The organism is Fundidesulfovibrio magnetotacticus (genome assembly GCF_013019105.1).
Lineage (GTDB): Bacteria > Desulfobacterota > Desulfovibrionia > Desulfovibrionales > Desulfovibrionaceae > Fundidesulfovibrio > Fundidesulfovibrio magnetotacticus.
The window spans coordinates 1-54,898 of sequence record NZ_BLTE01000016.1 but is presented as its reverse complement, the minus strand read 5'-3'; the positions used below and the strand labels follow the sequence as shown (position 1 = coordinate 54,898).

Sequence of the window (54,898 nt, the reverse complement as noted above, 5' to 3'; positions counted from 1 at the left end):
TCCCGGGCGATGCCGAAGTTCAGGCAGATGGACTTGGCGTGGCCGATGTGCAGATACCCGTTGGGCTCGGGGGGGAAGCGGGTGGCCACGGAGGCGTGTTTGCCGCTCTTGAGGTCCTCGTCGACGATGGTGCGGATGAAATCGAGATGCCGTTCCGGAGTGTCGCTCATGGTGCTTCCTTTGTCCCGAGTGGTCGTCGTGCGGAAATAGGGAAAAAGGAAGCGCCGGTCAAACAGGTCGGTAGCGCGTCGTTCAATCCACGACGGGGAGCTGGTCGGTGCCGTGCTTCTCGTAGACGTCCTTCTGGGCCAGCTTGAACTCGTCAACGGTGAAGTCGAAGCCCTCTTCGCGCAGGAAGGCCCAGTTGGACGCGGGGTCCTCGCATTCGTTGACGCGGCGGCGGAAGTCCGGGTCCTGGCGCATGCGCTCCATGTATTGCTTGGCGGATTCGATGCTCATGTTCGTGCTCCTTTCAGACGAGTGATTCAACATTTTTGCAAAACAACGGCGGTCCGTCAACCGCGGTTGATATCGCATCGGTTGATGCGAGCGTAGTGTCATGATAGGAATCGTCTATGAACTTAATTCATGGCAACGCACAACGCATCCGTTCGTCCATCCTGGAAAAATACTCCAGGGTGGCCACGAGGGCGCTCGGGGAGTTCCGCTACCCCACCGGCGAGGCGGGGCTGCAAGGCCTGAATTACGACACCGCCTGGTATGCCCACCTGCCGCGCCCAGTCCGCGAATGCTTCTGCGGCGTGGGCAACCACTTCTCCATGGGACTGCCTGAACCTGGCAGCCGCGTGCTGGACGTGGGCTGCGGTTGCGGCGTGGACAGCCTCATCGCCGCGCACCTGGTCGGACCCGACGGCTTCGCCGTTGGTGTGGAATTTTCGCCCGGCATGGCCGCCAAGGCGCGCGAAAACGCCCTGGCCTCGGGCACGGCCAACGCCGCCTTCGCGCGCGGCACGGCCGAGGCCTTGCCCTTCGCCGACGAGAGCTTCGACGAACTGCGCTCCAGCGGCGTCTACAACCTCGTGATGGACAAGGAACAAGCCCTGCGCGAAGCCCTGCGCGTCCTGCGACCCGGCGGACGCCTGCTCGTGGCCGATCAGGCGCTCACAGGCCTGCCGCCGCAAACCGAGGCCGACGCCGTGGCCTCCTGGTTCCGGTGACAAGGCGGAGCCATACCGGGAACGGCGTTCCTGGCCATGCTGGAAATGACGGGGTTTGTTGAAGTGGCGGTGAAAGGCGAAAGCGGGTTCAAAAGCTCGCCAGCGACCATGGGGACGCTCTTCTACGCCGTGAAGCCCCGGTAAGAGCGGGGCTCCGCCCCGGACCCCGGCAGGGCGCTGCCCTGCACCCGCTGGAGAGGGCGCTGCCCTCTCCAGACCTCTCCCGCCAGGGGGGAGCCCCCCCTGGACCCGGCAATTGCTTCGCGGGCTTCACCGGCTACGACGCCGTGTTCCGGTCCCGGTACTGCTCGCGGGGAGACCAGGCGGATCGATTGGAAGACGATCCGCCTGATCTCCCCGCGAACAGCACCGGGACCGGCAACACAGTCCATGCCGGTGAAGCCCGCGAAGCGGAGTGGGAGTGCAGAGGGCGTAGCCCTTTGCCCGCCGGAGGCATATTCTCCGCCCGCCCCGCCGCCCGGCCCTGCCGCCACTCCCGCCGACGCGAAGCAACTGCCGGGGCCGGAGGCGTCTTCCCTGCCGCCCGGGGCCGTTTCCAGCCGCATCTCACGCTCCAACACGCCCCAACTCACTGCCGCGAATCGAAGCGGAACCGTGGTGACGCTAACGCGAGGGTTGTCGCGGGGTGGGGAGGGCGCGTGGCTTGACGGGGCGGATCAGGCGTCGGGGGCGGCGAGTTGTCCGCAGGCGGCGGCGATGTCGCGGCCTTTGCTTTTGCGCAGGGTGACGGTGATGCTTTTGTCCCAGAGGATTTTCTGGAACGCCTCCACGGTTTCGGGTGAGGGGCTTGTGAAGGGGATGCCGGGGGATTCGTTGTAGGCGATGAGGTTCACTTTGCCTTTCACGTGGGAGAGCAGGCGCACCAGGTCCCGGGCGAGGGCGGGGGAGTCGTTGACGCCGCCCAGGAGCACGTATTCGAAGGTGATGTGTTCGCGGGGTTTGAGGGGGTATTGAGCGAGGGTGTCCATGAGCCGGTCCAGGGGCAGCATGCGTGCGGCCTTGGGCATGAGTTGGGCGCGCAGTTCCTGGTTTGGGGCGTGGAGCGAGACGGCCAGGGCACCCAGGCCGCTGCGCCCGAATTCCAGGATGCCTGGTTCCACGCCCACGGTGGAGACGGTGACGCGGCGCGTGGAGAAGTCGAGCCCCTGGGGGTGGTGAAGCGCTTCAAGGGCTTGCAGGAGATTGTCGTAGTTCAGGAGGGGTTCGCCCATGCCCATGAACACGAGGTTGCGCAGGTGGAGCGTTCTGCCTGCGTCCTGGAGGTGGTTCCTGGCCACGAGGATCTGGGCGAGGATTTCGCCGGGCGAGAGGTTGCGGGCCAGTCCCATGGTGCCGGTGCGGCAGAAGGTGCAGGCCATGGCGCATCCGGCCTGGGTGGAGAGGCACTGGGTGTAGCGGTCCTTTTCGGGGATGAGCACGGTTTCCACGCGGGTGGCGGGGTCGAATTCCAGGAGGAACTTGACGGTGCCGTCGCGCGATTCCAGGCGCTGGGCCACGGCGGGCAGCCGGATGTCGGCGGCGTCGGCCAGTCGGGCGCGCAGGTCCTTGGAGAGGTTGGTCATCTCCAGGGGGGAGGCAAGGCGTTTCTGCCAGAGCCACTGCCAGACCTGTCGCGCGCGGAAGGGTTTCTCGCCCAGCTCCACGAGGAACGATTCCAGCTGATGGAAGCTCAGGTCCAGGAGGTTGGGGCGATCGGGCGGGGAGGGGAGGCCCGGCGCGGGTTCGTTCCGGCCGGGCTCCCTGGTGTTCTGGTTCATGCCTGGAAGTGCTCGCGCGCGGAGTGTTGGCGCACGAAGTCCACGGCCTGTTCCACGCTGTTCACGTCGCCGGCCACCTGGGCCTGGAGGAGCGCCTGGCGGATGAGGCCCACGGCGGGTCCGGGCGGGATGTTCAGGATGGTCATGATCTCTTTGCCGTTGAGCAGGGGTTCGAGGTCTTCCTCGCGGATGTCCGCGCGGTCGAGCATCTTCATGTTGTGGTTGAATTCCTTGTAGTTGCCGCCCCTGGCCTTGATGTCGGCGCGCGCCATTTCGATGATGCGGGGGTATTCGTCCAGGCTCTTGAAGCGGCGGATGCCCTTGTCGGTGAGCATGAAGTGGAAGCGCATGTGGTTGCGCACGAGGTAGCACACGAGGTCCACCTCGTCGTGGTCCAGGCGCAGGCTGGAGAGCAGGCGCATGGCGACTTTCGCGCCCACGCGGTGGTGCTGGTGGAAGTGCCAGTGTCCTTCCACGATTTCGGCGGTGTGGAGCTTGCCCACGTCGTGGAAAAGGCAGGCGAGGGTGCCGTACCAGTCGTAGGGGAGTTCTTCGGGGTAGTGGCGCATGACGGCGAGGGTGTGGTCGAAGACGGATTCCTCCTCGGCGTCGTTCTTTTTCTGCTTGATGCGCGCCAGGGCGGCCACCTCGGGCAGGAGGCGGTGGAGGATCATGGATTCGTAGAGCAGGCGCACGAACTCGTGCATGTTCTCGGCCTCCACCTTGCGCCATTCGTCCATGATGTCGGAGACGGAAACGTAGTCCAGCACGTTCTGGCCGTTGCGCAGGATGGCCATCCAGGAGTTGGGGCCGATGGGCAGGCCGAAGTTGGCGGAGAAGCGCATGGCGCGGATGGCGCGCAGGTAGTCCTGGCGGAGGGTCTGGTCCTGGATGCCCTTGAAGCGGATGACGCCCTCGGAGAAGTCCGCGAAGCCGTCGAGGGGGTCGTGGGCGCGGGGCAGGTAGGGGCAGGCGAGGTTGGCGGGCATCTCGCCGGTTTCGGTGAGGCGCCGGGCCAGGCGCGGGGTGAGCCGCACGAGGCACTCCTCGGGGTGGGAGGCCCCGGAATCGGCGTTGAGGTAGAAGCTGAAGAGGGCCTCGCCCTCGCGCAGGCGGGCGAACACCTCGCCCTGTTCCTGGGCGACGTTGGGGAAGAGCTTCAGGAGTTCGTCGAAGGTGGCGTCGGTGCAGATGTCCACCTCGGGCTGGCCGGACTGGGCGAGCAGGGACTTCTGGAGCTTGGCGTTGATGACGTAGGCCTCGTAGCCGTTGCGGATGATGGCCTTGCAGATGCCTACCGCGTCCTTGAAAGGATCGCTCATTGAATCTCCCGATGGATTAGAGGACGTTTTTCCCGGCCACGAAGCAGGCCCTGACCACGCCGGTCAGCTCCCTGCCCGTGAGGGGGGTGTTCTTGCCTTTGGAGACGAGCGCCTGGGGCGTCACCTTCCAGCGGGCCTTGGGATCGAAGAGGAGGAAGTCGGCGGGGTCGCCTTCCTGGAAGCGGTTCAGGGGCAGCCCGAAGATTTCGGCCGGGCGCACGCACCAGGCCGAGACCAGGGCGCGGGTGGAGAGGTCGCCGCGCTGGGCCAGCTCCCAAGTTACGGAGAGGGCCGTCTCGAAGCCGGAGATGCCGTTGGGGGCCTCATCGAAGGGGGTTTCCTTCTCGTGGGCCGCGTGGGGCGCGTGGTCGGTGGCCAGGGCGTCGATGGTTCCGTCTTCCAGGGCGGCCAGGAGGGCCAGCTGGTCGTCCTTGGTGCGCAGGGGCGGGTTGACCTTGGCGGCGGTGTCGTAGCCCTCGCAGGCCTCTTCGGTGAGGGCCAGGTAGTGGGGGCAGGTCTCGGCCGTGACGGGCGCGCCCTGGGCCTTGGCCCGGCGGATGATCTCCACGGACTGGCGGCAGCTGATGTGCGCCAGGTGCACGGGCACGCCCAGGTACTGGGCCAGCAGGCAGTCTCGCGCCACCTGGATGGCCTCTCCGGCGGTGGGCGCGCCGCGCAGGCCCAGGCGGGCGCTCACCGCTCCCTCGTTGATGCCCGCGTGGGGGGCCAGGAAGGGGTCTTCGCAGTGGTCGATGACGGGCACGCCCAGGTCCGAGGCGTATTCCATGGCCCGGCGGAACAGTTCGGAGTCGGCCACGGGGCGTCCGTCGTTGGAGAAGGCGCGGCATCCGGCGGCCTTCAGCTCCTCCAGGGGGGCCAATTCCTTGCCGTCCAGGCCCACGGTGAGCGCTCCCACCGGGAAGAGGCGCGGGCCGCGCGGGTGGGTCGCGAGGGCCTTGTCCAGCATGAACTGCGTCACCGAGGCCTTGTCGTTCACGGGGTCGGTGTTGGCCATGCAGAAGACGTTGACGAAGCCGCCCTTGGCCGCGGCGGCCAGGCCGGTGGCGATGGTCTCCTTCCACTCCTGGCCGGGCTCGCGCAGGTGGGCGTGCACGTCGGTGAGGCCGGGCAGGAGGACGAGGCCCTGGGCGTCGTGCACCTTCGCGCCCTCAGGGGCGGGGTAGGCCCCGGCGGGGTGGAGGCCCAGCACGCGGCCCTTGGCCACGAAGAGGTCCACGGGGTTTTCGGGATCCAGGGCGGGCAGGGCGGAGCGCACCACGAGTTCGGCTTGGGACACGGGCTTACTCCTTGGGTTCCTTGCGGGTGATGTAGAGGTGCAGAAGGGCCATGCGCACGGCCACGCCCGAGGCCACCTGGTCCAGGATGAGGCTCTCGGGGGCGTCGGCCAGGTCGGAGGCGATTTCCAGGCCCCGGTTGATGGGCCCGGGGTGGAGCACCACGGCGTTGCGGGCGGCCTTGGCCAGGCGGGCCTGGTTCATGCCGAAGCGCCGGGAGTATTCGCGCAGATCGGGCAGGAGCCCGGCCTGCTGGCGCTCCAGCTGAAGGCGCAGGCACATCACGGCGTCGACGCCGCGCACGGCCTCGTCGAGGTTGGAGAACACGGGGACGCCCAGCGCCCCGACGGCGTGGGGCAGGAGCGTGCGCGGCCCGCACAGCCGCACGTTGGCCCCCAGCAGGCGCAGCAGGTGGATGTTGGAGCGCGCCACGCGGCTGTGGGCGATGTCGCCCAGGATGAGCACGGTGCGCCCCTCCAGGGAGCCCCAGCGCCGCGTGAGGGTGAAGGCGTCCAGCAGGGCCTGGGTGGGGTGGGCGTGCCAGCCGTCGCCGGCGTTGATCACGGCGCAGTCCAGGCGCTGGGCGATGAAGGCCGCCGCGCCCGAGGCGTTGTGGCGCATGACGATGGCGTCGGGGGCCATGGCCTGGAGCGTGAGCACCGTGTCCTTGAGCGATTCGCCCTTGGAGAGCGAGCTTCCGGCCTTCTGCAGGGCGAAGGTGTCCGCCGAGAGGCGCTTGCCCGCCACGTCGAAGCTGGTCTTGGTGCGCGTGGAGGCCTCCGCGAAGAAGAGCACCACGGACTTGCCTTTGAGGATGGGGACCTTCTTCACGGGTCGGGAGTTGATCTCCTGGAAGGACGCGGCTGCGTTGAGGATCGCCAGGGCGTCTGCCTTGGCGAGCTGGGTGACATCCAGAAGATCCTTATGAGGCCAGGACATAGTGCTCCTCGGGTGGGGGTGTCGAGCCAGGGCGCTCTTTCCATTTTCCACAGGGAGCGAGCCGGAGTCAATCGCCCAGGGCCTCCAGGATGTCCGAGGGCATGCGGGAAAAGGCCGCAAGCGCGCCAGGAGCCAGTGTTCCCAGGTCCGCGAAGCCCAGGACGCGGGCGGCGTTCCCGGCCAGGAGCGCCAGGGCCTCGGGGGCGGAAAGCGGGGTGAATTCCAGCAGGGCGCGCAGCTCGGCGTAGAGGTCCAGGTCCGGGGAGGAGGCCAGGGAGTCCGTGCCCAGGCAGCAGGGCACGCCCGCGTCCAGGAGCGCCCGGGCCGGGGCGCGGCCCACGCCGATCACGGCGTTGGAGCGCGGGCAGAGGCAGGCAGTGGCCCCGCTGGCGCGCAAGAGGGCGATGTCCTCCCCGGAGAGGTGCACGCAGTGCACCGCAAGGGTGGAGGCGTCCAGGACGCCCAGGTCGCGCGCGCGGGCCGTGGGGCTGGTGCGGGGCGCTTCGAAGCCCTCGGGGAGCACGCGCTCGCGCATGAAGCGGGCGTATGGGCCGTCGCCCCCGGCCAGGAGGTCGGTCTCGCCCTCGTGCTCGGCCAGGTGGAGGGAGAAGGCCCGGCCCCGGGCCTTGTCCCAGGCGTGGGCGCGCTGGAGGAATTCCGGACAGGTGGACCCCAGGGCGTGACCGGCGAGGGCCAGGTGCGGCGCGGGCACGGGGGGCAGGGGAGGCTCCTCCTGGCAGCCGAAGCGCTCGAACTGGACCACGTGCGCCAGCCCGGCCCGGACGAGCGCCCTGTGCGTGTCCAGGGGCCTGCGCGTGGCGATGTCGGCCGCGGCGGCCGTGCCAGAGGCGGCCAGGGCGGCGCAGGCGCGGTCCAGGTCCTGGTCCGAGGCGTCGTTGAGGGGTTGGGCGATGAGCCAACGCACCCACTCCAGGAAGCCCCTGGCCCGGAAGGGGGGCAGGCCCAGGTGGGAGAGTTCCAGATGGGTGTGGGCGTTGACGGTGGCGGGGAGCAGGGGGGCGTCGCCCAGGTCGCGCACGTCGCGGGGGGCCTGGGCGCGCAGCTCCCGCCAGGGGCCGCAGGCCTCGACGCGCGCCCCGTTCACGATCACGGCCCCGTCCCCGACGAAACCCCGTCCGGGCGCGGGCGAGGCCACCAGACGGGCGCGCAGGGCGTAGCGGCGCGGGGCGGGATCAGCGGCAGTGGACAAGCACATCCTCCCTGTCTTCGAAGCGGACGTTCTCGCGGCGCAGGCCCAGGCCGCGCCACGACGCCTCCAGTTCCCCGGCGTGTCCCCAGAACTCGCCCGAGGCGCGCGTCGGGGCCGTGAGCGTGAGGATCAGGCGACCCGCCAGCAGCTCGCGCACGTGTTCCAGCAGCGCGCGGGCGCGCACCATGGTCCCCAGGGCCGGGTGGCGCGGTCCGGCCAGCACGGCGGCCTCTAGGGAAGGCTCCTGGGCCAGCCCCAGACGGACCACCGCGACGCCCGCGCGCCAGAAATCCAGGCAGGCCCTGGCAAGGGCCTCCACGGTCTGCTCGAGGTTCCAAGGGGCCACGAGCCCGGCGCGCCAGGGGGCCTCCAGGCCCGAGCCCGCCAGCACCAGCAGGGGGTGCAGGCGCACGAAGTCCGGACGCAGGGAGAGCGTGATCTCCACGTCGCGCGCGAAGACCCCGGGCGTCACGCCGGGCAGTCCCGGCAGCAGGTGCACGCCCAGGCGGAGCCCGGCGTCCTTTACCTCCCGGCAGGCCTCACGGGATCGCTCCGCCCCGTGACCGCGCCGGGCGTCGCGCAGCGCGTCGGCGTGGAAAGTCTGCACGCCCAGCTCCACGGTGTCCAGCCCCTGCGCGGCCAGTTCCCGGAGGAGCGAGGGGGATACGGCGTCGGGCCGGGTGGAGCAGCGCACCCCCGAGACGCGCCCGGCCGCGCGGTGGCTGGCGGCCAGTTCCAGGAAGCGGTCGCGCCAGCCGGGGTCCAGGGCGGTGAAAGAGCCTCCGTAGAAGGCCGGCTCCAGGGGGCGCGCGGGGGAGGCCTCCGAGAGCGCCCTGTCCATGTCCGCCAGCGCGGCGGGCAGGTTCAGCCCGGGCTTGCCGGTCTGAAGGTCCTGGGCGCAGAAAGAGCAGCGCCCGGCGCACCCCGCCCAGGGCAGGAACACCGGGAGCACGGGCCTTGCGCGCCGCGTCGGGGCCGGGAGCGCGAAGGGCGGAATCCGCTCTCCGGGCACGTCAATTTCATTTCCTGCTTGCAAAAAAAAATCTCCCGCGCTAGCAAATGCTTATAAAGCCTTGGCGCGCCGAACCGCCAGGCAGCCGCGAGGAACGCCATGTCGCATCAGGACTGCATCTTCTGCAAAATCGTCAAGGGCGAGATCCCGTGCAGCAAGGTCTACGAGACCGGCGCCGTGCTCGCCTTTCTGGACATCGCCCCCGTGAACAAGGGGCATGTGCTCTTGATCCCCAAAGAGCACTTCGAGGACGTGTGGGCCCTGCCCCCCGCGCTCGCGCCCGAGCTTCTGGACGCGATACAGCGTGTGGGCCTGGGGCTCAAGCAGGGGCTGGGCGCCCTGGGCATGAACCTGGGCATGAACAACGGCAGGGCCGCCGGGCAGCTGGTCTTCCACGCCCACTGGCACCTGATTCCGCGCTTCGAGGGCGACGGCCTGACCCTCTGGCCCCAGCAGGGCTACGCGGACACCGAAGAAATGAACACGACGGCAAGGGCCATCGCCGACCATATCCGCACCTAATTCCCGATCCCGGAGAGCGCCATGAACAACGGCAAGACCCTGACCAAAGCCGACATCGTCGATTACATCTACGAGAAGACCGAGAAGAACCGGGCCGAAGTGAAAGACCTGGTGGACAGCCTGCTGGAGATCATGAAGCAGGCCGTCAAGCGCGACAACTCCCTGCTCATCTCGGGTTTCGGCAAGTTCGACGCCTACGACAAGCGCGCTCGCAAGGGCCGCAACCCCCAGACCAGTGACACCATCGTCCTGCCCCCGCGCAAGGTGGTGGTCTTCAGGCTCTCGCGCAAGTTCCGCGCCGAGCTCAACCCCGACGAAGTGCTCTAGGCTACGTTCCCGCCCGTCCCATTCCGGGGCGGGCGGGGCGGACTGCCCTCCCCCCTTTCGGGCGTCCCGCCGGGCCGGTGGCCGTGGCGCGCCGCCCTTCCGCCCGTTTCCCGCCTCCCGCACGCGCAAGATCGCGCCCCCTGGGGATTGCGCCCTCGACACGCCGCCTTCCTGGGCCGGAAGGCCCTTGCGCCGGCCGGGCTTGCTTGTTGCGGTGCGTTCCGGATCGTTGGAGATTCTGGCGCGATCGAGTCGGTCTCGTCAGGGGGCAGCCACCACGAACGCGCCGGGGAAGCGCGCGGCGAGCTTGTCCTGAGCGGCCAGGGCCTCGTCCAGGGTGGCGAAGTCCCCCGCCTGCACGCGCCAGACGCGTACGCCCGCCTGATCCGCCTCCTGAACGGTGGAGCCCGGGTAGCCCATGCGCACGAGGTTCCCGGCCAGGACGCGGGCGTTCTCGCGCACGGCGAACACCCCCACCTGGATGCGGAAGGGGCCTGGGAGCAGCCATTGCGCCTGCGCGGGAGCCCTGTCCGGGGAAGCCGCGACGGTGGACGCGGTGGCCTGCGCCTGGACGGGAGGCGACCAGGCTGCGGCCGTCTGGGGCTGCGCGGTGGACGCGGGTGCGGTGGTCCCGGAGGTCGACGCGCCAGGGACCGCAGAGGCCTGGGGCGCTCCGCCCGGCGCGTTGGCGGCGGGGCCGTCCACGGAGAGGGCCACGCGGGCCGTGCCCCGGCCGTGGAAGCCCAGGGCCTTGGCCCCGGCCTCGGTGAGGTCCAGGCAGCGCCCGGCCACGAAGGGCCCCCGGTCGTTGACGCGCAGGGTGACCTCGCGGCCGTTGTCGAGGTTGCGCACGCGCACGAGGGTGTTCATGGGCAGGATCTTGTGGGCGCAGGTGAGGGCGTCGGAGTCGAGACGCTCGCCGTTGGCGGTGGTCTTGCCGGAGAACCATCCGGGCTCGTACCAGGAGGCGTAGCCCTCCTCGCGGTAACCCTGGGCGTTGTAGAGGGGATGGTAGGTCTTGCCGCCGATGGAGTAGGGGCGGAACGTGGCCTTGGAGGCGGGGCGCGGGCCCGTGGCCGAGCATCCGGCAAGGAGCGCGGCGGCGGCCAGGAGTGCCAGCAGTGCGCGGATCATGGCCCAAAGAATACGCTCAAGATTTTTTCGCGCAAGATGCTTGACAGCGAGGCGATTCCCTCCTAAGAACACGCTTCCGCGCTGGGGGATCGTCTAGCGGCAGGACTATGGACTCTGACTCCATCAACCTAGGTTCGAATCCTAGTCCCCCAGCCAACGTTCTTTTACAGCGCGTCCCCATCGTCTAGCCTGGTCCAGGACACCGGCCTTTCACGCCGATAACAGGGGTTCAAATCCCCTTGGGGACGCCAAAGAAAAACAGCGGTCTACTTCACGGTAGGCCGCTTTTTCTTTGGTCCGCCCCCGTCCGAAGGGTTTGGGACCGGGCATGCGCTCCAACGGCCCGAACAGACCGGATTGTCGGCGTTCATCCAGTCAGTTTCTTGCCTGCTGGCTTCGGGAGGCCGTCCGCCGCACCCTCCGCCCCTGTCTACGCGGTCAGCGCCCGTGCGTCCGCCAGGCCATCACACGTCCGATCACGTTCTTGAGCACGTCCATCCGCACGGGTTTGACGAGGCAGTCGGTCATGCCCGCGGCCAGGAAGGAGTCCAGCTCGCTCCTGGTGGAGTAGGCGGACAGGGCGACGATAGGAATGGCCGGGTCGCCCGCCGCGCCGCCCCGGATGATGCGCGTGGCCTCCACGCCGTCCATGACGGGCATCTGCACGTCCATGAGCACCAAGTCGAACGCCCGAGCCGCGAGGAGTTCCAGGGCTTCCTTGCCGTTGTGCGCCACCTGGACGGAATGCCCGAGCTTTTCAAGCATGATTGTGGCGATCTGGCGGTTGATCTGTTCGTCCTCCACCAGGAGCACCCGGCAGGCGCCGGAGGCGGAGGCCCCGGCATCGGGGGCGGCCCCGGCCGGGAGCTTGTGGGGCAGGCCGACGCGTACGCTGAAGGCGATGGTTGCGCCCCGGCCCTCGGCGGAGTCCAGGCAGACGGAGCCGCCCATGAGCGCGGCCAGCCGCTTGACGATGGAGAGCCCGAGCCCCGTGCCCGGGCACTGCTTGGTGTAGGAGCTGTCGCCCTGGGTGAAGGGCTGGAAGAGCTTCGGCAGAAGAGCCTCGGGGATGCCCGGGCCCGTGTCGGTGATGATGAAGAGCAGGACGCGCTGGTCCGGCACGGTTTCCAGGAGGACAGGGGAGAGGGTGATGGTGACGCCGCCGGATTCGGTGAACTTCACGGCGTTTGCCACCAGGTTGAAGAGGATCTGCCTGATCTTGGGGGCGTCCCCGACCACCTCTTCCGGCAACCCTGGGGACGAGGAGCAGGCCAGCTCCAGCCCTTTGTTCCTGGCCATGCCCGCGAAAAGCGCCACGGGTTCGCGCAGAAGGTCCTGGGGCGCGAAGCGCTCCAGCGTCATCCGTTCCCGCCCGGACTCGATGCGCGAGAGGTCCAGGATGTCGTTGAGCAGCCGCAGCAGCCTCGCGGAAGACTCGTAGGCCTGCGTGACGTATTCGGCGCGTTCCTCCTCCGTGGCGGCCATGTTGAGCAGCTGGAGCATGCCCATGACCCCGTTGAGGGGCGTGCGGATCTCGTGGCTCATGTTGGCCAGGAACTCGCTCTTGGCCCGGGAGGCCGCCTCGGCCTCCTCCTTGGCCCGGGCCATGGCCTCGGTGGCCAGGACGCGTTCGGTGACGTTCTCGTGCGCCACCACGATCCTGGCCGGCCCCTCGCCGGGGAACCGGGTGATGCGCACGGAGAACCAGCGCCGCTCCTCGCGGGAATGGCAGGGATACTCCAGGGTGAAGGAGGCGATCTCCCCGGCCAGCACCCGGCGCATGGCGGTGGCGATCCTGGAGGCGGCCACGGCGTCCTCGCCCACGGCGTTGCGGCAGACGTCGAAGTAGTTGGCCCCTTCGCTCACCGAGGCGGGGATGCAGGAGTTGCGCACCGCGAAGGAGCGCCACGCGGCGTTGACGGCCAGGATCTGGCCTGTGTCGTCCACGATGGCGATGTGCGCGGACAGGCCGTTGAGCGTCCCCCGCGCGAACCGTTCGGACTCCACCAGGCCTTCCTCGGCCTTCTTTCTGGCCGAGATGTCGCTGACGGAGAGGAAGAGCATGGTTTCGCGCGCGAGGTCCACCGACTGAGGGGCCGCGTCGTAGAGAGAGGCTTCCAGGAGCACGGACCGGGGGGGGGCGCCGGGCACGTTCAGGTCCGTCTCCACCCGCTTGCCCGCCGGGCTTTTGAAGAACGCCCTGAAGCGGGCCAGGAACACCGGGCGAGCTTCGGGCGCGATGAACTCGAAGAACGGCCGCCCCACCGGTTTGCGGCCCCGCCAGTCCACCATCTCCATGAAGGTGATGTTCACCTCCTGGATCATGGCGTCCTTGTCGAGGACCACGTAGCCCACCGGGGCCTTGTGGAAGAGGATGGAGAACCGCTCGTAGGCCTCGGCCAGTTCGAGATGGGAGCGCCTGAGCTCCTCGTTCTGGATCTCCAGTTCGAACTGGTGGACCTGCAGTTCGTGGAGGACCGCACGGACTTCCTCTCCCGCGCCGGCCCCGCCGGTGTCGTCCTGCTCGCGGAGAAGGCGCTCGGCCCGCTCCCGAAGGTCCTTGAGGGAGTTTGTCTTGCTGTTGCTCATCGCGGTGCGCCTCGGGGGGGGCGGCGGGTTCGCCTGTCCGGCAACGGACGAAGGGCAGTAAGGTTCATGCGTCGTTATCCTTCTTCACGCGCCCGGAGGCGGAAACAGGTTCCGCGTGCCCCTCGGGCGTCAGGCCCGCCTGGCACTCGGCGAGCTTGAGCCTGGTGATGTTCTCGTGCGCCACCAACACCCGCCTGCCGCGCGGGGTCTCGAAGGAGGCGATCCGCGCCAGGAACCAGCGCTGGGTATCGCCGGAATGGCAGGGGTACTCGATCTCCACCGGCGTCTCCCGACCCCGGAGCGCTTCCCGGATGGCGGCGGCCACCAGGGGGGCTTCTTCGTGGTATGGCCCCGAAGACTTGTCGCAGATGGCGAGGTAGTCGGTCCCCACGGCGCCGTCGGGGAGGGACAGGCCGTTCTCGCGGCCGAAGCTGTGCCAGGCCGTGTTGACGTATTCGATCACCCCGCGCTGGTCCAGGATGGCCACATGGGCGGGCATGGCGTCCACCACGGCGCGCAGATAGTCCTGGGAGAAGCGCAGGGCGTCGCGGGCCGTGACGAGGTCGGTCACGTCGTGGATCATGCCCCTGGAGTGTGTCGTGCGGCCCGTCTCGTCGCGCCCCTCCATGGACTTCTCGTGCACGATGCGCACCTCGCCGCCGGGGCGGACGATGCGGTGGATGGCCTCGTAGGGCAGCCCTTCGCGCACGGCGCGGGTGTAGGCCTCGTTGAGCTCTTCGCGGTCTTCGGGGTGCGCCATGGCCAGAAAGCTTTCATAGGAGGGCGAGAACTCGCCGGGCCGGACGCCGAAGATGCGGTAGACCTCGTCCGACCAGTCGAGCCTGCCGGTCTTGAGGTCGAGGTGCCAGCTTCCCACGTGGGCCATCTCCTGGGCCATTTCCAGGAGTTCCTTGTTGCGGGCCAGGGCCTTCTGGCTCTGCTTGAGCGGCCCGGTGTCCGTGAAGGTGATGATCATCCCAGCCTGCGAGGTGGCCCCGATGACGTAGGGCAGCACGCGCATGAGGTAGCATTCGTCCCGGGAGATGCAGGCCTCCAGGGAGACGGGCTCCCCGCTTCGCTCCACCTGGCGCAGCGTGGCCAGAACGTCCACGCCTTCCAGCCGGTGGGTCAGGTGGGAGATGGGGCGGCCGATGTCGCTTTGCAGGATGCGGAAGATCCTGGTCGCGGCCGGGGTGAATTTGCGGATCTCCAGGTTCTCGTCCAGGAACACCGTGGCGATCCGGGTGGCCGAGATGAGGTTGTCCAGGTCGTTGGTGATTTCGGTGAGCTCCAGGATCTTGTTCTGGTACTCGGCGTTGACCGTGTGCAGCTCCTCGTTGACCGACTGGAGCTCCTCGTTGGTGCTTTGCAGCTCCTCGTTGCTGGCCAGCAACTCCTCGTTGGTGGCCTGCAACTCCTCGTTGGAGGTTTCCAGCTCCTCGATGGTGGCCTGGAGGTTTTCCTTGGTGAACTGGAGGTCCTGCTCCAGGTCCAGGATGCGCTGTTCGGCCTCGCGGCTGATGTCGAGTTCCTGCACAGCGCCGGGTGCGGCCTCCTGCCTGGCGGGCAGGAACTCCTGGAGGATCACCGCCGCCAGGGACATCTGTCCCTTCTTCTCCGGCAGGGGGCGGATGCGCATCTGGATGACGCGCGCGGACTCTTTGCCGGGGATGCGGATGTTGCTGTAGCTGATCTCCTGGCCCGAGTGGAACACCTTCTGGAGCCCGGTGGCCAGGGGGATGGAGAGCTCCTTCACGGCCATGCGGGTGATGTCGTTGCTTTGCCTGCCGTAAGGCAGGCGCAGGAGCCCCTCGGATTCGCCCACCAGGTGCAGGAGTTCGTTGTGTTCGTTCACCACGGCCACCAGGGGGACGTAATCCCCTGCCAGGGACTGGAGCAGCCTGTCCTGGATGCGCTCCTCCTCGCGCTGGGAGAGGGCGAAGCCGCTGCGCGGGAAGCGTGCGGCGTACTGGCGCGAAAGCCTGTCCCCCATGCCCTGGAACAGGGGCTTCTCGGCGGGCTGGCGGCGCCTGCCCCTGGAGCGGAAGAGCTTGAAGCGATGGTGCAGGGGCTCGAAGAATTCGCCCATCTCGCCCGGCGTTTCGCTGGTGCCAAGCAGCAGGATCCCCAGGGGATTGAGCGAGAAGTTCATGAATTCTAGCACCTTCTGCTGCAGAACCGGCTGGAGGTAGATGAGCAGGTTGCGGCAGCTCAAGAGCTCGATGTTGGTGAAGGGTGGGTCCTTGATGAGGTTGTGCTGGGCGAAGACCACCATCTCCCGGAGCGGCCTGCACACCTGGTAGTGATCGTCGCGGCGCACGAAGTACTTGGCGAGCATCCCCGGCGGCAGGTCGGCGGCGATGGACTCGGCGTAAAGGCCGTTGCCCGCGTGGAGGATGGCGTCGCGGTCGAGGTCGGTGGCGAAGATCTTGACCGAGGGCGGATTCTCCATGCGCTCCTGGCATTCCATGGCCAGGATGCCCAGGGTGTAGGCCTCCTCCCCGGTGGAGCACCCGGCCACCCAGAAGCGCACCTCGCGCTGTTCGGTGTTCTTGAGCAGGGCCGGAAGGTAGGTGTTGCCGAGTTCGGTGAACACCTCGCGGTCGCGGAAGAAGCTGGTCACGCCGATGAGCAGTTCGCGGTAGAGGGTGGAGACCTCCCCGGGGCTGGATTCCAGCAGGCGCACGTAGTCGCGCAGGTCGGCGGTCTGGCAGACGGTGATGCGGCGCTCGATGCGCCGGAGCACCGTGCTGGGCTTGTAGTAGGTGAAGTCCACCTTGGTCAGGTCCCGGAGCAGGGCGAAGATGCGGATCAGGCCGTCCTCGTCGGAGAGCAGGGACTGGGGATGACCCTGGGAGGAAGCGAAGGGGTGCTTGGCGAAGGAAATGAGCTTGCCCGGCATGGCGTCGGGCGGCAGGATGATGTCGGGCAGTCCCGTGGCGATGGCGGCGCGGGGCATGCCGTCGAACTTGGCGGAGTCCTCGCTCTGCACCATGACCATGCCGCCGGCCTCCTTGACGGCCCGGATGCCGCGCACCCCGTCGCTGCCGGTGCCGGAGAGGATGATGGCGATGGCCTTTTCTCCCTGGTCCTCGGCCAGGGAGCGGAAGAAGACGTCGATGGGCAGGTTGATGCCCTTGGCGTGGTCGGTGTCCTTGAGGATGAGCTTGCCGTGGAAGATGGTCAGCTGTTTGCGCGGCGGGATGAGGTAGACGGTGTTGGGCTCCACCTCAATGCCTTCTTCGGCGCGGCGCACGTTCATGGCCGTGCGTTTGGAGAGCAGCTCCACCATGAGGCTCTTGTAGTCCGGGGAGAGGTGCTGGATGACGATGAACGCCATGCCGCTGTCCGCGGGCATTTGGGAAAAGAAGGCGTCGAGGGCTTCGAGACCGCCGGCGGATGCGCCGATGCCGACGTAGTACTTGGGCTCGGTGTTTGCGCTCGACATGCGTTACTCCATACTGGGCAACCAGTGTTGAACGATTGACGTCGCCATGCGCCCGGAAAACGTTCGCGTCCACGCCCTGAAAGGGTTTGCGCATTTTGCCGTGCAGCCAATGTGGAACTGACTTTAGTAGATAATAAACAATACGGTGAACACAGTCCAGAGCCGCGGTGGGCAGTCTGGGCCAGACGCCGGGCATGGGGCGCGCGAGGGTCCGCCCGCGAACACCGGAACGGCCGCGATGTCTTCGGCCCATGAGAAGCTCCAGGAATGATCGCCTGTTGAGTTGGGCCTCCTTAGCGTGTAGGCCGGTGCATCGGCAGTTGGTGCGAACCGGAAACCACATGGCCTGGACGTAAAGGGAGATCCGATGAAGCGTTTCGTGTTGGTCGTGGCGTTGTGTGCGGTCAGCCTCTTCGGGGCGCTCTCTCCGGCGGGCGCGGCCGGGCGGTTCAACCAGTTCGTGGGGCTGGGCGACAGCACCCTGGACAGCGGTTATTTCCGCTACGCCTCCTCGGGCAACGCGGCCGTGAACGCCCAGCTTCTCGCGGCCATCGCCGGGGGGGCCCAGGGCGGTTTCGCCGGGCCGGGGGTGATGACCTCCACCATGCTGGCCGGGCGGTTCGGCCTGGGCGCACAGCCCTCCAGCGCGGGCGGGGGCAACTACGCCAACGGCTCGGCCTACTCCGCGCTCCTCTCGGCCGCCCCTGGCCAGCCCGCCACGCCGGGCAACCTGCCCGGCAACGTGGCCACCACGCAGCAGATCGCCGGTTTCCTGGCCTCCGTGGGGGGCGCGGTGAACCCCAACGCCCTCTACGTGGTGAACACCGGCAACAACGACCTGATCTTCGTGCAGCGGCAGGGGGCGGACTGGATCGCCGCCAACCCCGGCTTCCTGGGCGGGCTGGCCAACCAGCTGGCCGGGAGCGTGGCGGCCCTGCAGGCCGCAGGGGCGCGCACCATCATCGTGCCCAACTCGTTCTACACCGCGACCCTCACCGGCCTGGGCGGCGTGCTGCCCGCCGCCAACGCCGCCGACTACGCGCGGGCCTTCTCCTACGGGCAGATGAAGTGGTCGGCCCTTTCGGCGGCGGGCGTGCGCTACATCCCCGCCGACCTCCACAGCCTGTTCCGCTACGTGTCGGTGAACCCAGGGCTCTTCGGGTTCACACCGTCCTCGGTGCTGGCCTCCAACGCCCCGTCCCCGGTGGCCGCCCTGGTCACCAGCTGGGCCGACATCACACCCCTGCAGATGCAGACCTTTCTGTTCATCGACGGCAAGCACCTGACCACCGCCGGACAGCAGATCGAGTCGGATTACGAGTACAGTCTGCTCACCGCGCCCGTGCTGATGTCCCTGCTGGCCGAAGGTCCGGTGCAGGGAGGGCTTTCGCGCGCGGCCACCATCCAGGGGCAGATCGACCTCTCCGGGAGGCATCGCGGCGAGAACGGCGTGCACGTGTGGGCCACCGCCGGGGCGGGGTCGCTGCGGATGCAGACCTCCTCGGGCTTCGGGGAAGCGTCCGGCGTGCCGTTCGCGGGTTCGGCGGGCGCGGACTACCAGACGGCCTTCGGGCTCATCCTGGGCGCGGCCTTCACCGCCGGGACCCAGACCCAGGACTTCTCGCAGGGCGCAGGCCGCTACGACCAGAACGAACAGGCCTTCAGCCTCTACACGGCCTACCAGAAGGGACCGGTGTGGGGCAACGCCGTGGCCTCCTACGGCCTCTACCAGGACAAGATCCGCCGCGAAGTGGCTCTGGGCCTCTTCACGGACCACAACAGCGCCGACACCACCGGCGACTCCCTGGGCCTGGCCCTGCGCCTGGGCGCGGACCTGCAATGGGGCGCGCTGACCACCGGGCCGGTGGCCGGGCTGGTGCTGCAACGGGTTACCATCCAGGGCTTCACGGAATCCGGCACGAGCGGCGTGACGGCCCTGTCCTTCGGGGAGCAGCGGCGCGACTCGGCCGTGAGCCAGCTGGGCTGGCGCGTCCAGGCGGACGTGGGCCGGTTCCAGCCCTTCGCGGAGGCCAAATGGCACCATGAACTGGCGGACCCCAAACGCAAGGTGAAGGCCTCGCTCACTACTGCGGCGGCCCCGTCCTACTCCATGGACGCCGCCCCCGTGGCCGTCGACTGGGGCGCGCTGATGCTCGGGGCCAACGTCAAGATCAACGACCGGGTGATGCTCCGGGCGTCGTTCTCCAGCATGTTCGGCAACCCGCAAGTGAACACCTGCGGCGGCGAGCTGGGCGTGAACGTCAGCTTCTGACGGCCCGCCCCGGGATGCCCGTCCAAAAATGAAGCGGCTTGCGCCTGAGACGCAAGCCGCTTTTGTTTGGGGGGTGCCGTCGAGGGAGCGGTGACCGATCCGGGCTCGCCGTGCGCCCGGAGAGTGCTTGTGTCCCTCCCGCCGGGCCGCTGCCGTCGGAGGCCGGGCGCGGCCCCTGCAGGAGCCGCGCCGGGGGCCTTCTCCCGTTAGCCTTTCACCAGTTTCACGGGCGACTGGTAGAACACCGCGCTCGCCCCGATCTTGTCCACCAGGCCGGTGTTCTTGAGCACCGGGTCCAGACGCATGGCCGCGTTGGCGTGGATGCCCGTGCCGCGCCTGGGGTCCGGGGCGATCTTCTTGCCGTCGATCTCCCAGGCCCCCGCGCCGTATGCCCAGTGGCCGTGGCCCAGCGAGAAGCTGACCACGCCCGGTCGCAGCCCTTCGAGCACCTTCACCTTGCCCGACACCGGCTTCTTGCCCAGGGGGCCCAGGTCCCAGACGCCCTCGGGGTTGGAGGCCGAGAGCACCCGGACCGTGTCGCCGTTCTTCAGGCCCAGTCTGGCCGCGTCGGCCGCCGAGATCTCCACGAAGTTCTCGGGGTAGGGGGCCTGGAGCCAGTAGTTGCCCGACGTGCGGGATTTGGTCTGGGTCACGGCCTTGTAGGTGATGAGCGTCAGGTCGTAGCCCTCCTTGGCGTCGGGCAGGGGCTTGTCGGCCACGTCCAGGGGGCCGGGCACGTAGCCGCCGTAGGGCAGATAGGTCTTGCCGGTGATGGAGTCCTTGGCCTTGGCCAGGTTGTCGAAGTAGATGCCCACCATCTTGCCGTACTTGTTGACGAGCTGGCCGTCCTTGTAGGCCTGGGCGTACTCCTGGAAGCGTCCGCCCTTGTTGAGGATGGTCACCACGCTGGGCCAGAGTTCCGGCCCGGCCAGGGCCTCCCAGCGCTTGGCGTCGAAGACCGTGGGGGGCAGGTGCGCCCTGGCCTTCAGGAAGATGTCCATGTCCTCCTTGGAGGCGGGGGGCAGCTTTTCGGTGCCGTCGGCCTTGTCGCCGAAGGCCAGGTTGGCGGCCATGCGGATGTACATGTCGTCCTGGTGCTTCAGGTGCAGCCCCTTGCCGAAGGCGTCGTCGCCGAAGCCCGACAGTTTGAGCTTCTCGGCCAGCCCCAACAGCAACGCCTCGAAGTTGATGGGCATCTGCTGCCCGTACACGGTGCAGGTTTCGGTCATGGGCTTGGCAGCGGGCTGGCGGAACGCGCCCACCTTGGGCGTCATGGAGGGGTGAGAGCCCACGAACTCCCAGCGCTCAAGATAGGTGAGGTCCGGGAAGACGTAGTCGGCGAAGATGCTTGTCTCGCCCACGGTGGTGTCCGAGGTGATGAACAGCGGGATCTTCTTGGGGTCGGCCAGGATGGCCGCCAGGGCGTGCCCGGCCGGGAGCGAGTAAACGGGCGTGCCCATGTAGAGCAGCAGGCACTTGAGCGGATAAGGGTAGGCGTCCCCGGCGCTGGGGATGACCTCCTGGTACACGTCCGAGGCGAAGGGGTACCACACTCTCTTGGCCGGGTAGCCCGCGAAGAGCGAGGACTTGTCGTAGCTGGTGCCGTGACGGATGATGGAGATGCCCCAGCCGGACATCTTGGCCGGGTGCTTGGTCAGGTTGTAGGGCTGTCCCTCGCGGGAGCCGTCGTGGGTGAAGGTTGTGGCCTTGGCCAGACCGCCCATCCAGTCGTGGTTGCCGATGAGCACGTTCACGAGCATCCAGGAGACCACGTTCTGGAACCCGGACGTGTGCTGGGAGACGCCCCGGTGCAGATCGCACACGGCGCGCTTGCCGTGGGAGGTGAACTCCCGGGCGATGTCGGCCACGTCGGCGGCCTCCACGCCCGCGAGCTTGCACCAGTCGTCGAAGCTCTTGGACATGGCCTCGTCGGCGTACACCTGGAGGGCGGTCTTGACCTTCACGCCGTTCAACTCGCCCGTGAAGAGGATCTGCCCTTCGGCCGGGGCCTTGGAGTCGTTGGGGTCGAAGACCACGGGCTCGCCCTTGTCGTTGACGGCCACGAAGGGGTCGAAGGTCCATTCGGCCTTGCCGTCCTTGGTGGGGAGCTTCCGGGGCTCCATGCCCAGGTCGGAGCCGCGCAGGTACACGGTGGGCTTGCCCTCGGGGGAGAGCTTCACCAGCCAGCAGGCCTGGGTCCAGGTGGGCTCCTTGTCCGCCGCCGCCGCGGCCTGGTTGGCGTTGGCCAGGTAGCGGGCGTCGTAGCGCTTGTTCTCGATGATCCAGCGGATCATGGCCTGGGCCAGGGCGCCGATGCCGTCGGGCTTCACGGGGAGCCATTTCCAGGCCCGGGCGGCGGTCTTGGAGCAGCGCGGGTCGGCCACGGCGATCTTCACGCCGTTGGCCTGGCCCTGGCTCACCTTGCTGGCTCGCAGGGGCGGTCCGTAGTTGGCCTCGAAGGGGTTTGCCCCCACGAAGAAGAGGAACTCCGCGTTGCCGGTGTCGGCCTGCCAGTAGAACTTGGAGCCGTCGGTGAAACGGCCCTCCACGAACTGGTCGGACATGGCCTTGCAGGAGAAGTAGAGCGAGCCCTGGCACACGGTGGTGTGGCCGTGGTAGTTGTAGGAGCCGCCGGAGAAGTCCGTGAAGCGCCGGACGAACTCGCTGCGCCCGCCCTTGAGGCGGCCCCAGTTCAGGCAGAACTGGTTGTTCTTCAGGCCGAAGTCCGGGTGGTCGGGGTCGAGCAGGTGCTTGAGGTTGTCGGCGTTCCTGGCCTTGAACTCCTCAAGGGTCATCTTCTTGCTGGCCACGTCGCCCGCGTCCTTCTTCAGGGCGTCGGAGACCTTGGGGTCGCGGCAGGTCAGGATGTCCTTGAGGCCGTCCACCTTGCCCTCGCCGAAGAGGTCGCCGCCTTCGACGATCTCGGCCACGGCCTGCTCGAAGGGGATGGTCTTCCACTTGTTCTCGCCGCGCTTGCCCGCCCGCTTGAGCACCTTCACGATGCGGTAGGGGTCGTAGAGGGTCTGGACGCCCGCGTAGCCCTTGGGGCACAGGGGGGCGTCCACCAGGGCCGCCTCGGCCAGGGAGGTCTTGTAGGGGAGCTGCGGGGTGAGGGTCCACGGCGAGATGGGGCTGCCGTCGATCTTCACCACCGCGCCGTTCTCGATCTTCACCTTGATGCCGCACTGGGTGTTGCACTGCTGGCAGGCCGAGAAGATCATGCCTTCGGGCTTGAAGCCCTGGTAGGGGGAGGGGTCGGCCTCGCTGGGCGCGGCCTGGGCGATCCCCTCTCCGGCGGCCAGGGCGCAGCCGAGCAGGGCGGAGGATTTCAGGAAGTCTCTGCGGTCCATATGCGTGCCTCCCTAGCGAGCCTGGCTGGGTTGCGGGGTGGTTCCGTAGAGGCCGGGAAAGAGGCGCGGCCCCATGACGAAGCCGAAGAGCGCCAGCCCGCTCACTCCGGCGGCCATGCACCATTCGGCAAGGCTGGGCAGGTAGGTGAGCAGGAGCCTGGGATGCTGCCAGGCGGTCTCCAGCCCCGGGAGCATGGCCACGCTCTGTGCCGGGACCACGAAGGCCCAGCGCGCCCCGGCGAAACCCGCCAGGATGAACAGGCAGGCCCAGGCGGCCAGGGCGGGGTTGTTGCGGCACTGGGGCAGCAGGATGAGCGGCAGCACGACGCCCGCCACCACGTGCAGACCCCAAAAGGCCCACGCGCCCGGACCGGCGGCCAGATTGGCCAGGGCCGCCGTGGTTTCCACGCGCCCGCCCTGCCAGTTGATCCACAGCCAGACGCCCTCCAGGATCGCGAAGACCACCAGCAGGCGCAGCACCACGCCCGAGAGGAGCACCGCGGCGTCCCAGTCGGTGCGGCTCCACCAGGCCAGGGAGCAGACCAGCGCCACGCCGCAGACGAGCGCGGCCGCCACGAAGAGCAGCGGAACCACGGGGCCGCTCCAGAGGCCGTGCCCGGTGAGCACCGAGAAGAAGAAGCCGTTGGTGAAGTAGAAGCAGAGCCCCACGGGGATGGTCACCCAGCTCCAGAGGACGGCCTGTCCTTCGTCGCCCCGTGCGAAGGCCAGGGCTTTCAGCAGGGAGACCACGAGCACGCCGCCGAAGAAGACGAACATCCAGAACATGGGGGAGGTGAGACTGGGCGAGAGCACGAAGTTGAACATGCGCTCGTAGCGTCCCAGGTCCGAGGCGATGGCGATGCCCGCGCAGACCTCGGCCACCAGTGCTGCGTAGGTGGCCAGCCCCCCCAGCGGCTTGAGCTGCCTGTAGCCGAACAGCTCCGTGAGGGCCGAGACCAGCAGGCCGCCCGCCGAGAAGCCCACGAACAGGAGGTACATCACCACGCCCATGCCCCAGGGCACATAGGAGCCGAGGTTCGTCCCCCCGGCGCGGTGGATGATCACGTCCACGACGCCGTAGGCGAGGGCGGCCAGGCCGATGCAGCTCAGGTACAGAAGAGGCTTGTTGACGCTTGCTTTCATGGCGTGCCTCCTAGGCCAGGTAGAACACGGCCGGGCGGGTGCCCAGTTCCGGCTTGAGCGTGGTGGCGCGGGGCGATCCGATGAGTTCGCTCACCAGAGAGGCGGGGTCGTTGCGGTCCCCGAAGATGGTGGCGCGGCCCACGCAGCTGGTCACGCAGGAGGGCAGCTGTCCCACGGCCAGCCTGTGCAGGCAGAAGTGGCATTTGCGGGCGTTGCCTATGGGCGAGCCCTTGCCGCGCTCGCCCCAGTTCCTGCCGTATTCCGGGGCGTTCTGTTTCTCGTAGGCGCGGGCGGCGTAGCGTCCCTGCACCTGCCCGGGGGATTCGGCCGTGCGCGAGGTGTAGAACCCCCCGAAATCGGCGCAGCGCGCCCCGTAGGGGCAGGCGGCGATGCAGTAGCGGCAGCCGATGCAGCGAGTGTAGTCCATCACGGTGACGCCCTGGGCGTTCTTGTAGGTGGCCGTCACCGGGCACACGGCGACGCAGGGCGGGTTCTCGCATTGCATGCAGGGGCGGGGCAGGAAGCGGCGACCCACGTTGGGGTAGGTTCCGGTCTCCTGCTCGATCACGGGGCGGTAGACCACCCCCGGCCCCAGGCGGTTCTCCGAGGCGCAGGCCACCGCGCAGGCGTGGCAACCGATGCACTTGGCCTGGTCGATGACCATGGCCCATTTGACCTGCGCCTTGTCCTTGGCCGAAGCCCGCTTGAGTTCGCGGTACATTCTGACCAAGGGGTCTTCGGTAGGCAGACTTCCGCTCATGACCTCCCCCCGCGTTTAGGTGGTTGTTCGCAATTGCGGTCCGGACAGCAACGGTACTTGCCCAGCGCGGCGAGATCCTTGCGTGCCGGTTCGACGGTCTTCATATGTCGCGTCAGGGTGTCCACGATCTCGCGGGCAAGTGGCGGCGCGTCGTCCGCGAGCCGGTAGAAGGCCCACGTCTTGTGGCGGCGGTCGCTGACCAGCCCGGCATTCTTCAGGTGCGCCAGGTGGCGGGAAATGGTGGACTGGGGCATTTCAAGGGCATGGGTCAGGTCGCAGACGCACAGTTCGCCGTCGGCTAGGAGGTGGACGATGCGCAGGCGTGTTTCGTCGCTCAAGGCCTTGAAGAGGCTGGGAAAGGACTTCATGGTCCATTCTTTAATCCGAATAGCCGGATGAAGGCAAGGAATTGTTCGAAAACGTGACGCAACGACGCGAGCCGCCCAGGTGCGGCGTGGCTGGCCGGGTCAGGGATTCCCGGGCAGTTCCTGCCCCATGCACTGGAGCAGGCCCATGCTCCAGAGGCAGTCGCCGCAGGGGACGGGCTCGCCGTAGCAGTCGTTTTCGAGGTCGGTGGTCTCGATGTCCTCGCAGGGGTAGACGTTGCAGCTGGGGCAGTGGGGGAACCCGCCCCTGGCGGCCCTGGCCCGGAACTCCCGGTAAGCTTGGCCGTTCCAGGCCTCCAGGAGGGAGACTCCGGGCAGATGGCCGAAATGCCGGGGGACCACCTGCTTGCGGCGGCCGTAGAAGTGGCACTCGAAGGCGCGCCACAGGAAGTGGCAGGGGGCCACCCGGCCGTCCCAGGCCACGAAGGTCCCACCCTGCTCCACGGCCTGGCAGGGGCGGCGGGTCCGGGGCCGAAGCGGCGGCAGCGCCAGGGACATCCCGCGCTCCCAGGCCGTTTCCCGGGCCTGGGCGAAAACGCGTTCGGCCTCAGTCAGATCCTCGCCCGAGAAAAGGTTGACCACGTGGAAGGGGATGTCCTCGCGCATGGCCGTGCCGGTCATCTCCGTGACGAACTCCACGATGCGCTCTTCCTCGGGGCTCTTGCGGTATTTCCAGAGCACATCGAAGTAGCGCGCCGTGTCGATGCCCTCCCGTTTCGCCCGCGCGGCCCACTCCGCGTGGAAGCGCACCGAGCGCTCCGGGGAGGCTGCGAACACAGGCTGGTCCGCCAGGGCCTCGCCGTAGGGCAGGATGTGCGAGACCACCAGCCGCGTCACCCCCCGCTCGGCCAGCCAGGCCGTCACGGCCGGAAGCTCCCGCAGGGTGTCGCGCATGAGCACGAACTCCGCGCCCACCTCGACGGCGCGGCCCGGCATGCGGGCGTTGGCCTCGGCCAGGGCCTCCAAGGCGCGTTCCACCCGGCCCAGGCTGCCCCCGCCCCGGACGCTGCTGAACCGCTCCGGGGAGGCGGCGTCCACGGAGAGGAACACCTTGTCCAGCCCGGCCCCGGCCAGGGCCAGGGCGCGCTCTGCGTCCAGAAGGTGGCCGTTGGTCTGGAAGCCCACCCAGCTCCCGGCGGGCATGAGCGCCTTGGCGCGGCGCACGAAGCGCTCCAGGAGCGGGTGCAGCAGCGGCTCCCCCACGCCGTTGAGCACCAGGGCCTCCAGATGCGGGAACGCCGGGACGAGGGCCTCGAAGGTCTCCGGGGACATGTCGCCCTCGGGGGCTCTCTCCGCGCAGGAATGCTTGACGCACATGGCGCAGCGCAGGTTGCAGCGGGAGGTGACCTCGACGAAGAGGCGCGAGGGGGCTGGGGCGAGCGCGCGTGCGGCGGAGGGCGCGGGGAGTTCGTTCACGGCGGGGTCCTCTTGGGGTCTTCTCGGGTCCGGCCGGGACCGGATAGCGCCTCGTTACGCGTCAGGCAACACCTCAAGAGGCTGGATCGCCCGCGCCCGGCCGGGAGCAGATGGGGCAGTCTGACTCCCTGGGCTCATAGTCCACGACCGAGCCGCGCGCGTCCAGCTCCAGGCGGCAGCACGCCTCGATCATGCGGCGCAGCCGGGCTCTGCCGCGCACCACGCGCGCCTTCAAGGCCGCCAGGGAGATGCCCAGGCGCTGGGCGGCCTCCTTCCGGGGCAGTCCCTGCAGGTCGGCCAGGGCGACGGCCTCGCGCAGACCGGGTGGCAGGGCCGCGAGCATGGGGGCCATGCAGGCCGCCATCTCCCGGAGGGGGACGCCGCCCTCCCCGGGGAGGGCGGCCAGATCGTCCGGGAGCGGGGCCGTGGGGCGTCTGGCCCGGAAATGGTCCGTCACGGCGTTTCGCGCGATGGCGTAGAGCCACGCGCGGGGCTGCGCGATGCGCATTTCGCCCTGCAGGGAGCGGATCATCTTCAGGAACACGTCCTGGAGGATGTCCTCCGTCTCGGCAGGAGACTTCACCCGGCGCAGGATGAAGGCCTTCAGCTCCTCCCTGTGTCCGCGCCAAGCCGCTTCGAGACCTTGCCGCATGGCCCCGCCGCCTACCGTTTGACCGCTTCGATGACCGCCGAGGCCACGAGCCCCTTCAGGTCGACGTTGGGGAACATGGCCGCCAGCTTCTCCGCGCTCCCCGGGCTTGGGCGCACGCACGCCCCGGCGAAGCCCGCGTCCGCCAGCATGGCCTCGAGCCTGCCCACGGTTTCCGCCCCGGCCACGCACTCGGCGTGGAGCCGCACGTCCCGGCGGATGTCCCCGGGCATGTCCGCCAGGGCCACGATGTCCGTCATGGCGATGCGTCCGCCGGGCCTGAGCACGCGGAAGGCCTCCCGGAACACCCGGGCCTTGTCCGTGCTCAGGTTCACCACGCAGTTGGAGATCACCACGTCGGCCTCGCCGTCGGCCACGGGCAGGTGCTCGATCTCGCCCAGCCGGAAGCTCACGTTGGCGCACCCGATGGAGCGCGCATTCCTTCTCGCCTTTTCGACCATCTCCGGCGTCATGTCCACGCCGATCACATGCCCCGCGTCCCCCACCTGGCGGGCGGCCAGGAAGCAGTCGAAGCCGCCGCCGCTGCCCAGGTCCACCACCGTCTCGCCGGGCCTGAGCGCCGCGATGGCCTGGGGGTTGCCGCAGCCGAGGCCCATGTTGGCCCCCTCGGGCATGTCCTGGAGTTCCTTGGGCGTGTAGCCCACCTTCAGGGCCAGGTCCCGGGCCTGGGCTGGGTCCGTGGAACCGCAGCATCCGCTCTCGCAGCATCCGGCTTTGGAGCCCCCGGCCGAGGAGCCGCTGGCCGTGGAGCCCCCGGCCGTTCCGTCTCCCGGAACCGCCCCCCGGGCGGTTCGCGCGTAGCGCTCGCGTATGGTGGTCCTGATGATTCCGGCGTCCGTAGCGTGCATTGTCATGCCTCCCTTGCGGTGTGTTGTGCAGGGAAGACGGAGAAAGCCGGGAAAGGATGCATCGAAAGACGCCCCGCCGAAAAGATTCCCGGCGGGGCGGCGGAGGAGGGGGGGCTCAGGAGCAGGCGGAGCAGGCGGCCCGGGCGGCTGCCGGGGCTTGCTCCTCCAGCCGCGCGGCCATCTCTGCGGCCACGTCGCGGGCGTGCCGGGCGATCTCCTCCTCGGGCATCTCGTCCACGCTGAAGAGGTCGCGGTTGAAGTCGATGAGGCTGTCGGCCACCACCACCTCGGGCTCCAGACCCTCCAGCACGCCCTGCATCATGCGCGTGGCGCACTTCAGGAAGCAGCCCTCCATGGCGATCACCAGGGGGGCGTTGCGCACCAGGGCGCGCTGGCCGGTGTCCTTGGTGAAGGCCCCGCCCAGGCAGACGCGCACGGTCTTCCCGGGCAGCAGGGAGTGGCAGAGAATGTTGGAGGCACGCCGGGCGATCTCGCCGCGCAGGCAGGAGCCCTCGCAGCACATCACCGCCACGGGCTTCACCGATTCGCGCGCGGAGAAGTCCTCGCACAGCTGGCAGACGCCCGCGGGCTTGCGGATGTAGACGGTCTCGTATTCCTTCTCGCGGAGACTGGTGGCCTCGGCGCAGGGGGTCTTCTGATTGCAGCTCATGGTTCGATCCTCCGTTGGTTGGGTTGTCTCAGTTTCCGGCGGCGCAGCAGCCGCATGTCCTGGGGGCTCCGGCGGGGCGGGCGTCTTCCAACAGTTCGTACAGGATGCCGGCCGCGCTGGCGGTGTAGCGCTTGCATTTCTCCATGTTTTCCTGGGGGCCCAGGGCGGCCAGCACTTCCTTGCAGCTGGTGCGGCCGGTGAGGGCGAGCACGCGCTCGCGGAAGTCGGCGGCCTTGTCCGCCACGTCGTCCCAGTCGCAGCCCGCCCCGGCGCGTCCCCTGAGCGCCCCCAGGGCCACCAGGCCCCCGGCCAGCGCGCCGCACATCTCCTCGCGGCTGCGGCCCACGCCGCCGCCGAAGGGCGTGGCCACGCCCGTCGCGATCTCCGCCGGAGCCTTGCCCGAGCCCTCCAGCACCGCCGCGTAGATCGCCTCCGAGCAGATGAGTCCGCCCTGGAAGAGCTCGTAGGCCCTGCGTTCCACTTGTGCCTTGTCCATGTCCGTCCTCCTTGCGCGTCCTGGCCGGGGCTTTCCGCCCCGGTTGACAGCGTTGATTGATCTGGATAGCGGATTAACAACGTCAATCGATCTAATCCAACGATTCGTTTAGATCGGGTCGATCGAATCCGCCGAACGGAGCGAGGCAGACATGGAATTGCGCGATCTGAAAACCTTCGTGGCCGTGGCCGGCCTTCTGAGCTTCAACCGGGCGGGCGAGGCGCTGCACGCGGCCCAGTCCACGGTGTCGGCGCGCATCGCGGCCATCGAGGCTGATCTGGGCGTGAAGCTCTTCGAGCGCCTGGGCAGGCGGGTGGCGCTCACCGAAGCCGGGGAGCGCCTGAAGGACTACGCCCGCAAGATACTGGACCTGGAGGACGAGGCCAGGGCCTGGGTGTCCGGGGAGGCCGAGGCCCGGGGTGCGCTTACGGTGCGCGTGCCCGAGTCCCTGTGCGCCTGCCGGATGGGCGGGGTGATCCGGCGCTTCCGGGAGCGCTTCCCCAACGTGCGGCTGAGCTTCACGGCCTGCACCCTGGAGGGCCTGGAAAAGGACCTGCGCCAGGGCGTGACGGACCTGGCCTTCCTCATGGCCGATTCCATCCGGGCGGGCGACCTGGTGGTGGAGCTTCTGGGCGTGGAGCGACTCCTGCTGGTGTCCGCCCCGGGGCACCGGCTGGCGGCGCTTGGGCAGGTGGGGGCGGAGGACCTGCGGGGCGAGACGCTGGTGCTCTCCACGGCGGACTGCTCCTACCGCAGGATGTTCGAGGGGCTGCTCTCGGAGAAGGGCGTGGAGACCGCCGCCGGGGTGGCCTTTTCCAGCGCGGCGGCCCTGCGCGGGTGCATCATGGACGGGGTGGGCGTGAGCCTCCTGCCCGAGCTGGCCGTGCGCGCGGACCTGGAGGCGGGACGCCTGGCCGCGCTGGACTGGCGCGGCGGCGAATTGGAGACGGCCGTGCTGATGATCCGCCACAAGGACAAGTGGCTCTCGCCCCCGCTGGCCGCGTTCATGGACATGGTGCGCGAGACGCTCATGCAGGGCGCGCCAGCGCCCACGAAGCCGCTGCTGGAGCGTCTGTTCAACCCGGAGGCGTCGCCGGGCGGGGAGGGGCGCTGCTGCTGAGGCCTCGGCGCGCTCGGCAGAACCCCTCAGGCGGTCTCCAGACCATATCAGGGGCGTGAGGCCGCCAACCGGGAGCGCCGCCCTTTCCGGTGAACCCTCGGCCCTCTCCCCGGGGCCTCAGTCCGTGCCGCCGCCCCCGGCGCTCGCTCCGGGAAAGCCCAGCACGAACGCTTTGATTTCGTCGCGCACGCGGCGGTAGTGGCCAAGGGCCTCCTCCTCGGTCCTGGCGTCCCGGGCCAGGGCGGGGGGGTCGTCGAAGCCCGCGTGGACGCGCCGGGCCTTGCCGGGGAAGTAAGGGCAGTTCTCGTTGGCGTGGCCGCAGAGGGTGACGATCACGTCGAACTCCTGCATGGGCAGCTCCTCCACGGTCTTGGAGGCCTGCCCGGAGATGTCCACCCCGGCCTCGGCCATGGTCCGCACGGCCAGGGGGTTGAGGCCGTGTCTCACCACCCCGGCCGAAAAGGCCTCGATGTCGTGGGGCCGGAGCGCGCGGGCGAAGCCCTCGGCCATCTGGCTGCGGCAGGAGTTGCCCGTGCACAGGAAGAGCACTCTTGTCTTGGGCTGCATGGCGTATCCTCTCGCGCGGCGGCCGCCTTTGCCTTGCGGGCCGCCGGACTGCATGAAGCGGGCGCTGTCCCCGTGGACGCCGCCCTAGGGTTTGCAGGAGACGTGGCACACCCCCAGCGGCGTCTGAACCACGTGGGGGAAGTGCTTGCGCCGGATCCACAGGGCCACGTTCACCAGGGCGATGAGCACGGGCACCTCCACCAGGGGGCCGATCACGGCGGCGAAGGCCTGACCCGAGTCGATGCCGAACACGGCCACGGCCACGGCGATGGCCAGCTCGAAGTTGTTCGACGCCGCCGTGAAGGAGAGCGTGGCCGACTGCTCGTAGGTGGCCCCGGCCTTCCAGGAGAGCCAGAAGGACGCCAGGAACATCACCAGGAAGTAGACGCACAGGGGGATGGCGATCAGCACCACGTCGAAGGGCAGGCGCACGATGACTTCGCCCTTGAGCGAGAACATCACCAGGATAGTGAACAGAAGCGCCGTGAGCGTGATGGGGCTTATGCGCGGGATGAATTCCTCCTCGTACCACTCCCGGCCCTTCACCTTGAGGCCGATGAAGCGCGAGGCCATGCCCGCCAGGAAGGGGATGCCCAGGTAGATGAACACGCTCTCCGCGATCTGGCCCATGGAGATGTCCACGGCCATGCCCTCAAGGCCGAGCAGGCCCGGCAGGAAGGTGATGAACAGCCACGCGTAGACCGGGAAGAACAGCACCTGGAAGATGGAGTTGAAGGCCACCAGCCCGGCGCAGTACTCGCGGTCGCCCGAGGCCAGGTCGTTCCAGACGATGACCATGGCGATGCAACGGGCCAGCCCGATGAGGATGAGCCCCACCATGTACTCGTGATGGCCCGAGAGGAAGGCGATGGCCAGGAGGAACATGAGCGCGGGCCCGATCACCCAGTTCTGGGCCAGGGAGAGCGCGAGCACCCTGGCGTCGCGGAACACCTGGCCGAGCTTTTCGTACTTCACCTTGGCCAGGGGCGGGTACATCATGAGAATGAGCCCGATGGCGATGGGGATGTTGGTGGTTCCCACCTGGAAGAACTCCACCACGCCGCGCACGCCCGGCATGGCCCAGCCGAGGAGCACGCCCGCGAGCATGGCCGCGAAGATCCAGAGGGTCAGGTAGCGGTCGAGGAACGAGAGTTTCTTGGTGACGCTTTCGGTCATGATCGGCCTCCGGCTTGTTCGTGGTCTTCCGTGTCCTTTGGGGATCCCGTGTTTTTGAGAGGGGATACCCTTGGTTCCCGCTTATCCGGATTCACGCGCCAATGAAAGGCCTGGCGATGAAGTAGACGCCGAACAGCCCGATCAGGCCGCCCGCGCCCTTGCGGAACCAGCCGCCTCCGTTGCGCATGGCCCCGTTCTCCAGCCAGCGCTGGACCAGGGCCGTGGAGCTTCCGGCGGCCACGATGGGCAGGCAGTGGCCCACGGCGAACAGGGTGATGAGCGCCAGGCCCGTCATGACCTTCTCCTGGATGGTGATGAGCGCCAGGATCGGGGCGATGAACCCGAACGTGCAGGAACCCGAGAGCGCCCCGTACGTCAGGCCCAGGAGGAACGCCCCGCCCGCGCCGCGCACCTTCATGCGGCCCATGCGCCCCCCGGAGAGGGAGCAGCGGGCCACGCCGAGCATGTCCAGGGCCACCCAGACCAGCACGGCCCCCACGGCGATGGTCCAGTAGGGTCCGATGTCGCCCAGCATCCGCCCTAGCAGGGAGCAGGCCGCGCCGATGGCCGCGATAGTCAGGAAGAGGCCGGAGGTGAACGCCAGGGAGTACCCGGCGGCCTCGCGGCCCTCCATGAGCCGCCCCTGCCCGGCCACGTAGCCGACGATCAGCGGGATCGAGGCCAGGTGGCACGGGCTGAAGAGCACGCTCACCACGCCCCAGAGGAAGCATCCCGCCGCGGCCAGGGCGAAGCTGTCCACCATCCAGGCGTTGATCGTGAGGAAGAACTGGTCGAGCATGGGTGAACCCTACTGGGCCAGGAGTTTGTCCAGGACGGCGGCGATGGCCTGCTGGTCCATGAAGCCCTCGTGCCTGAACGTCTCCTTCCCCTGCCGGTCGTAGAAGATCTGCGTGGGGATGGCGCGCAGCCCGTACTTCTTGCCCTGCTCCGGGTTCTCCCACACGTCGATGAAGAGGATGGCCGCCCGGCCGACGTAGTCCTTCTCCAGGGCGGACAGGACGGGGATCATCATCTTGCAGGGGATGCAGGACTTGGCGCCCAGGTCGAGCATGGTCACGGTGTTCCTGGCCGGGGCCTCGGGGAGGTCGGCGGCCCGGACCGGAAGGGCCCGGGCCAGCAGGACGAGGACCGGCAGAGCCAGGACGCACAGGGCCGGTAGGAGCGCCAGGCGCCTGAGACGCGACATCAGGCTTGGGCTCCCGCGTCCATGGCGCTTTTGCCCGCGTTCATCACCTTGGCCACATCCGCCGGGTCCATGTCGAGTCGGCGGTCCTTCACCTTTTCAATGCCCAGGTCCGTGACGATCACATGATGCTTCAGGGGAATGCCCTCGCGCTCCAGGATGGCCTTGGCGCAGCCCACCTGGCAGCCGTCCAGCACCATCACCTGCGGGGTGTCCTGGGCGGACTTGACGAAGCCGCTCAGGCCCCCGCCGATCCCGGCCAGGCAGAACATCTTGCCGTAGCCCTCGCGCGTGAGCTCCACGGCGGCCTGGTTGGTCAGCTGTCCCACATTGGACCCTCCCGAACAGGCGAGAATCATGATGTCCTTTTCCTTCGAGCAACATGTAGCGGTCATGGCGGCCTCCCGGCGTTATCCGTTGATCCAGGCGGCGATCTCCGCCTTGGCGGGCACCTTGCCCACGCACTTCACCACGCCGTCCACGGCCACGGCCGGGGTGGAGAACACCCCCATCCGCGCGATCTCCTGGAAGTCGGAAACCTTCACCACCCGGGCGTCCACGCCCTTCTCGGCAACCACTTCCCGGACGAGCTTCTCGGTCTCGTGGCATTTGGGGCACCCCGGCCCCAGCACCTTGATTTCCATTTTTTCCCCCGGAGGTTACAGAATGAAGTTGAACAGATAGCCCACCAGCAGGATGCCCAGGCCCACCACGCCCGCGAACGTGGCCAGCAGGCGCGGCTTGAGCACCTTGCGCAGGATGATCATCTCCGGCAGCGAGAGCGCGATGACGGCCATCATGAACGCCAGCACCGTGCCCAGGGCCGCGCCCTTTTCCAGCAGCGCGTGCACCACGGGGATGATGCCGGCCGCGTTGGAATACATGGGGATGCCCAGGGCCACGGCGGCGGGCACGGACCACCAGGCGTCGCGTCCCATGATGGAGGCCATGAAGCCCTCGGGCACATAGCCGTGGATGCCCGCGCCCACGGCGATGCCCGCCAGCACCCAGGGCCATGTGCGGCCCACGATCTCGCGCACGGCGGTCCACCCCGCGCGGAGCCTGCCCGCCCAGGTCAGCTCCTCTTCGGGGAGGTCCTGCCCGGCGTGGATCAGGCGCACCCATTCCTCCAGATGGCCTTCCATCTTCAACCGGCCGATCACCCAGCCGCTGACCATGGCCACCACGAGGCCCGTGACCAGATAGAGCCCGGCCACCTTCCAGCCCATGAGCCCGTAGAGCAGCACCAGCGCCACCTCGTTGACCATGGGCGCGCTGACCAGGAAGGAGAAGGTGACGCCAAGCGGCACCCCGGCCGTGACGAAGCCCACGAAGAGCGGCACGGCCGAGCAGGAGCAGAACGGCGTGACGATGCCAAGGAGAGCGGCCAGCACGTTGCCGAAGGCCTCCCTGCGCCCGGCCAGCAGCCTGCGCGCCCGGGCGGCCGTGAAGAACGAGCGCAGCACGCCCACGCCGAACACCACCAGCGTGAGCAGCAGGAGCACCTTGGGCCCGTCGTAGAGGAAAAAGGCCACTGCCCTGGCGAGGCTGTCGCCCTTGGCCATGCCCAGCAGGCCGTAGGTGAGGCCGTTCGCCCAGGGCTCAAGCTGCCCGTAGAGCGCCACCCAGAGGGCCAGCGCCGGGACTCCCAGGGCGAGGTAGCGCCTGAGCGCCACGCGTTCGTCCAGTTTTGCGTCCCGGGTTGCCGCCGCGGCCAGGCCGTCGCCGTCGCGGCGCGGGCCGCCCTCCGTCGCGCCGATGCGCAAGTCTTGTAATCCGTTCATTGCAATCCTCGTTCGTGGTGCCCGGAGCGGCCGGGTCGTTCCCGTGCCCGCGCCGGGGGCGTCGTAATTTTTGGGCATCCCGGCCTCGCGAACGCCGTGCGGCGTCCGCGCAAGCCATGCCCTGCTCAGCGGCCGGGCCTGGCCGCGCAGATGGATTCCCGGCGGATGCCGTCCAGGCCCTCCAACAGGCGGGCCACTTCGGGGTCGTCCTCCAGCCAGTCCTTCAGGTGTCCCAGGAGCGCCACGGCGTAGGGGCCGGCGTCCTGGGCCAGGGAGTAGTTCACCCACTGCCCGGCCTTGGCGCTCTGCACGAGCCCCGCGTCCTCCAGCGTCTTGAGGTGGTTGGAGACCGTGGGCTGGGCGATGCCCAGGGCCGCCTGCAACTCGCAGACGCACAAGGGCCTCTGGTGGAGCATCTTCACGATCTTCACCCGGTTGGGGTCGGACAGGGCCTTCATGACGCGGACGAATGCCTTCATGCTTGAATCTCCATATTTGCATGTAGCTATATGCTTGGTGTTGCGACCCGTCAAGGGGCGCTTCGCACATGGCGAGAGATTTCATTCCAGGGGGGGGCGGACGCGGAGGCGAGCCCCGCCGTACCTGGCTGCGCGGGCAGACGGAGGGAAGGGGGGGGCGTCGGATCGCGTCTGACGGGGGGGCAGGCAGGAAACCGGTCGCCCGGCCAGTGCCGGACCGGGCGCTCCGGCGTAACGCTGTCCTTGCGGTCGCGATCCGGGCTGGCCGTGTCCGCCGCGCGCCGTTCCTAGCGTCCGCGCATGATGTCGCGGTGGGGCGGCTCCCCGAAGAGGCGCTTGTACTCGCGGCTGAACTGGGCGGGGCTCTCGTAGCCCACGGCCAGGGCCGCCCCGGCGGCTGTCTCGCGCTCGGCCAGCATCAGGCGCTGGGCCTCGTAGAGGCGCAGGCGCTTGTGGAACTGCAGGGGGGAGAGGGTGGTCACCTCCTTGAAATGGCGGTGGAAGGTGGAGGTGGCCATGTTCACCAGGCGGGCCAGGCTGTCCACCTGGAGGGGCTCCCGGTAGTTGCTCTTGAGCCAGTTGATGGCCTTGGCGATCTGGTTGCCCTGGCTGCCCAGGGTGTTGATCCCGCGCAGGTGCGCCCCTTGCGGTCCCAGCAGCAGGCGGTAGTGGATTTCGCGCACGATCAGCGGCGCGAGCACGGGGATCTGCCCGGGCTTGTCCAGAAGCTCCACCAGGCGCAGGAAGGCCTCCAGCACGTCGGGGTCCACGTTGTCGATGGAGATGCCCTTGTTGCGGATGGTTGTGGATTCCTGGGGCGCGGGAGTCTCGGCCGCGAGGCGGGTGATCAGGCCCTTGTCCAGCACCAGGGCCACGGCCAGGAAGGGCCGGTCGCGCGTGGCGTCCAGCACGCAGGAGGAGCTGGGCATGTCCACCCCGGCCACCAGGCACTGGTTCTCGCCGTAGCGGTACTCCTCGGAGCCGAGCACGGAGCGCTTGAAGCCCTGCACGATCACGGCCGCGATGGGCTCCGAGAAGCAGTTCTCCACCTTGTGGGGCTCCTCGCGCCGCGAAAGGCGCAGGCCCTCCACGGCGGTCTCGTAGACCCCTTGCCCGGGCATGCGCGCAAGCAGTTTCTCTTTCAGCAGGCGGTTCGCACGCTGGATTCTTTCGGCATCGGTGTCGCTCATGGCCGCGCAAGTCCTCCGTTTCATGCGGGATGTGCGGCGGCTGTCGCCGCGCGCGCGACCTTTTCATAGCGCCTGCCCCCGCGTATGACCAGCGCCGGGAGAGGATCAGGCAAGAATCGGGCAGGATCGTGTCTACCGGGCCGGACCGCGCGGCCCTATACGCCCGGTCATCGGGGACCGGTACGCCACCGGCGAACCCATCCACCAGCAAGGAGACCGTGATGCTCACCAGAAAAATGCCCAAGACCGGCGACGAACTCTCCATCCTGGGGTTCGGCTGCATGCGCATGCCCTTGAAGGACGGGGCCATCGACGAGCCCCGGGCCATCGCCCAGATCCGCTCGGCCATTGAGGCCGGGGTCAACTACCTGGACACCGCCTGGCCCTACCACGGCGGGGCCAGCGAGCCCCTGCTGGGCAAGGCCCTGCAGGGCGGCTGGCGCGACCGCGTGAAGGTGGCCACCAAACTGCCCACCTGGCTCATCCACTCCCGCGAGGACATGGACCGCTACCTGAACGCCCAGCTGGAACGCCTGGGCACGGACCGCATCGACTACTACCTCGTCCACGCCCTGGACGGCGTTTCCTGGGACGCCATCGACAGCCGGGGCGTGCGCGCCTTCCTGGACCAGGCCAAGGCGGACGGCCGCATCGTCAACGCCGGGTTCTCCTACCACGGCCTGCCCGAGGACTTCGCGCGCATCGTGGACGCCCACCCCTGGGAGTTCTGCCAGATCCAGTACAACTACCTGGACCAGGAATATCAGGCGGGCACGGCGGGCCTGAAGCACGCGGCCTCCCGGGGCCTGGGCGTGGTGGTCATGGAGCCCCTGCGCGGCGGCAACCTGGCCCTGCCCGAAGCGCCCCCGGCCGTTGCCGCCCTGTGGGACCAGGCCCCCGTGAAGCGCACCCCCGTGGAGTGGGCTCTGCGCTGGGTGTGGGACCACCCGGAGGTGACGGTGGTTCTTTCGGGCATGAACGAGGAGTCGCACATCGCCCAGAACCTGGCCGTGGCCGCTCAGGCCGCGCCGCGCTCCCTGACCGCCGGGGAATTGGAGCTTGTGGAGCGCGTGCGGCGCACGTATCATGAGCTCATGCAGGTGGACTGCACGGGCTGCGCCTACTGCATGCCCTGCCCCGCGGGCGTGAAGATCCCCACCTGTTTCGATTTCTTCAACAAGATGCACATGTTCGGCAACGGCGACGAGGCCCGGTTCATGTATGCGGCCTTCGGAGGCGGCATCACGGGGGGCGGCACCACCGGGTTCGCCTCCCAGTGCGTGGCCTGCGGCGAGTGCCTGGAGAAGTGCCCGCAGCACATCGCCATCCCGGAGATGCTGGAGCGGGTGGCCGCCGAGATGGAGGGGCCGGGCTTCGAGGGCCTGCTGGCCGCGGCCAGGCAGCACCTGAAGAGGGACCTTTAGGGACGAAGCTTCCGTCCGGGCGGCGCGCCCCCGCGCCGCCCGGACCGGAACATCCACCGCAACCACCGACCGCGCGCGAGCGCAGCACCCGATGAACATACTCTATTACGACTGCTTCGCGGGCTTAAGCGGCGACATGAACCTGGCGGCCATGATCGGCCTGGGCGTGGACCCGGACCACCTGCGCGCCGAACTCTCCAAGCTGGGCCTGGACCACGAGTTCGAACTGCGCGTGGGCAGGGACTCCCGCCACGGCATCCACGGCGTGCGCGTGGACGTGGTGCTCGCGGAGCACGGGCACGGCCACGCCAACGGGAACGATCACGACCGGCACGACCATGAGCACCACCACGGCCATGAGCACGAGCACGGCCAGGGCCGGGACGAGCACCAGCACGCCCATGGGCACGAGATCGGGCACGCCCACGCTCCCTTCGGCTGTGGCACGCGCAAGCACGCGCCGGGGCATGGGGTTCCCCATGACCCCGGGGTCGATCAGGGGCGCGCGCCGGAGCGCGAGCCCGCTCACGGCCACGCCCGCAACGCGCCGTCAACGCTACGTGACACTGTTAGTCATACGAAATGTCATGCAGGGGCGGTCCCGGGCCACGCCCCGCACCGCAATCTGGCGGCCGTGGAGGCCATCATCCGCGCCAGCGGGCTCTCCGAGGCCGTGAAGCGGACCAGCCTGGACATCTTCCGCAGGGTGGCCGAGGCCGAGGCCACGGTGCACGGCAAGCCCCTGGAGGAGGTGCACTTCCACGAGGTGGGGGCCACCGATTCCCTGGTGGACATCGTGGGCGCGGCCGTGTGCTTCCACGCCCTGGGCGTGGACGCGGTGTGGGCCGCCCCCGTGGAGCTTGGCGGGGGCTTCGTGCGCTGCGCCCACGGCCTGATGCCCGTGCCCGCCCCGGCCACGGCGGAGATCCTCCGGGGCGTGCCCACCACGCGGGGCGCGGCCCGGCACGAGGCCACCACCCCCACGGGCGCGGCCATCGTGGCGTCCCTGGCCTCGCGCTTCACGGCCTCCCCGGCCATAGCCGTGGAGAAGACCGCCTACGGCATAGGCCACCGCGAGGCAGACATCCCCAACGTGCTGCGCGTGCACCTGGCCCGGGCCGAGGCCCCCGCCCCGCGCAACCCCGTGCAGGCCGCGCGCCTGCTCCAGTGCAACATCGACGACATGACCGGCGAGGCCCTGGGCGTGGCCATGGACCTGCTCATGGAGCAGGGGGCCATGGACGTCCACTTCGCGCCCATCCAGATGAAGAAAAACCGCCCGGCCACGTGCGTGTCGCTCCTGTGCGCCCAGGCCGACGAGGAGCGCTTCAAGGAGCTCATCTTCCGGCACACCACCACCCTGGGCGTGAAGAGCTTCCCCCTGGAGAAGACCGTGCTGGCCGTCTCCTTCGAGACCCTGGAGACCCCCCTCGGCCCCGTGACCCTCAAGAACGCCCTGTTGGACGGCAAGGTGCTGCGCTCCAAGCCCGAACTGGAGGACTGCCGGGAGCTGGCCCGCCGCCACGGCGTGCCCCTGGCCGAGGTCTACGCCGCCGTGCACGCCGCCCTTGCCGGACGGGGGAAGCCGTGAGCGCCGCGCCCTCCCTCTCTCCCGACCAGCGCCTGGAGCGTCTGGACGCGATCTTGCGCGCGGGCGGCCCGGCGGCCGTGGCCTTCTCGGGCGGCCTGGACAGCACGTTCTTGCTGCACGCCGCGCGCAAAGCCCTGGGGGACGGCCTCCTGGCCGTGACCCTGGAGACCCCCTACACGCCCGAGGGCGAGGTGCGGGAGGCCCGCGCGGCCGCCAGGGGCATGGGCGTGCGCCATCTGGTGCTCAAGACGCCCGTGCCCGAGGACATCCGGGACAACCCCCCCGAGCGCTGCTACCTCTGCAAGCGGCGGCTCTTCGGGCTGGTGGTCCGCACGGCGGCGCGCGAAGGCCTGCGCCGCGTCCTGGACGGCACCAACCGGGACGACCTGGGCGACCACCGCCCCGGCCTGCGCGCCGTGCGCGAGCTGAACGTGGAGAGTCCGCTCCTGGCCGCCGGGCTGGGCAAAGAGGACCTGCGGGAACTGGCCCGCGCCCAGGGGCTGGCGGTGTGGGACCGCCCGGCCGGGGCCTGCCTGCTCACGCGCCTGCCCCACGGCGTCCGCGTGGAGGAGGCCCAGCTGCGGCGCATCGACCAGGCCGAGGACTTCCTGCGCGAAGTGGGCTTCCCGGCCGTGCGGGTGCGCTGCCACGGCGACGCGGCGCGCATCGAGGTCCCGCGCGAGCGGGTGGGCGAGCTGCTGGAGGCCGAGGCCCGCCACGGGGTGGACGCCAGGCTCAAGGCCCTGGGGTTCGCCCACGTCTGCGTGGACCTGGCGGGCTACCGCACCGGAAGCCTCAACAAGAACGCCGCCCAGGCGGAGAAGGCATAGCGCATGGATTCGCAAGACAGCCTGAGACGGCTGCTGACCGGCATCCGGGACGGCAACCTGGACATCGAGGAAGGGGTGGAGCGCCTGCGGGACCTGCCCTTCATGGACCTGGGGCACACCAAGTTCGACCTGCACCGCTCCCTGCGCAACGGCTTCCCCGAGGTGGTCTACGCCGAGGGCAAGACCCCCGCTCAGGTGGGGGACATCTTCTCGCGCCTGCGCGGCCTGGCGGACGTGCTGGCCACGCGGGTCACGCCCGAAACGGCCGGGCACGTGCTCTCGCTGTGCCCCGAGGCGCAGTACAACCCCGCCGGGCGCACCCTGACCCTGCGCCGGGCCGAGCCCTCCTGGCGCGCGGGCGAGATCGCCATCGTCACGGCGGGCACGTCGGACCTGCCCGTGGCCGAGGAGGCCCGCGTCACCTGCGAGATGCTGGGCAGCCGGGCCTTCGTGGTCTCGGACGTGGGCGTGGCGGGCATCCACCGCCTGCTGGACCGCCTCGAAGCCATTCGCAAGGCGCGGGTGGTCATCGTGGCGGCGGGCATGGAGGGGGCGCTGGCCAGCGTGGTGGGCGGCCTGGTGCCGCAGCCCGTGGTGGCCGTGCCCACCTCGGTGGGCTACGGGGCCTCGCTCAAGGGGTTCACGGCGCTCCTGGGCATGCTCACATCCTGCGCCAGCGGGGTGACGGTGGTAAACATCGACAACGGCTTCGGCGCGGCCTGCGCCGCCTGCCGCATCAACAATCTCTTCCCGGACTGAGCGCCCGCCGAATCCAAGGCGGTCCGGCAATGGGCTGCTCTCCCGTCCTCATGGCGGCGTGAAATCCCCGTCGGACGCCAGTCGGATCGGCCCCTGGGCGCGGCGGGCGTGCCGCGTCAGGCGGAGAGCCTGCCTCGCAGGGGCAGGGTGAGGGGGATGGCGGCCAGCACGGTGAGGCCTGTGGCCTGAAGGGCCGGCTGCAGGCCCAGGGCGTCGGAGAGCATGCCGTAGCAATAGGGCGCCGCCGCGCCAGCGCCGATGGCCGCCGTGTAGTAGACCGCGAACGCCTGGCCGCGCCGCTCCCGGGGGATCAGCTCCGGCACGCTGCCGTAGAGCGCCGAGGACGTGCCGTTGAGCGCCATCCCCAGGATCGGGCACAGGCACAGCGCCCCCCAAAGGGGCAGCGGGGGCAGGGCCAGGATGAACGGGGCCGTGCAGGCCTCGGTGACGATGATGGAGCGCAGCACGCCCGCGCGGGAAGCCACCACGCCGCAGACGAGCTTGCCCGCGCAGCCCCCCGCGAAAACCAGCCCCAAAGCAATGCCCAGCAGGTTCATGTCCGCCCCCTTCTCGCGCAGGAGAAAGGGCAGGAAGGTGAGCAGGCCCATGCGCGTGGCGCTGTCCAGCACGCCGATGGCGTTGAGCGCGACGAAGCCGGGTGTGATGAGGTCGCGCATCCGGGTTGACGGGGCTTGCGCTTCCCGGACGTCGGGCGCGACGCCCCGCGCCGGTCGGCCGAAAAGGAAAGGCAGGGCCAGGCCCGTGGCCACACCTGCGAGGGAGAGCGCCTGGAGGGCGTTCTGCCAGTCCATGCGCGCCAGCAGAATCCCCGCTGCCGCCGGAAGCAGGAGTTTCCCCATGTCCCCGACGAAGTTGTAGGTGGAGAGGGCCACCCGGGAGCCCTGTCCCGCATAGGCCTGTGCGATGGCCGCCGAGGCCAGGGGGTGTTGCACGCTGGCCCCCACGCCGCCCAGGGCCAGCAACCCTCCCAGCGCCACGGCCGTATCCGCCGTGCCGGCCAGAAAGAGCGCGGCGCTGGCCAGCAGCGTGCCGACCACCAGGAGTCGGCACGGACCCAGGCGTCCCGCCAGCATCCCGGCGGGGATCTGGCACAGGGCCAGTGTTCCCGAATAGAGTGACTTCATGAGCCCCACCTGGGCGTAGCTCAGGGCGAAGACACCCTGCCAGACCGGGAAGAAAACGTAGAGCATGTCCGTGAAGCCGTCGTGCGCCAGGTGCGCCAGGCAGGCGGCCAGGAGCGTGCGGCGCGGGGCGGGTGTGGCGTGGTCCGGCATGAGGGGTTTCCGGGTTGGGGTGCGATCGTTCCCTTCTGGGGCATGCGGCCCGGCAGGGCAAGGCCTTCGAGGCCCGTTTTGCCAAGGCCCGGCGGCCCTGTCCGTCCGGACCGGGCCGCCGGGGTTGGGGCGGGCGTCTAGCCGGGCGTCACGGAGAAGGCTTCGTGGGCGGCGATGTCGCCCCGGGGCGGGTCGCCGCGCAGCGCCACGGCCAGCACGTAGGGGGCGGGCACGCCGGGGTAGGTCAGTCCTGGCGCTGTCGCGAACCCGAAGCGGGCGTAGTACCCGGGCTCGCCCACCAGCGCCACGCCGCGCGCGCCCAGGGCCTCGGCGCGGGCGAGCGCCGCGCGCACCAGGGCGGAGCCGATGCCCAGGCCCTGGAGATCGGGCACGACGCCCACGGGGCCCAGCAGAAGCCAGCCTTCGCGCTCCCGACCCACCGACGCGGGCGAGAGGGCGACGTGCCCGGCGGGCAGGCCGTCCTCCTCGGCCAGAAGGGAGACGCGGAGGGCGCGGGCCGCGCGCAGGCGCTCCACGATGAGGTGTTCGACAGGCTCCGCGCCGGGCGGGTGGACGGGATGTCCCTTGAAGGCGGCGTAGTGGATCTTGGCGATGCCGGGGGCGTCGCCGGGGCGTTCGTCACGGATGGTCATGGGGCGCTCCTTGTGCGCTGGGTTTCCGGGGCCGGCCGGTGGCCGGGGGGTGCACGCAGGGAGGGTCGCCGGGCAAAGCGCTAAGCGGCCTGCCGGGAGGGTCCTGGCAGGTGCGCTCTGGCGTAACGCGTTTCCGCAGGTGGTGCGGCCTTCCGGGAGGAAGGCCATCGGCCTGGGGCTAGCGTCCTCGGCTTTCGCCGGCAACCCGCGCCGCAAGGTCCGTGTGGGAAGTACGCAAACAGTCCTCGTGGGAATGTCGTCGGATGTGGGGCTGCGCTACCCCCGCAAGTCCCGGCCGTCAAGCGCCGGTGGAGTCTCAGGGACCGGCTTTGGCCTTTTCGAAGGCGGCGCGGACCTTCCGGAGCTTCTCGGGCCGGGTGAGGAATACGGGCCGTTCCGAAAATTGGAACGTCCTGGGTGCAGAAAGGGGGGGACACGTTCTCGCAAAGGTGCCCCATGATTCTCGATGAATGCATCTGCTCCCTGGACTCCTCCGGCGCGTTGCTGGTGGACCTGCGCCCGGTCTACGGTGAAGACGAAGGCGTGGTGCGTCTGCGCTCATGGGACGACGGGCTTGCGGTGGAACACCTCGGGCCGTCGGGCTGGCGGCCGGACCACTACGCCTTCGACATCCCTTTGGCCTGCCCGGATTGGACGGGCGGGGCCTCGCACCCCGTCCGACGGTTCACGGAGGGCGTGCCGGTTTGGGCTCTGGAGGTCGCGCGGCCGTTCCGTTACGGCCAAACGCGCCTGTTGCGGGTGTTGCGCGCCGCCCCCCGGATGCAGGACCTGGCCCGCGACGATCCGCACGTCTTCTGGCTCCTCTCCGACTGCCTGCCCGAAGGGCGACCGGCCGAACGCCTGAAGGGGCTTGCGCACCTGCGGCGGCGCGACATCCTGGCCCTGGCCCTGGGCAGCGGTTCGGAATCCATGGCGCGTTTGCTGCGCAAGCTGCGCAACCCCTCCTACGAGCCCTCGGACATGGACCTGCTGCGCCGCCTCTTCGGTTCCGACCTCTGGACGCGCCTGCGCCACCTGCCGCGCGTGGACTGGCAGGCCCTGAAGGTGGTGGGCCGAGAGCCCAGGCTGCTGAACTGCCGCTGCGTGCAGAACCTTTTATCCGCCGCGCAGGAGCGCAACGCCGCGCGCGAAACCTCAAGGCTGCGCGAACTCCTGCAGGACATCCGCCGCTTGGCGCGGGTGATGCGCCTGCCGGCGCCCGAAAGCCGTATCGAGCGCCTTCCGGACCTGGAGGCCGTGGAAGCCTACCACGACTCCCTGGCGCGCACCCTCTCGCGCAAGCGCAGGGCCGAGGTGGAAGCCCGCTACCCGGGACCGTTCCCGCCGCCGCCGCTCCCGGGCGACGCGGACATCGTGCCCGTGGCCACGGTGGGCGAACTCTTCGATGAGGGCGAGGCCATGCGCCATTGTGTGGCCAGCTACGTGGAGCGCGTGCTGTGGGGGGCCTGCGCCATCTACAGGGTGCTGGCCCCTCAGCGGGCCACCCTGGAGGTGGTGATCCTGGAGGACGGGAAGTGCCGGTTGGGACAGCTCAAGCTTTCGTGCAACCGGGAGGCCTCGGCCGAAACGCAGGCCCGGGTACGCCGCTGGATGGCCGGGGCCCGGGAGCGCCTACGCGCCGGGGGGGTATAGCGCGGCCATGGCCGTCAGTTCGGCGCGTACGGCTTCTTGAAATTCACCGGGGGCTTCCACCCTGGCCCTGGCCCCGAAGCTCAGAACCCAGGAAAGGGCTTCGGCGGCGCTCCCGGCCGTGAAGCCCAGGCGCACGCCCCCGTCGGGGAGCGTTTCCAGTTCCTGGTCCTCGCTCCAGATGCGCTCGCGCACGTAGGTGGCGGCCAGTCGGTCGAAGACCACCACGGCGCGCAGGGGTTCCTGGCGCATAATGCCGAAGCCGGAGCCGCCTTGGGCAGGGGCGGGGTGGGCGTGGCGCTGTCCGGTGGGCTCCAGCGACGAGAGGCGTTGCAGGGCCAGGAGCATGGGGCCGACCGTCCTGGAGGGGGCGTCGTCGCTGAGTTTCAGGCCGTGAAGGTACAAGGATTCCCGGTAGGAGACGCACTCAAGGGGCGCGAAGAGGTGTTCACGCGGCTCGCTGCGCCCCACGCCGGTGTAGCGTATGCGGCAGACGGCGCGCTCCTCGATGGCCTTGCGTGCGCTCTCCAGCAGGGCGGCGTGGCCGGAATAGTCGATGCGGCCCTTGCACTCGGCGCGCACGCGGCTCTCGAAGGCCTGGGCGCGCTCCCCGTAGTCGGGCAGGAGGGTTCCGGCGGCGGCCAGCGCGCCGTCGATCTGTTCCCGCACGGCCTCGGGCACCATGTGGCTCACCATGTCGCGGCACATCACCAGGCTCTGGAGCTGGCCGGGCGTGACGGGCAGGCGCGGCGGGCGCCCGGGCGAGCGGAAACGGTACCAGTTCTCGCGCCCCGTACGCCCTGTTTCCAGGACGTTCCAGCGTTGCTCGATGGCGCTGATCAGTCGCAGCACCGTCTGTTTGGAGCAGGAGAGCTCCCGGGCCAGCTGCGAGAGGGTGTAGGCCTTGCCCGTGAAGAGCAGCAGCGAATAGAGCGCCAGAGCCTTCTGGCCCGGGGTAGCGTCGTCTTGTTTGGGCGGCATGGGGAATTCTCCTGACCGAAGACCGGCGGGGCGACGATAACCGTACCGGCGGCCGTCCGTCCAGGTGGGGGAGGCAACGTACGGCGGGGAGGCCGTGGGCATGAAGGGCAAGAAGGGATTCACCGTGGCGGAGGGGGACTTTCACCCCCTGACCGGAACTCTTGCGCTGACGCTTCGCGAGCGCGGAGAGCGCGAACCCTTGCGCCTGCTGGTGGAGCCGCCCGTGCGGGGGATGCGCGTGTTTCGCCGCACTCCCGGGGGGCTTGTGGACCAGGGCCACCGGCTGCCCCATGCGCTTCTGGACGCGCCTCCGGGACGGGCCCACGCCCTGACGGGGCTGCGCGCCTTTCTTTCGGAACTTCCGCCCGAGGCCGTGCAGACCGCGCGGGGTATCGCCCATGGGCAGTACCCCTGCCTGGCCCTGCTGGGCTGCCACGAGGCCGCACGCCAGTTGTGGAGCACCTGCCCGGCGCTCCTGTGGATACTGGGCGTGGGCATTGCGGAGCGGCCCTACGCCAGCGACGAGATCGCGGGGCTCCTGAAGTTGTCCCACAAGGCGCTCTGCCGTGCGCTTTTGCCGGGGTGCGACGCGCGCGGCGTCACGCTGCTGCGCAGGCTCCGGGGCATGGCCTATTTCCTGGAGGACTTCCTGACCTTGCGCGCCCTGCTGCACCGGCCCGGGTTTCTGGAGCACGCCGCGCACCTTCCGGCCGTCTCCTGGCCTGCCCTGCGCATGGTTTCCGACGCGTTGATGGGCACGCCCAGGCTCATGGCCTCGCCCCTCTTCCGGGAAGCCCTTGCACGGGAAACGCCGGACCGGCAGGCGCTGGAACGCATCCGGGAGTACGTCCAGGACGCCCTGCGCCTGGGCGCGCGCCTTGGGATCGAGCATCCCGAGCGCGCCCTGCGCCAATGCCCGGACCTCTCCAGGCTGCGACGCCTTCACGACCGCTGGACCGGGCAGGTCCACGCCCTGGATGTGGGCGACATCCTGGGCCGCACGGCCCTGGCCTATCCCCCGCCTCCGGTGGCGGGAACGGCGGACATCCTCCCCGTGACAGGCGCGGCGCAACTGCATGCTGAAGGGCGCGCCATGCGCCACTGCGTATTCTCCCACCTGGAGGACGTGCTGGCCGGGCGCGCCTACGTCTACAGGATGGTCGCGCCACAGCGCGCCACCGTGCGCATCGAGCGCGCCGGGGCAGGCTGGAGGTTGGGGGAGATGCGCCTGGCGGGCAACGTGCTGCCCTCGGATCACGCGGTCGGCGAGGCATGGGCCTGGCTCGACCGGGCGCGGCGCGCCGGAGTTCGGGAATCTGGAACGACGAAGGCGTAGCGTTGCTGTCGATGTCGGTCGGCAGAAGCATGTTGGCCGAACAATCTTCGTGTAACCCTACCAAGGAAAGGAGGGTTTTGGAATGCTTGTTAAGATGGCTAAGGTTTTCTAAAGGTAATGTGTCGAAGAACAGCGTCGTTGTTTCGCGTGTTGAGCATCGACTGGTTTCAGCCGTCGCCTATCCGGAGTTTGTCGTATGAATATGACCTGTTGTGTCCGGCTTGTGCTCCCTTCCCCGCGTCTTTCCGCCACCTCTCCCCCAGTCCAGTAAAAACGAACAGCAGGCTGTCGTCCCACGTCGCAAAGCGTCGGGGTGCGTGCGCCCCGTGCCGGGGGGCGGCGTATCGTTCCGCGAGCGCGAAGGAAAACAGACAGGCAGGGACAATCTCCCCCCCGGTGTCCGTCGGTGTGATCGCAAGGCAAGGGTAACGTCAAAAGGGCGGCGTTCCGCCCAACCATCCAGGAGGATCGCATGGCAGTCAGTCTGGTCAAGGGACAGAAAATCTCGCTCGCCAAGGAGGCCCGGCCCGGCCTCACGCGCGTGATCATGGGCCTGGGATGGGACGCAGCCAAGAAAAAGGGGATCTTCGGCTTCCTGAAGAGCCCGGCGGCCATCGATCTGGACGCCTCCTGCGCCCTGTTCGACGCGGCGGGAGACCCGGTGGACGTGGTCTGGTTCAGGCAGCTCAAGAGCAAGGACGGGAGCATCGTGCACACCGGGGACAACCTCACCGGCGAAGGCGAGGGCGACGACGAACAGGTCATCGTGGACCTCTCCGCCGTCCCGTCGGGCGTGAAGTCGTTGGTGTTCACGGTCAACAGCTTCCGGGGGCAGACCTTCGACGAGGTGGAGAACGCATACTGCCGCATGGTCGACGCCTCCAACGAGCAGGAAATCGCACGCTACCAGCTGAGCGGGGGCGGCAGGCACACCGCCATGATCATGGCCAAGGTCTACCGCCACAACGGAGAGTGGAAGATGCACGCCATCGGCGAGCCGGCCTCCGGGCAGACGATCCAGGAGCTGGTCCCGGGCATGCGGGCGCATCTGTAGCGGAAACCTCAAGCGCAAGGAGAATGTGTCATGGCGGTATCTCTTGTTAAGGGCGGCAACGTCTCGCTTTCCAAGGAAGCCCCGGGCATAGAGTCGATCCTGGTGGGCCTGGGCTGGGACGCCAGGGCCACGGACGGGGCCGACTTCGACCTGGACGCCAGCTGCTTCATGCTGGGCGAAACGGGCAAGGTTCTGGGTGACCACGGATTCATCTTCTACAACAAGCTCAAGAGCGACTGCGGCTCCGTGGAGCACACCGGGGACAACCTCACCGGCGAAGGCGAGGGCGACGACGAGTCGATCGTGGTGGACCTGAGCAAGGTCCCCTTCGGAATCGCCAAGCTGGCCTTCACCGTGACCATCCACGAGGCCGATTCGCGCAGGCAGAACTTCGGCATGGTCTCCGGGGCCTACATCCGCATCGTGGACCGCAAGTCCGACAAGGAGATCGCCCGGTTCGACCTCTCCGAGGACGCCAGCACCAACACGGCCATGACCTTCGGCGAGGTCTACCGCCACGGCGGGGAGTGGAAGTTCCGGGCCGTGGGGCAGGGTTACGACGGCGGCCTGGGGCCCCTGGCCAGGAACTTCGGGGTTAAAGTCTAGCGGAAGGCCCGCCCGCCCGGGAAAGATCCCGGGCGGGGCGAATTCCCGTAAGGGACAGGGGGAAGCGTCATGCGCAACATGCACCAGAGCAAATGGGTGCGCTTCGGCCTGGCGGGCGGTGCGGGCGGCCTGCTCGCGGGCATGGCCTACCATCTGCTGGAGCCCCGCGGAGCGGCGCTCACGTGGATCGTCGGGGTGTGTCTGGTCTGCGTGATGGCCGCGGGGGCCATCGTCTGGGCTCAGCATCGCTACCAGGGACGCGCGGGCCTGCCCTGGGGGCCTCTGGCCCGTTGCGCGGCCGTCACGCTGCCCGGTGGCGCTCTGGCGGGGTTCATTGCCTACCATTCGGGCTTCTTCACCTCGGGAGTTCTGGGGCTGGGCTCGGATTACGGCCGGTTCTTCGGCTGGGTGATCGCCGGAGCGCTCGCGGGCTGGGCCGTGGCGGCCAGCGTGCCCAACCTCAAGCGCGGGCACGCGGCGCTGGGCGGCGCGGCGGGCGGTCTGGCGGGGTGCTCGGTCATGTACCTGCTGGGCCATAGCCTGGTGGCGGGACTGGCGGTCCAGGGGCTGGCCATCGGGGTGTGCGTGGCCCTTGTCGAGGTGGTGTTCCGCAAAGCCTGGCTGGAATACGAGGCGCTGCCGGTCTCGGAGGGCGTCACCCTGCGGAAGCGCGTGCGCCGGGTGGTGGCCCTGGGCGACAAGCCCATTGTGTTCGGCGCGGGCAGGGCGGTCGACATCGTTCTGGCCGATGGCATGGGCTACCCCGAGGAGGCGGCCCGTCTGGAGGTGCGGGGGGCGCGCATCGTGCTGGAGGACCGCATCAACCGGCTGAGCCGTGATCTCCAGAACGGCAGCAGGGGCCAGGTCGGCAACGTGGAGTATCTGGTGCGCGAGAGCCTGCCCACGGCGTCCGCGCCCTAGAGCGGGTGGCGCCGCGCGGGGGATGAGTGCGGCCAGGCGCGGTGCGGTCGCGCGACGCAAGGAGAGGACATGAGACTGACTCGGGGACAAAAGGCCAGACTGGCGGAGCTTGCGAACACGCAAGAGTTCCAGGTGGGGGTATCCCTGGACTTCCGGGGCCAGGGCGGCGCCGACGTGAGCTGTTTCGGCGTGGACCAGGACGGACGGCTCTCGGACGACCGTTACTTTATCTTCTACAACCAGCCCGCCTCGCCCGAAGGGGCGATCAGGATGCTCGGCCCGGCCTCCGGGGATGCGGAGCGCTTCGCGCTGGACCTGGCCCGGCTGCCCCAGGGCGTGCGCAGGCTGGTGTTCGCCGCCGCGGTGGACGGCCCAGGCGTGATGAGCCGGCTTTCCGCCGGTTGTGTGCGCCTGCTCGCGGGCAACGAGGAGTTCGCGCGCTTCGAGCTGTCCGGAGAGGACTTCGCCCAGGAGAAGGCCATCATCCTTTTGGAGGTGTATTTCAAGGATGTCTGGCGCGTGGCGGCGGTTGGCCAGGGCTTCAGCGGCGGACTCGGGGCGCTGCTGGCTCACTTCGGTGGCGAGGAGCTCAAATCCCGGACGCCTTCCCCTTCCCCTGAACCCGCTCCGGCCAAAGTGGTCCTGGAAAAACGCGGGGATCGCCGCACCGTGTCCCTGGAGAAACCGGGAAGCCCCCAACCCATCCGCGTGAATCTGAACTGGACACGCAAGGCCGTGAAACGTGGCATTTTCGGCGCCAAAGCCAAAGAGGCGGACCTGGACCTGGGCTGCATGGTGGAGATGCAGGACGGCTGGACCGACGTGATCCAGGCTCTGGGCGACTCCTTCGGCAGCGTGAGCGACACCCCCTACATCCGCCTGGACAAGGACGACCGCAGCGGGGCCTCCGACGACGGTGAGAACCTGGTGATCATGCGCCCGGACCTCATCAAACGGGTGCTCGTGTTCGCCTTCATCTACGAGGGCACGGCCCGGTTCTCCGACGTGGAGGCCCGAGTGAGCGTCACCGACGCGCTGGGCAACCAGACCGTGGTGGGCCTCGACAACCCGGCGTTCTCGGACATGTTCTGCGCCGTCTGCCTGATCGAGAACACCGGGGGCTCCATCGGCATCGTCAAGGAGGAACGGTACTTCAAGGGACACAAACAAGCGGACAAGCACTACCGCTTCGGCTTTACGTGGACGACCGGGTCCAAATAGCGCCCGGCAAAGACCGTGCGCCGCAGCCCGAAACCTTTTCGCAACCGTCATGACGTGGAGGTTGAGATGATCGGCGATTATTCCCTGTTCGAGGCAGGGCTCTTTATGGGCATCGTGGCCCTCTCGCTGTGGACGGACCTCAAGGCCCACACCCGCGACGAGGCCGTGAGCGTGCGCAGCGCGGCGCTGTGGTCCGGATTCTGGATTCTGCTCGCGTTCGCCTTCTCGGGCTACGTGGGGGCCACCCACGGCTGGGGCGACGCCTCCTTGTTCCTCACGGGCTACATCCTGGAGAAGTCCCTGTCCGTGGACAACCTTTTCGTGATCATGGCCATCTTCTCCTCCTTCTGCATCAAGGACGCCTTCCAGCACCGGGTGCTCTACTATGGCATCCTGGGCGCGCTGGCGCTGCGCCTGGTCTTCGTGGCGGCGGGCAGCACGCTGGTGATGATCGGCGGCAAGTACGTCCTGGGCTTCTTCGGCCTGTTCGTGCTCTGGTCGGCCTACAAGATGTGGAAGGAAACCGGCGGCGACGACGGCGAGATCGAAGACTACACCGACCACTTCTCCGTGCGCTGGACCAAGAAGTTCTTCCCCGTCCACCCCTTCATGAAGGGACACGACTTCTTCACCCGGGAGAACGGCCGCCTGCACGCCACGCCGCTCTTCCTGTGCCTGGTCTGCGTGGAGATAGCCGACGTGATGTTCGCCTTCGACAGCGTGCCGGCGGTCATCGCCGTCACGCAGAAGCCGTTTCTGGTCTACACGTCCAACATCTTCGCCATCCTGGGGCTTCGCTCCCTGTACTTCCTGCTGGCGGCCGCCAAGCGCTATCTGTGCCACCTTGAGAAGGCCGTCATCGGAATACTTGTGTTTATTGGTCTGAAGATGCTGGTGGATGTCGCGGGAATCGTGCATATTTCCCCCCAGGTGAGTCTTACCGTCGTGAGTACCCTGTTGGCCTTCGGCATCATCGGCTCCTACATGTTCCCGGAGCCTCTGCCTGCGGCGGAGCATGCAGACCGCTGCACAACCCCCGATAGCGGCCAGGGCGACTGACATCGCGGAACCGGCGCGGGCGCTGCCCCGTGCCGGACCCGCATTGTTGCGCGCGAAAAGAAAGGAGTGAACGACGATGCTCGACAAATTCGTAGCCTGGGCCAAGGACACCGCCGGCACCCTTGCCACACAGGTGCGCAAATACCGCAACAGGGACTTTCTGGAGGCCGCCATCGCGGGGTGCGCCATGGTGGCCGCAGCCGACGGCGTCATCGCCCCGGAAGAAAAGCGCAAGATGATGGGTTTCATCAGCCACAACGACGCCCTCAAGCACTTCGACGCCGCCGAAGCCATCGCGCTCTTCGAGAAATACGCGGGACACTTCCAGTTCGACCCGCTCATCGGCAAGGGCGAATGCCTTAAAGCCATCGCGCCGCTCAGGAAACGCCCGGAAGAGGCGCGGCTCATGGTTCTGGTCTGCTGCGCCATCGGCACGGCGGACGGCTGCTTCGACGCCAACGAAAAACAGGCCGTCCGCGAAATCTGCGCCGCCCTGGAGCAGAACCCCAAGGACTTCAACCTGTAAGGGCGCATCGGACGCTGGCGCGGCGCCACCGCGCGACATGCCGGACCAACGACAGGACTGGGCCAAACCATGGTGAACTTGATCAGAGGACAGCGGGCGAAACTCTCCGACCTACTGCCGGGCCGGCAGTTCCGGGTGGGCTTCAAGGCCGATGGAGGCCGGGGCGCGTTCGACATTTCCTGCTTCATCCTGGACGGGCAGGACCGGGTCCTCTCCGACGGGGCCATCGTGTTCTACAACCAGATCTGTTCCGAGTGCGGCGGGGTGGCCCTGCTGGGCCCTCACGGCGGGGATTCCCAGGTGGCGGAGATCGACCTCGACCTGCTCCCGGCCGGCGCGCGCAAGGTGGCCTTCGCCATCACCCTGGACGGCCGGGACATCTCGGAGATCCCCTCCGGGCACGTGCGCCTGATGCATAAGGGCCACGAGGCCGCGCGCTACGAGTTTTCGGGGATGGATTTCGCCGGGGAGACCGCACTCATCGCCATGGAGCTCTACATCAAGGACGTGTGGCGGGTGCGCGTGGTGGGGCAGGGGTTCGTGGGCAAGGGTCTGGAGCACCTAATAGGGCACTTCGGCGGCGAGGTCGCCGAATCGGCCCCGGACGCATCGAGCGGGAAGTCGCAGGCCGGGATCCCCGACGCGCAAGCCGAGGAGCTGCTGGCCCGGGCCCTGTCGCGGAACAGTCCGGCCCAGGCGCTCCTGGACGGGCCGAAGTCCGGCCCCGAGGTGGCTCTGGGCCCCGAGTCCTCCGCGCGCGAGCTGCAAGGCCCCGCCGTGCTGCACGGGCCGCGCACTCTGGACGGCAGGGGCGCCACCCTCTGGACCGCCAGCGGTCCGGCGCTCCTGGTGGCGGGGGAGGGCGTGACGGTGCGCAATCTGCGGGTTGAAGTCACGAAGGATGGCGCGCGCGGAGACGAAGCCTGCGCCGTGGTGATGCTGCCCGGGGCGCGGGCGGATTTCGAGAATGTGGAGGTGCGCGGGAACGTGCGGGGCGTCCCCGGGGAGGAGGGCGAGTGGAACCTCCCGGCGTCGCTGCCCCTGGGGATTCTGGGGCGCGCACACGAGTACGTCTTCGTGGCGGGCGTCACGCTGCCGGTGCCCTGTACGGTCCACGCCTCGGTGTCGGGGATGCGCGTTGAGCCGGAGAGCCTGCCCGCCGGAACGGGCGAACTGCGCCTGCATGTCAGGGGAGGATCATTCTTCAACGATACGGTGCTCCATGGCCGCATCGAGCTGAGAACGAGGTGTTTTCGGCGTGCGATCATGGTGACGGGCCATGTGGTGGATGCGGCGGCCCAAGGCGTCGCGCCGCCGCCCGGCCCGATACGGCTCTGAGGCCGCCTCGCGGCAGTCCCTGGTGGGAAACAACCCTTCAATCAACCGTCAAGGAGGCAAAGCAATGTCAGACGAACCTGGAAGAAGGCTTCCGGTCTACCTGGTGGTGGACACCTCGGGCTCCATGTCCGGCGAGAAGATCGAATCAGTGCGCCAGGGCATCAAGGCCCTGCTGGCGGACCTGCGCGGCGATCCGCAGGCCATCGAAACCGCGTACCTCTCCGTGATCACGTTCGACTCCTCGGCCCGCCAGAATACCCCCCTTTCGGAGCTCATGCTCTTCAAGGAACCCGCGCTGGACGCCGATGGCACCACGGCCATGGGCGAAGCCCTCAGGCTCCTCAAGGACTGCATTGAACGGGAAGTGAAGAAGAGCTCCAGCACCCAGAAGGGAGACTGGAAGCCCCTTATCTTCCTGCTGACCGACGGCCAGCCCACCGACTCCTGGGAGTCCGCCGCGGAGGAGCTGAAGAAGTCCCGGCCCGCCAACATCGTCGCCTGCGCCATCGGTTCCGACGCCGACGTCGGCCCGCTCAAGCGGATCACGGAGATCGTGGTGCGCATGGAGGAGGTGCAGCCCGAGACCTTCAAGGCCTTCTTCAAGTGGGTGTCCTCGTCCATCAAGGCCACATCGGCAAGCGTGAACACCCAGGGCAACGCTGCGGTGAACATTCCGCAGCCACCCTCGACCATTCAGATCGTGCCTTAGCGAGGCCGGGGCTCCCGCGCGCGCGGGAGCCCCGCCGGTTGCGCAGTGCTGGGGAATCCGAGGGGGGCGCGAAGAACATCGAGTGCGATTGCATGCGAAGCGACAAACGCGGAACGACGGTCCGTCTGATGGTCAAGGTTGTCGGCGGGGCCGACGCCGCGGCCCGACGAGGCGCACGCTCCGCCGAACGGTCGGCTTCAGGAATGACAACGCGCCATTCAACCGCCAAGGAGGCACTGCAATGTCGGACGAACTCGCAAGAAGACTCCCCGTCTACCTGGTGGTGGACATCTCCGGCTCCATGGCCGGTGAGAAGATAGAATCGGTGCGCCAGGGCATCAGGTCCCTGCTGGCGGACCTTCGCTGCGAACCGGTGGCCATCGAGACGGTCTGCCTCTCCGTGATCACGTTCGGCTCCTCGGCCCGCCAGGAATCCCCGCTCTCCGAGCTCATGCATTTCCAGGAGCCCGTGTTGCGCCTGGACGGGGCCACCTCCATGGGCGCCGCGCTCCGGCTCCTGAAGGAGTGCATCGAACGGGAGGTGAAAAAGAGCTCCAGCACCCAGAAGGGCGACTGGAAGCCCCTTATTTTTCTCATGACCGACGGCCAGCCCACCGACACCTGGGAGGCCGCCGCCGAGGACCTGAAGAGAGCCAGGCC

Annotated in this window: 52 protein-coding genes and 2 tRNA genes (1 of these 54 cut by a window edge); 22 read left to right on the top strand and 32 right to left on the bottom strand. The window is 68.7% G+C overall.

Translation table 11 applies throughout. The annotated features are described in order from the left end of the window. On the bottom strand, positions 1-170 hold the start of the coding sequence (locus NNJEOMEG_RS16070; RefSeq protein ID WP_173086269.1) for a glutamine--tRNA ligase/YqeY domain fusion protein. Its footprint begins 1,522 nt before the window's first position; only the first 170 of its 1,692 coding nucleotides appear in the window; the start codon lies at positions 168-170; the stop codon falls past the left edge of the window. An 82-nt stretch (positions 171-252) separates the two neighbouring features. After that, positions 253-459 carry a Nif11-like leader peptide family natural product precursor gene (locus NNJEOMEG_RS16065; protein WP_173086267.1) on the bottom strand — a complete coding sequence of 69 codons (207 nt, stop codon included), beginning with the start codon at positions 457-459 and terminating at the stop codon, positions 253-255. Between the two features lie 116 nt (positions 460-575). Between NNJEOMEG_RS16065 and NNJEOMEG_RS16060 the strand changes: the two genes are divergently transcribed. Further along, entirely contained in the window at positions 576-1,322 is a 747-nt protein-coding gene (locus NNJEOMEG_RS16060; protein ID WP_272483567.1) for a methyltransferase domain-containing protein, read from the top strand. Between the two features lie 533 nt (positions 1,323-1,855). On the opposite strand, the gene rlmN is transcribed toward NNJEOMEG_RS16060, so the two are convergent. The 6 genes from rlmN to NNJEOMEG_RS16030 all read right to left on the bottom strand — a co-directional run bounded on the left by rlmN (position 1,856) and on the right by NNJEOMEG_RS16030 (position 8,734). Continuing rightward, positions 1,856-2,956 (bottom strand): dual-specificity RNA methyltransferase RlmN, encoded by a 1,101-nt coding sequence (gene rlmN, locus NNJEOMEG_RS16055; protein ID WP_173086263.1) that lies wholly within the window; start codon positions 2,954-2,956, stop codon positions 1,856-1,858. Beyond that, complete coding sequence (locus NNJEOMEG_RS16050; RefSeq protein WP_173086261.1) at positions 2,953-4,278, bottom strand: HD domain-containing protein; 1,326 nt, start codon at positions 4,276-4,278, stop codon at positions 2,953-2,955. The genes rlmN and NNJEOMEG_RS16050 overlap by 4 nt, the downstream gene beginning before the upstream one ends. Positions 4,279-4,294: 16 nt before the next feature. Next, positions 4,295-5,575, bottom strand: coding sequence for a dihydroorotase (locus NNJEOMEG_RS16045; protein WP_173086260.1), 1,281 nt, complete (start codon positions 5,573-5,575; stop codon positions 4,295-4,297). A gap of 4 nt (positions 5,576-5,579) precedes the next feature. Then, positions 5,580-6,512: an aspartate carbamoyltransferase catalytic subunit gene (locus tag NNJEOMEG_RS16040; RefSeq protein WP_173086259.1), complete on the bottom strand. Its 933-nt coding sequence runs from the start codon at positions 6,510-6,512 to the stop codon at positions 5,580-5,582. A gap of 67 nt (positions 6,513-6,579) precedes the next feature. Further along, positions 6,580-7,722 carry an amidohydrolase family protein gene (locus tag NNJEOMEG_RS16035; RefSeq protein WP_173086258.1) on the bottom strand — a complete coding sequence of 381 codons (1,143 nt, stop codon included), beginning with the start codon at positions 7,720-7,722 and terminating at the stop codon, positions 6,580-6,582. Continuing rightward, positions 7,706-8,734: an elongator complex protein 3 gene (locus NNJEOMEG_RS16030; protein WP_235957006.1), complete on the bottom strand. Its 1,029-nt coding sequence runs from the start codon at positions 8,732-8,734 to the stop codon at positions 7,706-7,708. Before NNJEOMEG_RS16030 ends, NNJEOMEG_RS16035 begins: the two co-directional genes overlap by 17 nt. A gap of 99 nt (positions 8,735-8,833) precedes the next feature. Here NNJEOMEG_RS16030 and NNJEOMEG_RS16025 point away from each other — a divergent pair, with 99 nt between their 5' ends. Both NNJEOMEG_RS16025 and NNJEOMEG_RS16020 read left to right on the top strand, forming a co-directional pair. Beyond that, positions 8,834-9,256, top strand: coding sequence for an HIT family protein (locus tag NNJEOMEG_RS16025; RefSeq protein WP_173086257.1), 423 nt, complete (start codon positions 8,834-8,836; stop codon positions 9,254-9,256). Positions 9,257-9,277: 21 nt separating this feature from the next. Next, complete coding sequence (locus NNJEOMEG_RS16020) at positions 9,278-9,583, top strand: integration host factor subunit alpha (protein WP_173086256.1); 306 nt, start codon at positions 9,278-9,280, stop codon at positions 9,581-9,583. Positions 9,584-9,844: 261 nt separating this feature from the next. Here NNJEOMEG_RS16020 and NNJEOMEG_RS16015 read toward each other — a convergent pair whose 3' ends face one another. After that, positions 9,845-10,717, bottom strand: coding sequence for a septal ring lytic transglycosylase RlpA family protein (locus NNJEOMEG_RS16015; protein WP_173086255.1), 873 nt, complete (start codon positions 10,715-10,717; stop codon positions 9,845-9,847). Positions 10,718-10,799: 82 nt separating this feature from the next. Here NNJEOMEG_RS16015 and NNJEOMEG_RS16010 point away from each other — a divergent pair. After that, a tRNA-Gln gene (locus tag NNJEOMEG_RS16010) sits at positions 10,800-10,873 on the top strand. 17 nt (positions 10,874-10,890) lie between these two features. Next, positions 10,891-10,968, top strand: a tRNA-Glu gene (locus tag NNJEOMEG_RS16005). Positions 10,969-11,155: 187 nt separating this feature from the next. Here NNJEOMEG_RS16005 and NNJEOMEG_RS16000 read toward each other — a convergent pair. Together NNJEOMEG_RS16000 and NNJEOMEG_RS15995 are read right to left on the bottom strand one after the other, a co-directional pair. Beyond that, positions 11,156-13,306: a PAS domain-containing hybrid sensor histidine kinase/response regulator gene (locus NNJEOMEG_RS16000; RefSeq protein ID WP_173086254.1), complete on the bottom strand. Its 2,151-nt coding sequence runs from the start codon at positions 13,304-13,306 to the stop codon at positions 11,156-11,158. Between the two features lie 64 nt (positions 13,307-13,370). After that, positions 13,371-16,754: a chemotaxis protein CheB gene (locus NNJEOMEG_RS15995; protein WP_173086253.1), complete on the bottom strand. Its 3,384-nt coding sequence runs from the start codon at positions 16,752-16,754 to the stop codon at positions 13,371-13,373. Positions 16,755-17,121: 367 nt separating this feature from the next. On the opposite strand from NNJEOMEG_RS15995, the gene NNJEOMEG_RS15990 reads away from it, so the two are divergent. Next, on the top strand, positions 17,122-19,026 hold the full coding sequence (locus NNJEOMEG_RS15990; protein ID WP_173086251.1) for an autotransporter outer membrane beta-barrel domain-containing protein: 1,905 nt from the start codon (positions 17,122-17,124) through the stop codon (positions 19,024-19,026). Positions 19,027-19,232: 206 nt separating this feature from the next. Here NNJEOMEG_RS15990 and NNJEOMEG_RS15985 read toward each other — a convergent pair whose 3' ends face one another. From NNJEOMEG_RS15985 to NNJEOMEG_RS15945, 9 genes are all read right to left on the bottom strand, one after another. After that, positions 19,233-22,376, bottom strand: a complete 3,144-nt coding sequence (locus NNJEOMEG_RS15985) for a molybdopterin dinucleotide binding domain-containing protein (RefSeq protein ID WP_173086249.1) — start codon at positions 22,374-22,376, stop codon at positions 19,233-19,235. Between the two features lie 12 nt (positions 22,377-22,388). Continuing rightward, positions 22,389-23,519: an NrfD/PsrC family molybdoenzyme membrane anchor subunit gene (gene nrfD, locus NNJEOMEG_RS15980; RefSeq protein WP_173086247.1), complete on the bottom strand. Its 1,131-nt coding sequence runs from the start codon at positions 23,517-23,519 to the stop codon at positions 22,389-22,391. Between the two features lie 10 nt (positions 23,520-23,529). After that, a complete protein-coding gene (locus NNJEOMEG_RS15975) occupies positions 23,530-24,279 on the bottom strand; it encodes a 4Fe-4S dicluster domain-containing protein (RefSeq protein WP_173086245.1) in 750 nt (249 codons plus the stop codon). Then, entirely contained in the window at positions 24,276-24,647 is a 372-nt protein-coding gene (locus NNJEOMEG_RS21120; RefSeq protein ID WP_173086243.1) for an ArsR/SmtB family transcription factor, read from the bottom strand. The genes NNJEOMEG_RS15975 and NNJEOMEG_RS21120 overlap by 4 nt, the downstream gene beginning before the upstream one ends. Before the next feature lie 99 nt (positions 24,648-24,746). Continuing rightward, positions 24,747-26,081 (bottom strand): radical SAM/SPASM family putative metalloenzyme maturase, encoded by a 1,335-nt coding sequence (locus NNJEOMEG_RS15965; RefSeq protein WP_173086241.1) that lies wholly within the window; start codon positions 26,079-26,081, stop codon positions 24,747-24,749. Between the two features lie 73 nt (positions 26,082-26,154). Next, positions 26,155-26,733: an RNA polymerase sigma factor SigZ gene (gene sigZ, locus NNJEOMEG_RS15960; RefSeq protein ID WP_173086239.1), complete on the bottom strand. Its 579-nt coding sequence runs from the start codon at positions 26,731-26,733 to the stop codon at positions 26,155-26,157. A gap of 11 nt (positions 26,734-26,744) precedes the next feature. Further along, complete coding sequence (arsM, locus tag NNJEOMEG_RS15955; protein ID WP_217270587.1) at positions 26,745-27,599, bottom strand: arsenite methyltransferase; 855 nt, start codon at positions 27,597-27,599, stop codon at positions 26,745-26,747. A 115-nt stretch (positions 27,600-27,714) separates the two neighbouring features. Beyond that, entirely contained in the window at positions 27,715-28,269 is a 555-nt protein-coding gene (locus tag NNJEOMEG_RS15950; protein ID WP_173086235.1) for a putative zinc-binding protein, read from the bottom strand. A gap of 28 nt (positions 28,270-28,297) precedes the next feature. Next, on the bottom strand, positions 28,298-28,765 hold the full coding sequence (locus NNJEOMEG_RS15945; RefSeq protein ID WP_173086233.1) for a C-GCAxxG-C-C family protein: 468 nt from the start codon (positions 28,763-28,765) through the stop codon (positions 28,298-28,300). Positions 28,766-28,916: 151 nt separating this feature from the next. On the opposite strand from NNJEOMEG_RS15945, the gene NNJEOMEG_RS15940 reads away from it, so the two are divergent. After that, on the top strand, positions 28,917-29,885 hold the full coding sequence (locus NNJEOMEG_RS15940) for a LysR family transcriptional regulator (protein WP_173086231.1): 969 nt from the start codon (positions 28,917-28,919) through the stop codon (positions 29,883-29,885). Positions 29,886-30,002: 117 nt separating this feature from the next. On the opposite strand, the gene NNJEOMEG_RS15935 is transcribed toward NNJEOMEG_RS15940, so the two are convergent. From NNJEOMEG_RS15935 to NNJEOMEG_RS15895, 9 genes are all read right to left on the bottom strand, one after another. Then, positions 30,003-30,452, bottom strand: a complete 450-nt coding sequence (locus tag NNJEOMEG_RS15935) for an arsenate reductase ArsC (protein ID WP_173086230.1) — start codon at positions 30,450-30,452, stop codon at positions 30,003-30,005. A gap of 84 nt (positions 30,453-30,536) precedes the next feature. Then, complete coding sequence (gene arsB / locus NNJEOMEG_RS15930; protein WP_173086229.1) at positions 30,537-31,628, bottom strand: ACR3 family arsenite efflux transporter; 1,092 nt, start codon at positions 31,626-31,628, stop codon at positions 30,537-30,539. Positions 31,629-31,719: 91 nt separating this feature from the next. After that, positions 31,720-32,427 carry a cytochrome c biogenesis CcdA family protein gene (locus NNJEOMEG_RS15925; RefSeq protein WP_173086228.1) on the bottom strand — a complete coding sequence of 236 codons (708 nt, stop codon included), beginning with the start codon at positions 32,425-32,427 and terminating at the stop codon, positions 31,720-31,722. 9 nt (positions 32,428-32,436) lie between these two features. Beyond that, positions 32,437-32,835 carry a thioredoxin family protein gene (locus NNJEOMEG_RS15920; RefSeq protein WP_173086227.1) on the bottom strand — a complete coding sequence of 133 codons (399 nt, stop codon included), beginning with the start codon at positions 32,833-32,835 and terminating at the stop codon, positions 32,437-32,439. Further along, positions 32,835-33,227 (bottom strand): putative zinc-binding protein, encoded by a 393-nt coding sequence (locus NNJEOMEG_RS15915; protein WP_173086226.1) that lies wholly within the window; start codon positions 33,225-33,227, stop codon positions 32,835-32,837. The genes NNJEOMEG_RS15920 and NNJEOMEG_RS15915 overlap by 1 nt, the downstream gene beginning before the upstream one ends. A gap of 15 nt (positions 33,228-33,242) precedes the next feature. Further along, positions 33,243-33,476: a thioredoxin family protein gene (locus NNJEOMEG_RS15910; protein WP_173086225.1), complete on the bottom strand. Its 234-nt coding sequence runs from the start codon at positions 33,474-33,476 to the stop codon at positions 33,243-33,245. A 15-nt stretch (positions 33,477-33,491) separates the two neighbouring features. Beyond that, positions 33,492-34,616 carry a permease gene (locus NNJEOMEG_RS15905; RefSeq protein ID WP_173086224.1) on the bottom strand — a complete coding sequence of 375 codons (1,125 nt, stop codon included), beginning with the start codon at positions 34,614-34,616 and terminating at the stop codon, positions 33,492-33,494. 125 nt (positions 34,617-34,741) lie between these two features. Next, entirely contained in the window at positions 34,742-35,095 is a 354-nt protein-coding gene (locus tag NNJEOMEG_RS15900; protein ID WP_173086223.1) for an ArsR/SmtB family transcription factor, read from the bottom strand. Positions 35,096-35,382: 287 nt separating this feature from the next. Continuing rightward, positions 35,383-36,285: an AraC family transcriptional regulator gene (locus NNJEOMEG_RS15895; RefSeq protein ID WP_173086221.1), complete on the bottom strand. Its 903-nt coding sequence runs from the start codon at positions 36,283-36,285 to the stop codon at positions 35,383-35,385. A 221-nt stretch (positions 36,286-36,506) separates the two neighbouring features. On the opposite strand from NNJEOMEG_RS15895, the gene NNJEOMEG_RS15890 reads away from it, so the two are divergent. The 4 genes from NNJEOMEG_RS15890 (at position 36,507) to larB (ending at position 40,889) form a co-directional block, all read left to right on the top strand. Next, entirely contained in the window at positions 36,507-37,709 is a 1,203-nt protein-coding gene (locus NNJEOMEG_RS15890) for an aldo/keto reductase (RefSeq protein ID WP_173086219.1), read from the top strand. 91 nt (positions 37,710-37,800) lie between these two features. After that, the gene (gene larC, locus NNJEOMEG_RS15885; RefSeq protein ID WP_173086217.1) at positions 37,801-39,300 is read left to right on the top strand and encodes a nickel pincer cofactor biosynthesis protein LarC; all 1,500 of its coding nucleotides are present in this window, start codon (positions 37,801-37,803) and stop codon (positions 39,298-39,300) included. Further along, positions 39,297-40,130 (top strand): ATP-dependent sacrificial sulfur transferase LarE, encoded by an 834-nt coding sequence (gene larE, locus NNJEOMEG_RS15880; protein WP_173086215.1) that lies wholly within the window; start codon positions 39,297-39,299, stop codon positions 40,128-40,130. Before larC ends, larE begins: the two co-directional genes overlap by 4 nt. Positions 40,131-40,133: 3 nt before the next feature. Beyond that, positions 40,134-40,889, top strand: coding sequence for a nickel pincer cofactor biosynthesis protein LarB (larB, locus tag NNJEOMEG_RS15875; RefSeq protein ID WP_173086213.1), 756 nt, complete (start codon positions 40,134-40,136; stop codon positions 40,887-40,889). A gap of 116 nt (positions 40,890-41,005) precedes the next feature. Here the strand turns inward: larB and NNJEOMEG_RS15870 are convergent, their stop codons facing one another. After that, positions 41,006-42,184: an MFS transporter gene (locus NNJEOMEG_RS15870; protein ID WP_173086211.1), complete on the bottom strand. Its 1,179-nt coding sequence runs from the start codon at positions 42,182-42,184 to the stop codon at positions 41,006-41,008. 137 nt (positions 42,185-42,321) lie between these two features. Then, entirely contained in the window at positions 42,322-42,837 is a 516-nt protein-coding gene (locus tag NNJEOMEG_RS15865; protein ID WP_173086209.1) for a GNAT family N-acetyltransferase, read from the bottom strand. A gap of 456 nt (positions 42,838-43,293) precedes the next feature. Here NNJEOMEG_RS15865 and NNJEOMEG_RS15860 point away from each other — a divergent pair, with 456 nt between their 5' ends. Then, positions 43,294-44,490, top strand: a complete 1,197-nt coding sequence (locus tag NNJEOMEG_RS15860; RefSeq protein WP_173086207.1) for a PcfJ domain-containing protein — start codon at positions 43,294-43,296, stop codon at positions 44,488-44,490. On the opposite strand, the gene NNJEOMEG_RS15855 is transcribed toward NNJEOMEG_RS15860, so the two are convergent. Continuing rightward, complete coding sequence (locus tag NNJEOMEG_RS15855; protein ID WP_173086205.1) at positions 44,470-45,468, bottom strand: helix-turn-helix transcriptional regulator; 999 nt, start codon at positions 45,466-45,468, stop codon at positions 44,470-44,472. The genes NNJEOMEG_RS15860 and NNJEOMEG_RS15855 overlap by 21 nt on opposite strands. 100 nt (positions 45,469-45,568) lie before the next feature. Here NNJEOMEG_RS15855 and NNJEOMEG_RS21035 point away from each other — a divergent pair, with 100 nt between their 5' ends. The 10 genes from NNJEOMEG_RS21035 to NNJEOMEG_RS15805 all read left to right on the top strand — a co-directional run. Beyond that, on the top strand, positions 45,569-46,804 hold the full coding sequence (locus NNJEOMEG_RS21035) for a PcfJ domain-containing protein (RefSeq protein ID WP_173086203.1): 1,236 nt from the start codon (positions 45,569-45,571) through the stop codon (positions 46,802-46,804). 472 nt (positions 46,805-47,276) lie between these two features. Further along, complete coding sequence (locus tag NNJEOMEG_RS15845; protein WP_173086201.1) at positions 47,277-47,858, top strand: TerD family protein; 582 nt, start codon at positions 47,277-47,279, stop codon at positions 47,856-47,858. Positions 47,859-47,888: 30 nt separating this feature from the next. Next, on the top strand, positions 47,889-48,464 hold the full coding sequence (locus NNJEOMEG_RS15840) for a TerD family protein (RefSeq protein ID WP_173086199.1): 576 nt from the start codon (positions 47,889-47,891) through the stop codon (positions 48,462-48,464). A 69-nt stretch (positions 48,465-48,533) separates the two neighbouring features. Further along, positions 48,534-49,385, top strand: coding sequence for an FHA domain-containing protein (locus tag NNJEOMEG_RS15835; RefSeq protein ID WP_173086197.1), 852 nt, complete (start codon positions 48,534-48,536; stop codon positions 49,383-49,385). Positions 49,386-49,454: 69 nt separating this feature from the next. After that, a complete protein-coding gene (locus NNJEOMEG_RS15830) occupies positions 49,455-50,606 on the top strand; it encodes a TerD family protein (RefSeq protein ID WP_173086195.1) in 1,152 nt (383 codons plus the stop codon). Positions 50,607-50,672: 66 nt separating this feature from the next. Continuing rightward, positions 50,673-51,665: a TerC/Alx family metal homeostasis membrane protein gene (locus NNJEOMEG_RS15825; RefSeq protein WP_173086193.1), complete on the top strand. Its 993-nt coding sequence runs from the start codon at positions 50,673-50,675 to the stop codon at positions 51,663-51,665. A gap of 76 nt (positions 51,666-51,741) precedes the next feature. Beyond that, positions 51,742-52,191 carry a tellurite resistance TerB family protein gene (locus tag NNJEOMEG_RS15820; protein WP_173086190.1) on the top strand — a complete coding sequence of 150 codons (450 nt, stop codon included), beginning with the start codon at positions 51,742-51,744 and terminating at the stop codon, positions 52,189-52,191. Positions 52,192-52,260: 69 nt separating this feature from the next. Continuing rightward, positions 52,261-53,529 (top strand): TerD family protein, encoded by a 1,269-nt coding sequence (locus NNJEOMEG_RS21030; protein ID WP_173086189.1) that lies wholly within the window; start codon positions 52,261-52,263, stop codon positions 53,527-53,529. A 64-nt stretch (positions 53,530-53,593) separates the two neighbouring features. Further along, on the top strand, positions 53,594-54,238 hold the full coding sequence (locus tag NNJEOMEG_RS15810) for a vWA domain-containing protein (RefSeq protein WP_173086187.1): 645 nt from the start codon (positions 53,594-53,596) through the stop codon (positions 54,236-54,238). 82 nt (positions 54,239-54,320) lie between these two features. After that, the coding region (locus NNJEOMEG_RS15805; protein ID WP_371865504.1) for a VWA domain-containing protein at positions 54,321-54,898 on the top strand (578 nt) is incomplete at its 3' end.

Bases quoted from the DNA above. Each gene is read 5' to 3' on its own strand.
- rlmN (WP_173086263.1), bottom strand. From the start codon at position 2,956: ATGAACCAGAACACCAGGGAGCCCGGCCGGAACGAACCCGCGCCGGGC.
- NNJEOMEG_RS15950 (WP_173086235.1), bottom strand. From the start codon at position 28,269: ATGAGCTGCAATCAGAAGACCCCCTGCGCCGAGGCCACCAGTCTCCGC.
- NNJEOMEG_RS15845 (WP_173086201.1), top strand. From the start codon at position 47,277: ATGGCAGTCAGTCTGGTCAAGGGACAGAAAATCTCGCTCGCCAAGGAG.
- NNJEOMEG_RS21030 (WP_173086189.1), top strand. From the start codon at position 52,261: ATGGTGAACTTGATCAGAGGACAGCGGGCGAAACTCTCCGACCTACTG.
- NNJEOMEG_RS15910 (WP_173086225.1), bottom strand. From the start codon at position 33,476: ATGGAAATCAAGGTGCTGGGGCCGGGGTGCCCCAAATGCCACGAGACC.
- NNJEOMEG_RS15945 (WP_173086233.1), bottom strand. From the start codon at position 28,765: ATGGACAAGGCACAAGTGGAACGCAGGGCCTACGAGCTCTTCCAGGGC.
- NNJEOMEG_RS16040 (WP_173086259.1), bottom strand. From the start codon at position 6,512: ATGTCCTGGCCTCATAAGGATCTTCTGGATGTCACCCAGCTCGCCAAG.
- NNJEOMEG_RS15985 (WP_173086249.1), bottom strand. From the start codon at position 22,376: ATGGACCGCAGAGACTTCCTGAAATCCTCCGCCCTGCTCGGCTGCGCC.
- NNJEOMEG_RS21035 (WP_173086203.1), top strand. From the start codon at position 45,569: ATGAAGGGCAAGAAGGGATTCACCGTGGCGGAGGGGGACTTTCACCCC.
- NNJEOMEG_RS15925 (WP_173086228.1), bottom strand. From the start codon at position 32,427: ATGCTCGACCAGTTCTTCCTCACGATCAACGCCTGGATGGTGGACAGC.
- NNJEOMEG_RS15870 (WP_173086211.1), bottom strand. From the start codon at position 42,184: ATGCCGGACCACGCCACACCCGCCCCGCGCCGCACGCTCCTGGCCGCC.
- arsB (WP_173086229.1), bottom strand. From the start codon at position 31,628: ATGACCGAAAGCGTCACCAAGAAACTCTCGTTCCTCGACCGCTACCTG.
- NNJEOMEG_RS15890 (WP_173086219.1), top strand. From the start codon at position 36,507: ATGCTCACCAGAAAAATGCCCAAGACCGGCGACGAACTCTCCATCCTG.
- arsM (WP_217270587.1), bottom strand. From the start codon at position 27,599: ATGCACGCTACGGACGCCGGAATCATCAGGACCACCATACGCGAGCGC.
- NNJEOMEG_RS16065 (WP_173086267.1), bottom strand. From the start codon at position 459: ATGAGCATCGAATCCGCCAAGCAATACATGGAGCGCATGCGCCAGGAC.
- NNJEOMEG_RS15905 (WP_173086224.1), bottom strand. From the start codon at position 34,616: ATGAACGGATTACAAGACTTGCGCATCGGCGCGACGGAGGGCGGCCCG.
- NNJEOMEG_RS15865 (WP_173086209.1), bottom strand. From the start codon at position 42,837: ATGACCATCCGTGACGAACGCCCCGGCGACGCCCCCGGCATCGCCAAG.
- NNJEOMEG_RS15990 (WP_173086251.1), top strand. From the start codon at position 17,122: ATGAAGCGTTTCGTGTTGGTCGTGGCGTTGTGTGCGGTCAGCCTCTTC.
- NNJEOMEG_RS15830 (WP_173086195.1), top strand. From the start codon at position 49,455: ATGAGACTGACTCGGGGACAAAAGGCCAGACTGGCGGAGCTTGCGAAC.
- larB (WP_173086213.1), top strand. From the start codon at position 40,134: ATGGATTCGCAAGACAGCCTGAGACGGCTGCTGACCGGCATCCGGGAC.
- NNJEOMEG_RS15840 (WP_173086199.1), top strand. From the start codon at position 47,889: ATGGCGGTATCTCTTGTTAAGGGCGGCAACGTCTCGCTTTCCAAGGAA.
- NNJEOMEG_RS21120 (WP_173086243.1), bottom strand. From the start codon at position 24,647: ATGAAGTCCTTTCCCAGCCTCTTCAAGGCCTTGAGCGACGAAACACGC.
- NNJEOMEG_RS15810 (WP_173086187.1), top strand. From the start codon at position 53,594: ATGTCAGACGAACCTGGAAGAAGGCTTCCGGTCTACCTGGTGGTGGAC.
- nrfD (WP_173086247.1), bottom strand. From the start codon at position 23,519: ATGAAAGCAAGCGTCAACAAGCCTCTTCTGTACCTGAGCTGCATCGGC.
- larC (WP_173086217.1), top strand. From the start codon at position 37,801: ATGAACATACTCTATTACGACTGCTTCGCGGGCTTAAGCGGCGACATG.
- NNJEOMEG_RS15920 (WP_173086227.1), bottom strand. From the start codon at position 32,835: ATGTCGCGTCTCAGGCGCCTGGCGCTCCTACCGGCCCTGTGCGTCCTG.
- NNJEOMEG_RS16015 (WP_173086255.1), bottom strand. From the start codon at position 10,717: ATGATCCGCGCACTGCTGGCACTCCTGGCCGCCGCCGCGCTCCTTGCC.
- NNJEOMEG_RS15825 (WP_173086193.1), top strand. From the start codon at position 50,673: ATGATCGGCGATTATTCCCTGTTCGAGGCAGGGCTCTTTATGGGCATC.
- NNJEOMEG_RS15935 (WP_173086230.1), bottom strand. From the start codon at position 30,452: ATGCAGCCCAAGACAAGAGTGCTCTTCCTGTGCACGGGCAACTCCTGC.
- NNJEOMEG_RS15820 (WP_173086190.1), top strand. From the start codon at position 51,742: ATGCTCGACAAATTCGTAGCCTGGGCCAAGGACACCGCCGGCACCCTT.
- NNJEOMEG_RS16020 (WP_173086256.1), top strand. From the start codon at position 9,278: ATGAACAACGGCAAGACCCTGACCAAAGCCGACATCGTCGATTACATC.
- NNJEOMEG_RS15895 (WP_173086221.1), bottom strand. From the start codon at position 36,285: ATGAGCGACACCGATGCCGAAAGAATCCAGCGTGCGAACCGCCTGCTG.
- NNJEOMEG_RS15915 (WP_173086226.1), bottom strand. From the start codon at position 33,227: ATGACCGCTACATGTTGCTCGAAGGAAAAGGACATCATGATTCTCGCC.
- NNJEOMEG_RS16000 (WP_173086254.1), bottom strand. From the start codon at position 13,306: ATGAGCAACAGCAAGACAAACTCCCTCAAGGACCTTCGGGAGCGGGCC.
- NNJEOMEG_RS16025 (WP_173086257.1), top strand. From the start codon at position 8,834: ATGTCGCATCAGGACTGCATCTTCTGCAAAATCGTCAAGGGCGAGATC.
- NNJEOMEG_RS15860 (WP_173086207.1), top strand. From the start codon at position 43,294: ATGATTCTCGATGAATGCATCTGCTCCCTGGACTCCTCCGGCGCGTTG.
- NNJEOMEG_RS15900 (WP_173086223.1), bottom strand. From the start codon at position 35,095: ATGAAGGCATTCGTCCGCGTCATGAAGGCCCTGTCCGACCCCAACCGG.
- NNJEOMEG_RS16050 (WP_173086261.1), bottom strand. From the start codon at position 4,278: ATGAGCGATCCTTTCAAGGACGCGGTAGGCATCTGCAAGGCCATCATC.
- NNJEOMEG_RS15855 (WP_173086205.1), bottom strand. From the start codon at position 45,468: ATGCCGCCCAAACAAGACGACGCTACCCCGGGCCAGAAGGCTCTGGCG.
- NNJEOMEG_RS15995 (WP_173086253.1), bottom strand. From the start codon at position 16,754: ATGTCGAGCGCAAACACCGAGCCCAAGTACTACGTCGGCATCGGCGCA.
- NNJEOMEG_RS15940 (WP_173086231.1), top strand. From the start codon at position 28,917: ATGGAATTGCGCGATCTGAAAACCTTCGTGGCCGTGGCCGGCCTTCTG.
- NNJEOMEG_RS15975 (WP_173086245.1), bottom strand. From the start codon at position 24,279: ATGAGCGGAAGTCTGCCTACCGAAGACCCCTTGGTCAGAATGTACCGC.
- sigZ (WP_173086239.1), bottom strand. From the start codon at position 26,733: ATGCGGCAAGGTCTCGAAGCGGCTTGGCGCGGACACAGGGAGGAGCTG.
- NNJEOMEG_RS15835 (WP_173086197.1), top strand. From the start codon at position 48,534: ATGCGCAACATGCACCAGAGCAAATGGGTGCGCTTCGGCCTGGCGGGC.